Source organism: Clostridium sulfidigenes, from assembly GCF_000732635.1.
Lineage (GTDB): Bacteria > Bacillota > Clostridia > Clostridiales > Clostridiaceae > Clostridium_J > Clostridium_J sulfidigenes.
Genome location: NZ_JPMD01000022.1, coordinates 1 through 57671, shown reverse-complemented (window position 1 = coordinate 57671; position 57671 = coordinate 1). Strand labels below are relative to the sequence as shown.

The following is a 57671-nucleotide window of genomic DNA, read 5'->3' as shown; positions in this document are numbered from 1 at the left end:
AAATTCTTGTATATCAAGATATGTTAGGAATGTTTAATGATTTTACACCTAAGTTTGTTAAGAAATATGCGGATTTAGGAGCTACAATGACAGAAGCTTTTAAAGCCTATATTGAAGATGTAAGTAAGGGAATTTTTCCAGCACTAGAGCATGGATTTAAAATAAGTGAAGAAGTTATATCTAAACTATATTAAAAGTAAACTCAGTGCTGAGTGAATTAATAAAATTAAACTAAAAAGAAGGTAAAATTATGGAAATATTAAATGATGTAATAAAAGTAAGAGAAGTAGTTAAAGGGTGGAAGGCTCAAGGTTTAAAAGTAGGATTAGTTCCAACTATGGGTTATTTACATGAAGGTCATGAAAGTTTGATTAAAAAGGCTGTATCAGAAAATGATAGAGTAGTAGTTAGTGTTTTTGTAAACCCAACTCAATTTGGACCTAATGAAGATTTAGATAAATATCCTAGAGATTTAGAAAGGGATTCAAAACTTTGTGAAAATGCTGGAGCAAGTTTAATATTTCATCCAGAAAGTGAAGATATGTATTATAAAGATGCTTCAACTTTTGTAGAGGTAGGTGGTTTAACCACTGGACTTTGTGGAAGTAGTAGACCAACGCACTTTAGAGGAGTTTGCACTGTAGTTTCTAAGTTATTTAATATTATACCTGCCCATAGAGCATATTTTGGAGAAAAGGATGCTCAGCAATTAGCAGTTATAAAAAGAATGGTAAGAGATCTGAATTTTGATATTGAAGTAGTAGGATGTCCAATTATTAGAGAAACTGATGGACTTGCGAAGAGTTCAAGAAATATATATTTATCTCCAGAAGAAAGAAAGGCTGCATTAGTGCTTAATAAATCTCTTTCTATGGCTAAAAAACTATTAGAGGATGGAGAAAGAAATCCAGATAATATTAAAAAGCTAATTAGGGAAATTATAGAGAAAGAAGATTTAGCCAAAATAGATTATATAGAAGTGGTAAGCAGTGAAAGTCTAGAGATGGTAAAAGAGATTAAGGAGGATGTCCTAGTAGCATTGGCAGTGTACTTTAAAAAAGCAAGATTAATTGATAACTTTACTTATCACATATAATTAGGAGGAAAAACAATGACAATAACGATGTTAAAGGGAAAAATACACAGAGCTACTGTAGTCCAAGCTGAGCTTGATTATGTAGGGAGTATTACAGTAGATGAAGATTTACTTGATGCAGCAGGAATTCTAGAATATGAAAAGGTTCAAATTGTAGATATCAACAATGGAAGTAGATTTGAAACTTATACTATAGCAGGAGAAAGAGGTAGTGGTCTTATATGCCTTAATGGAGCGGCAGCTAGATGTGTTCAAGTAGGAGATAAGGTTATAATTATGAGTTATTGTGAAATGAATGGAGAAGAAGCCAAAGAACATAAACCAACAGTGGTTTTTGTAGATCATAGCAATAAAATAAAAGAAATTGCACATTATGAAAAACATGGTGAGCTTAAGTAAGTATAAACATATATAATTTCATATTTATTAGGAGTGTAGAAAGTTCATAAATCGAAATTAACTATTTATGAGCTTTTTCCATTCCTTTCTTTATAAATTTTAAAAATAAGGAATTAAATATATTGTAATTATAACTATGTTAAGGAATAATATAATTATATGGATATAAAAGGAGATGGTATTATATGAATATTTATGAACCACATAAGTCTTCTATAGGAAATATAGATGCTAATGTTATGGCGCTGATTGCTTACGGTGCAGCAATAGTAGTAATTTTTATTCCAGGAATAAAGATTATAGCATGGCTTGCTCCTATTGTAATTTATATTTTAGAAAAGGATAGCAGTTTTGTGAAGTTTCATGCTATGCAAGCTTTTTTAATAAATATTGTAGGTATTATATTTAGTTCTATTATATTTATGATTATAGGTGGTAGTATAGGATTAATGTTTTTTAGACCTCTAGCATATGGGGCCCTAGGTACTATATTACTATCAGCAATAATAACAGGTATAGTTGCTATAGTTATAACTATATTTGAAATTATTTCAATGGTAAAGTGTTATGAATATAAAGAATATGAAATTCCTCTTATAGGGTTAATGGCTAGAAAAATAGCATATAAAAAATATTAATATTGTATAATCTTTGAAATTCGTAGATTGATGATGATATTAAAAGGATTTTTAAGGATTATACTTAGATATACGAAATAAAATGGGATAATGATGAAAAGAAGACTTTTTTAATTTATGTATTTATAGTAAAATAAAGGTATTAACCCTTAAAAGAATAGGAGGATGATTATTATGAAAGTTATAGATGAAAATAATTTTGAAAATGAAGCAGGCAAAGGTTTAGTTTTAGTGGATTTCTTTGCTACTTGGTGTGGACCATGCCAAAGATTAACTCCAGTGTTAGAAGATATTCAAGGAGATTTTGATGGTAAAATTAAATTTTTAAAATCAGATATTGATGAAAGTAGATCTCTTGCTAAAAAATTCTCTGTTATGAGTGTACCTACTATGGTAGTACTTAAAGATGGAATTCCTGTAGATAGAATGGTAGGGTATATGTCTCCAGAAGATATTAAAGCTAAACTTCAAACTCATCTTTAAAAATAACAAATAAAAATCTCACCAAACTTGGTGGGATTTTTATTTATATTATAAAAGCAAAAGTGTAGCACATATATCAGATTTAAATGATTAGTTTTTAATGAAATTTAATAACCAACCTAGTAAATTAAATATTTTTTACATAAATATAAATATGAAAATGGTAGTAAATAAAAGAAAATGAAAGTAAATACTATATTTCAACGGGAAATTAAGAAAAAATATGATATACTATATTTGACACATATTCTAATGTGATATACTATATTGATATAAAGAGTATAACAATGAATTGCGGGGGTTCAATTATGATAAACGTTGGAATAAATGGATTCGGAAGAATCGGAAGAACTTTTTTAAGGATAGCATGTGAAAGTCCTGAGACGGATTTTAATATTGTAGCTATAAATGCTAGAGCAGATATAAAAACACTTGCACATTTATTTGTTTATGATTCATGCTTTGGTACCTTCAAAGGAGACGTTAAGACAACAGAGGATTCAATAATAATTAATAATAAAGAAATAAAGATAACAAGATGTGGATCACCAAAAGAAATTCCTTGGAAGGACTTAGAGGTTGATTTAGTTATAGAGTCTACTGGAAAATTTAAAACAAAAGAAGAACTTATGGATCATGTAAAAGCAGGAGCTAAGAAAGTTATATTAACAGCGCCAGGTAAAGATGAAGATATAACAGTAGTAATGGGTGTAAATGATTCTGATTTAGATTTATCACAACATACAATCATATCAAATGCATCATGTACTACTAATTGTCTAGCACCTGTAGCTAAAGTAATAGATGATAAATTTGGAATTAAAAAAGGATTTATAACTACAGTTCACTCTTATACAAATGATCAACAAATCCTTGATAAGAGCCATAAAGATTTAAGAAGAGCAAGAGCGGCAGGGGAATCTATAGTGCCAACTACAACTGGAGCTGCAAAAGCGGTTGCAAAAGTATTACCACAATTAAAGGGTAGATTAGATGGATTTGCATTAAGAGTTCCAACAGCTGCTGTATCTATCACAGATTTAGTTTGTGAAGTGGAAAAAGAAACTACAGTAGATGAAATAAATAGAGTAATTAAAGAAGCATCTGAAAATGAACTTAAGGGAATATTAGGATTATGTGAATTACCTTTAGTATCTGTAGACTTTAAAGGAGATAGCAGATCTTCTATAGTAGATGGATTATCAACTATGGTAAATGGTAACATGATTAAGATAGCATCTTGGTATGATAATGAGTGGGGATATTCAGCAAGAGTTGTTGATTTAGCTAACTACGTAGCACAGATGTTAAAGGAAGAGAAAGTTACTAAAATAGCTTAAGGTGTTAAGGGTTTTAAGTAACATTATAAATTAATTTAGCCAACTATTATAAAATACCAATATATTTAATTTAGAGTCAAGAGATTATTTTGTAAAAGAAATAGTCTCTTGATTCTTTTTATAGTATAATTAGACCTTGAGTTGAATTATAAATTTGAACTATATTTGAGTAGGTGATTAAATGTTAGAAAATAGATTTTTACCAATTTGTAAAGATGATATGTTAGAAAGACAATGGGAACAGTTGGATTTTATAATAGTAACAGGAGATGCATACATAGACCATCATAGTTTTGGTACTGCTATAATTTCTAGAGTTCTTGAAGATGCAGGATTTAAAGTAGGAATAATTCCTCAACCTGATTGGCATAGCACTGAAGATTTTATGAAGTTAGGAAGACCTAGATTAGGATTTTTAGTTAATGGTGGAAACATGGATTCCATGGTAAATCATTACACTGTAGCTAAAAGAGTTAGAGAAAAGGATCTTTATTCTCCAGGTGGAAAAATGGGTTTAAGACCGGATCGAGCTACTATTGTATACTGTAATAAAATTAGAGAAGCATATAAGAATATTCCAGTTATAATTGGTGGGGTAGAGGCTAGTCTTAGGAGATTTGCCCATTACGATTACTGGAGTGATAAGGTAAGAAAATCAATGTTAGTAGATAGTGGTGCTGATTTACTTATATATGGAATGAGTGAAAAGCAAATAGTAGAAGTGGCAAATTGTTTAAATGATGGATTAGAAGTTCAGTATATAAGACATGTGCCTGGAACATGCTATATGATAGATGACTTAGAATATGTAAGCGGGTATATTGAGATACCATCCTATAAAGCTGTATCTATAGATAAGATGGAGTATGCCAGAGCATTTAAGGTTCAATATGAAGAACAAGATCCAGTAAGAGGAAAGACTCTAGTACAAAAGCATGCCAATAGATATGTGGTACAAAATAGACCAGAAATGCCTCTAACTAGGGAAGAGTTAGACCATGTTTATGGATTGCCTTACACCAAAAATTATCATCCTTGTTATGAAGAAGCAGGTGGAATAGCTGCTATAGAAGAGGTTAAATTTAGTATAGTTAGTTCTAGAGGTTGCTTTGGAAATTGTTCTTTTTGTGCTATAACTTTCCATCAAGGAAGAATAGTTCAGAGTAGAAGTGAAGATTCTATTTTACAAGAAGTGGTAGAAATAACAAATCTACCTGATTTTAAAGGATATATTCATGATGTAGGAGGTCCTACTGCAAACTTTAGACGTCCAGCATGCAAAACTCAGCTTAAGCATGGTGCATGTAAGCATAAACAATGTTTATATCCAAAACCGTGTAAAAATATAGATGCAGATCATACTGAGTATTTAGAACTACTAAGAAAGGTAAGAGCTACTCCTAAGGTGAAAAAGGCATTTGTACGCTCAGGGTTACGTTATGATTATATAATGGCTGATAAAAATGATACCTTCTTTAAAGAACTTGTTGAACATCATGTAAGTGGACAATTAAAGGTAGCTCCAGAGCATGTTTGTGCTGATGTTTTAAAGTATATGGGAAAACCATCTGGGAAGACCTATGATAGATTTGTAGATAAGTTTTATAATCTTACTGAGCAAGTTGGAAAGAAGCAGTATATTATACCTTACTTAATGTCTAGTCATCCAGGTAGCACATTAGCATCAGCTATAGAGTTAGCAGAATATCTAAGAGATATTAATTATCAGCCAGAGCAAGTTCAGGACTTTTATCCAACACCTGGAACCTTATCTACAGCTATGTTCTATACAGGGGTAGATCCATTAACTATGAAAGAGATATATGTACCTAAGAGCAAGAGGGAAAAAGCAATGCAAAGAGCTCTTCTTCAATATAGAAACCCTAAAAAGTATGATATAGTATATGAAGCTTTAGTGGAAGCTGGAAGAGAAGATTTAATAGGAAATGGACCGAAGTGTTTAATAAGGCCTAAAACACAAGGAAAAAATCTTAACCATAGTGGAAATTACAGTAGACATAAAAAGGTTGGAAAAGAACATAGTAATAGTAAAACAGTTTTACCTAGAGGAAGTCATGGAAGAACTTCTTTAGAAAGAAAAAAGGGTAAAAACACTTCTACTAATAAGAGAAAATCTATGAAGAAAACTCGTCAGTAGTTAGAGGAAAGAAATAAGAAATAAGAAATAAGAAATAAGAAATAATTAAATAAAAATTTATTGTAAATATAAAATAAAAGTAATAATGATAGTAGATTTTCATTATTACTTTTATTTTTGATTAAAAAAATTTCATTATTGACAAAATAGTACGATGGTAGTACTATTTATTTAAAGATATAGTACGGAATTCGTACTAATTAAATTTTACGTTTAGCAAACAATAATATAGGTTGTAATCTATTGATTTAATAATTGAATTATGATGATTGTAGGATATAAGAAGATTTTAAAGGAGTAGGTGTAATGGAGGATAATGACAAGTTAATTGAAGAATTTTCGAATTTATGGAAAATGTTTTTGTCTTTTTCAAATCAACATAGGACTATGGAGGAATTTCCTAGGATAGAAAGACTTAATACTATGGAAATTAGTATTATAAGAATTGTCTATGATAGGGATGATATAATTTTAAAGGAAATTTGTAATATGTTAGACATACCTAAAAGTACTTTAACCAGCGCTATAGATAGGCTAGAAAGACTTAATTATGTGAATAGAACTATTAGTAAGAGAGACAGAAGATCCTATGGATTACAACTTACAGATGAAGGCAAGGAAGTGAAAAATGAACATATAGCTTTTGAAAGAAAATTGTATGGATATGTTTTAAATGCCTTAGACACAAATGATGAAAGAGAAGAATTTTTAAAGCTATTTAGAAAGATAGTTAATAATATTTAAGTTTTATGAAAGGAGAAATGCTACTTAATTAGATATAAAATTGGAGTAGCAGGTGATGTTATGGAGACAGAAAAATTAACAATAAGAGTTCAACAAAGTTTAAATGATGCCTATGAGGAAGCAGTAAGAAATAATCATCAACAAGTAGATATTATTCATTTATTCTCTGCACTTCTAAATCAAAGAGATGGATTAATACCTAATGTCCTTGAAAAAATGGGTGTGGATGTTGAAGGAATTAAAAGAAAAGTAAATTTAGAGCTAGAGAAAATGCCTAAAGTATTAGGAGAAGGAGCTCGTTCATCTGGAGTTACTGCCACTAGAAGAATCAATGAAGTTTTAGTTAAGGCTCAAGATATATCAGAGAAATTTCATGATTCCTATATAAGTGTAGAACACATAATGATGGCTATCATGGAGGTTGATGCAAAAGGTATATCAGGGAAAATACTTAAGGAATATGGCATAGATAAAGAAAAATTTATGGAAGTGTTATCTCAGGTTAGGGGAAATCAAAGGGTAGATACTAATGATCCAGAGGGAACTTATGATGCTCTTGCTAAGTATGGAACGAATTTAATTGACCTTGCTAAGGAACATAAATTAGATCCTGTAATAGGAAGAGATGAAGAGATAAGACGTGTAATTAGAATTTTATCAAGAAGAACTAAAAACAATCCAGTGCTTATTGGTGAGCCTGGAGTAGGTAAGACTGCCATAGTTGAAGGTTTGGCAGAAAGAATTGTACGTGGAGATGTACCAGAAGGATTAAAAGACAGGATAATTTTTTCTTTAGATATGGGAGCTTTAATTGCAGGAGCTAAATATAGAGGTGAATTTGAAGAAAGACTTAAAGCTGTATTAAAGGAAGTTAAGAGTTCTGATGGGAAGATAATATTATTTATAGATGAAATTCATACAATTGTAGGTGCTGGAAAAACTGACGGAGCTATGGATGCAGGGAATCTTATAAAGCCTATGCTAGCAAGGGGAGAATTACATTGTATTGGAGCTACTACTTTTGATGAATATAGACAATATATAGAAAAAGACAAAGCATTAGAGAGAAGATTTCAACCAGTTATTGCAGAAGAGCCTACAGTACAAGATACAATTTCAATATTAAGAGGACTTAAGGAAAGATTTGAAATACACCATGGAGTTAGAATCCATGATTCAGCTATAGTAACAGCAGCAAAATTATCTGATAGGTATATTCAAGATAGGTTTTTACCAGACAAAGCCATAGATTTAATTGATGAAGCTGGGGCTATGATAAGAAGTGAAATAGATTCTCTTCCTACAGAACTTGATATGGTTAGAAGAAAGCTATTTACATTAGAAACTGAAAGAGAAGCTCTACTTAAAGAAAGTGATGAAGCATCTCAAAAGAGACTTGAACAACTTCAAAAGGAGTTAGCGGAATTAAAAGAAAAAAATGATGAAATGACTGCTAAATATGAACAAGAAAAAAGTAAGATTCTTGAAGTTAGAACTTTGAAAGAGCAATTGGATGAGGCTAGAGGTAAGGTTGAAAGGTATGAGAGAGAATATGATTTAAATAGTGCTGCAGAACTAAAATATGGGGTTATACCACGTCTTGAAGAAGAAATAAAAGAAAAAGAAGAAAGTATGCACAATAATTATGAAACAGCCCTTCTCAAAGAAGAGGTTACAGAAGAAGAAATTTCTCAAATTGTATCTAAGTGGACTGGAATTCCAGTAACACGATTAGTAGAAGGGGAAAGAGAAAAACTATTAAGATTAGAGGAGGAACTTAGCAATAGGGTAATAGGTCAAGATGAAGCAGTAACAGCTGTTGCTAATGCCGTAATTAGGGCTAGAGCAGGGATGAAAGATGAAAATAAGCCTATTGGTTCATTCATTTTCCTAGGGCCTACAGGGGTAGGTAAAACAGAACTGGCTAAAACTTTAGCGAGAAATTTATTTGATAGTGAAGAAAATATTATAAGAATTGATATGTCAGAGTACATGGAAAAATATTCAGTATCAAGACTTATAGGAGCGCCTCCAGGATATGTAGGTTATGAAGAAGGGGGGCAATTAACTGAAGCTGTAAGAAGAAATCCATATTCAGTAGTTTTATTTGATGAGATAGAAAAGGCTCATGAAGATGTATTTAACGTATTTCTACAAATATTAGATGATGGAAGACTCACTGATAATAAGGGCAAAACTATAGACTTTAAAAATACTATAATAATTATGACTTCTAATATAGGTAGTAGTCATCTACTAGAGGATAGTGGTGTGATTACTGAAAAAACTAAAGCTTTAGTAATGAGTGAAATGAAGAGTAGGTTCAAGCCAGAATTTTTAAACCGTGTAGATGATATTATAATGTTTAAACCACTAAATATTGAAGGTATAAAGAAAATTATTGATATATTTATTGACCATGTTAAAAGAAGATTATATGACAAAAATATAGGTTTAGAAATTACTGACCTAGCTAAGGAGATTTTAGCAACAGAAGGCTATGATCCAGTTTATGGGGCAAGACCACTAAAAAGATATATTGGAAATGTTTTAGAAACCATGATTGCAAAAAAAATTATAGCTGGGGAAGTTTACGATGGATGCAATATTTTAGTAGATGGTAAGGATGAGCAAATAGTATTTGAAATAAGTAATAAAGGGATTACTACTGTATAAATAAAGATAAAATAAAATATTTATATAATTACTTGCATTATACGTAAAGTGTATGTTATACTGAGTAAGTGGTTAAACACAAATAAAATTGAAATAAAGATTTAACATATATAATAATTTTCTCCAATTCGAGGATTTGTTAATAATAGGTGGATCTTTAAAATGGAGGAATTGTAAATGGCAGATAGAACATTAACATGCAGAGATTGCGGAAACGAATTCGTATTCACAGAGGGAGAGCAAGCTTTCTACGCTGAAAAAGGATTCGAAAATGAGCCAACTAGATGTGCTGATTGCAGAAGAGCAAGAAAAGCAGAAAGAAATAGAAGATAATTAATATTTAATATTTCAATGAAAGCTATAAGAAGTGATTCTTATAGCTTTTATTTTTGAGCTATATAGAATTAACTATTTATATAAAAAGTATTAATGTATAAAATTTTAAAAATAAGTAGAAATATATATATAAGTCTAATATGATGTGAGATAGGAATAATGATTAGATATTAATTAGATACAAGGAGAAAGTTATGGAAAGTGGATTTAACAAATATAATTTAAATGAAAACATATTACAGGCTCTAAACAATCTAGGGTTTGAAAATCCTTCTGAAGTTCAAGATAAAACAATACCAAGTCTTTTGGATGGAGAAGATATTATAGTAAAATCACAAACTGGAAGTGGGAAAACAGCGAGCTTTGGAGTTCCTATTTGTAATGAAGTTAGGGTAGAAGAGGGAAAAATAACAGCATTAGTTCTAGTTCCCACAAGAGAACTTGCATTACAGGTTAAAGATGATATATCCAATATAGGGAGAATAAAAAAAGTTAGATGTGCTGCTGTTTTTGGAAAGCAGCCTTTTAATGAGCAGGTTAGAGAACTTAAGCAGAGGGTACATATAGTAATAGGAACACCTGGGAGGATAAGTGACCATATGAATAGAGGGAACTTAAACTTTAAGGATTTAACATATGTAATCATTGATGAAGCAGATAAAATGCTAAATATGGGTTTTATAGATCAGATAAGTGATATATTAGATAGACTACCGAAAAAAAGGACAACAGCTCTATTTTCTGCAACAATACCAGAAAGTATCGAGGAGCTATGCACTAATTATATGATAAACCCTAGATTTTTAGAAATAGAATCCAAGATATTTAATCGCAATAAAATAAAAGAATCATATTTAAATGTTGAACATAAAGATAAGTTTAAAGCCTTATGGAAGAACTTATATGCATGCACACCGGATGCAGCTATAGTATTTTGTAATACCAAAGATAAAGTTAAAAAAGTGTATGAAGAATTAAAGTCAGAGGGAATTTCAGTAGAACAACTACATGGAGATATGGAACAAAAAATAAGGATTGAAACTATGGAAAGGTTCAAGAATGAGGAATTTAAAGTACTGGTTGCTACGGATATTGCAGCAAGAGGGATTCATGTAGATAATATAACTCATGTATTTAATTATGAAGTTCCAATGGAAAGGGAAAGTTATGTTCATAGAATAGGTAGAACAGGAAGAGCCGGACGGGAAGGAACAGCTATAACTTTAGTTTCTGAATATGAAAAGAAGTATTTGACTTCTATAGAAGAATACTTAGGGTATAGTATTAAAAAGGGGGATTTCCCAAGTGATTTAGAGATTAAAGAAGGTAAGAGTGTATTTAAGGAGAGTCAGAAAGAACTTAAAGTAGGACAGAGAAATAAAAAGAAAGTAATTCATAAAGATATCTTAAAAGTATACATCGGGGCTGGTAAAAAAAAGAAAATAAGGAATATAGATATAGTGGGAGCTCTTAGTAATCTTCCAGATTTGAATGGAGACGATATTGGTATAATAGATATACAAGATAATATTTCTTATGTAGATATACTGAATAATAAAGGTGAGAACTTCTTAAAAAAATATGGAGAGATAATTATTAAAGGTAAAAAAGTTAAAGTGCAAAAATCTAGGAAATAAAATTAAAATATATATTGAATTATTATTATCGCCATGATATACTAAAAGAGTAGTAAATACAAAAATATATTATAAAGATTTAAGATTAATAACACTTTTCTCCAGTTTTAGAGAATCAGTTAGTTAAAAGTAAATCTTTAAAAATGGAGGAATGAAAAATGGCAGATAGAACATTAACATGTAAAGATTGCGGAAATGAATTCATATTCACAGAAGGAGAGCAAGCTTTCTACGCTGAAAAAGGATTCGAAAATGACCCAGTAAGATGTGCTGATTGCAGAAGAGCAAGAAAATCAGAAAGAAATAGAAGATAGTAATATTTAATATTTCAATAGAAGCTATAAGAATTAATCTTATAGCTTTATTTTTATATAAAATTATAATAATTTATTAAAATATAAGGATTGATTTTATATATAGTATATGAGTTATTTAAAAATAAAATAATCCTATAATTGGTATAAAAATGGATATAAGTATTCAAAAAATACTTGAAATTTAACTAGCAAAGTGATAAACTGAAACCATAAAATAAAAAGATTCACATCTATTATAACTTTCTCCGTTTTTAGGGAATTGGTTAATTGAATGTAAATCTTTAAAAATGGAGGAATTAAAATGGCAGATAAAACAATATTATGCAAAGACTGTGGTAAAGAATTTATATTTACAGAGGGAGAGCAAGCTTTCTACGCTGAAAAAGGATTCGAAAATGAGCCAGTAAGATGCCCAGATTGCAGAAGAGCAAGAAAAGCAGAAAGAAATAGAAGATAATAATCTATTTTCTATAGAACTACAGACTAAGGTCTTGTAGTTCTTTTTTTAGTTAAAGGACTATTCTAAGGCAATTAAAAGATGATAGATTGCCTTAGAATAGTCCTTTATTATATTAAAATATAAATTAAACTGCTAGGTGTAGTAGATTTACGGATAATGTAAAGTATAGAGTTAGAGCAACCGCATCTACTATAGTTGTGATTAATGGGCTTGCCATAATAGCAGGATCTAATTTTAATTTTTTTGCTAAGATGGGTAGTATACCACCGACTACTTTGGCTACAACAACAGTACAGAATAAGCTTATACATACAGTGAAAGAAATTAAAAAGTTAATTTTTTCAAAGTAATATATTCTTATAAAATTTACTACGGCAAGAATGGAACCTGTAATGATGCTAACCCTGAGTTCTTTAAATATAACTTTAAATCCATCAGATAATTTTATATCTCCTAAAGCAAGACCTCTTATGATAAGAGTTGAAGATTGAGATCCGGCATTGCCACCTGTATCCATTAACATTGGAATGAATGAAGCAAGAATAACTACTGAGGATAGGACATCTTCGAATCTTCTTATAATGTTTCCTGTAAAAGTTGCTGAAATCATTAATACAAGAAGCCAAACTATTCTATGCTTAGAAAGAGTCCAAACACTGGTCTTTAAGTATTCTTCTTCATTTGGCTCCATAGCGGCCATTTTTTGGAAGTCTTCTGTGTTTTCTTGGTCTATAATATCTACTATATCATCTATGGTGATTATTCCAACTAATTTTTTTTTCGTTATCAGTAACTGGGATAGATAACAAGTCATACTTTTTAAATAGTTGAGCCACATTCTCTTGATCATCTAAAGTATTAACATGTATAAATTCAGTTTTCATTAAATCTTCTATTAGCATATTTTCATCACTTAAAATAAGTTTTCTTAAAGAAACAATACCTTCTAGCTCTCTGTTATCGCCTAAAACATAGCAAGTGTGAATAGTTTCCTTATCTATGCCTGTTTTCTTTATATGAGCAATAGCTTCATTTACAGACATATGCTTTTTTAAATCAGCAAATTCTATAGTCATTATACTTCCAGCTGAACTTTCAGGATATTTTAAGAATTGATTTATAATCTTACGAGTATTTTCATCTGTATTTTTTAAAACTTTTTTAACCACATTAGCAGGTAGTTCTTCTAGAAAGTCTATAGTATCATCAATGAATAAATCATCTATAATATTTGAAATTTCACTATCGGTAATAGAGTCAATTATAAATAGTCTTTCCTCGTGGTCTAGATAAGAAAATACATGTGCAGCTTTGTCTTTAGGAAGTACTCTAAAAATTTTAACTACAGATTCTTTATCCATTTCACCTAATAAAGTAGCTATATCTACTACATTCTTTTTTTCAAGAGTTTTTCTTGCATCAATGAATTTTTTTTCATTGATTAGTTTTATTGTGTTTTCCATTGTTACCCCTCCTATTAATTCAATACATTATGAACGTTCAAAATAAGTATTGACTAAAATTGAAAAATTATAATTTCTAGGTTGTAGTGGGTAAAAAACAATGAAGACATAAAAAAGCATTAAACCTCATGTTTAATGCCTTGATAAATAACTATGTAATATTTCTATCTGTTTATGGACATAAAATTCTTAATGATAGATTTAACTTTGAAAAAGTTAAAGTAAAATTAAATTATGCCATAAAGAGGGTAAGAAGTTACATAGCGTTTTATTTTTGGATTAAACAATAAACTTATTAAATCTTCATCGTCAATATTACTACTACCATCGTCCATGCTTCTTACACCTCCTAAAATTTATAAAATAAAAAAACCTCCGTAAACTAAAACGCAGGCAAATACTAATAATAGTATGTCTCGTTCAAGTTTTAGCTCTGCAAGGCAATGAAATTGCGTTAGATTAAGCCTTCTTTGTTCGGCAAAATCTGCTAACCAGTTAAGAATGTTTCCACTCTTTTACGGTAGCAACCCGTATCCTTGTAGTAACCTCACCTACCGAGGTATATAAAATTTTCCACTAAATAATTGTATTACTTTGTTTAATATAAGTCAACAGTAAAAGGTGAATTTTTTTAAATCATTTCATTTGATAAAATATAGGACTATTTATTTTGAAAGAAATAGTCCTATATTATGTATTATTACATTTTTAGTTCTCAACGTGTAATAAGGATTTACTTGAAACCTTTATTCCAATAGCACCTAAAGGTGCAGTTACTAAAATGGATAATACAGATATTGCTAGAATCAAATCTCCAGATACAACACCTAGAGATAGAGGCAAGGCCCCCATGGCGGCTTGAACTGTAGCTTTAGGTATATAGGAGATGACACAGAAAATCCTTTCCTTTACGTTTAAATTAGTACCTATAAGTGAAATTATAACTCCAATACTTCTACCTACTAGTCCTATAAAAATAATTATTATACCTATTGCGCCTGAGGTGAATGCTACAGATATATTTACTTGAGCGCCCACTAAAACAAAGAGTAGAATTTCTGCAAATATCCATAATTTATTAAGTCCTTGAGAAAGGGGAGTAGCAACATTAGGAAGTTTCTCAGTAAGAACAAAGCCAATAGTCATAACACCTAAAAGGCTTGCAATTAATAATTTATCTTTAAAGATAGTTTCTAAGGTAGTTAAAAGTATAGAAATAGCTAGCATAATTAGTATCTTTTTTACATCATTAATACTACATTTTTTAAATAAATATATAATTACAAAGCCTAATATTAATCCTAGTACTATTCCTAATATTATGGAAAGTGGTATTTGTAAAAGTTGAGAAGCGATATTAATGTTCTTACCAGAATATAAGGCAAGAAAGCTAGTTAATATTGTAATTGCAAATACATCATCAATAGAAGCACCAGCTAATATTAAAGTAGGGATGCTCTTATTAGTACCAATTTTATTATCTATAAGGTTAATCATTTGAGGTACAACTACAGCAGGAGATACGGCAGCAATTATAAATCCAAGGATTCCTCCCTGGATAAAGGTGAATCCTAGTAATTTAGTAGAAATAAAGGCTATAAAAAAACCTTCTAATATTCCAGGTATACAACTCATTTTTATTGCAGGTTTTCCAATTTTCTTTAAATCGGATATTTTTATACCCATACCAGCTCTTAATAAGATAACAATAAGTGCTATTTTACGCAAATCAGAAGAGATATTTAGTAAATCTCCATGAATCAAATTAAATCCATAGGGACCTATAGTGATTCCTAAAATTAACATACCTAAAAGTCCAGGAAGTTTAATTTTTTCAAATATAAAGTTAGAGACAATAGCAAGTAATATAATAATTGCTATACTTGTAGCCATAAAATAGCCCTCCTTTTAAATTAAAGTTTTACAATGCCAAGAATAAGACCATAAATTATTAACACAAAATATAGAAAAATTTTGTTTTGTAGTAATTTGATTATTTTACACATAAAAATCTCCTACAGACGTACTCATAGCGTTGTCTGTAGGAGTCATTAGCAATTGCGATTAAGGTGAACTCCATCACCATAAATTATATTTTGAGTATATCAATGTTTAAAAATAAAATCAATATTTAAAAGTATAAAATTTTATGGAAATTAAAATTTCGATATACGAAATTATTATGGAATTTCATAGAATATTATGATAACATAATAAATATAGAATAAATTTACATATATAAGGAGGAAATATTATGTTATTAGAAAAATTAATCAGTGCCTTTGGTGTTAGTGGATATGAAAAAGACATAAGAAGCGTAATAAGAGAAGAGATTAAGGAGTTAGCAGATGAAATTACTGTAGACGCCCTTGGAAATTTAATAGTTTATAAATCAGGAGTTGGAGAAAATAAGAAGAAAATTATGGCCTCTGCTCACATGGATGAGATAGGATTTCAAGTTGTAAAAATAGAAGATAAGGGGAATATTAGAGTTAGAGCATTAGGTGGAATCCCGGTTATTGGTACATCTATGAATAGAGTTAAGTTTAGAAATGGAATAATTGGACTAGTAGCTAGCACAATTAAGGAAAAAGAATTAACCACAGATACTAAAAAATTGTATATCGATATTGGAGCTAGTAGTAAGGAAGAAGCAGAAAAATATCTTAAAGTTGGAGATGTAGCAGCATATGTTGGAGATTATGCAGAACTTAAGGAAAACAATATAACAGGTAAAGCGCTAGATGATAGAATTGGATGCTATATATTAGTGGAAGCTTTAAAGAAAATCAATAAGCCGTATAATGATTTATACTTTGTATTTTCAACACAAGAAGAAGTTGGTCTTAGAGGAGCTACTGTTGCAGCTAATAGAATTAATCCAGACTTAGGAATAGCTCTAGATGTTACAACTGCGCATGATTTTCCTAATTGCCCAGAAGGTAGCAATAAAGTTGGGGAAGGAACTGCGATTAAGGTTTCAGATGGTTCAGTTATATGCAATGAATATTTAGTAGAAGAGATGGTCAATTGCGCTAAGGAAAATAACATTAAATATCAATTGGATGTTATTGATGGTGGTGGTACAGATGCAGGAGCTATCAATAAATCCAACTTTGGAGTTAGGGCCACAGGTATATCAGTAGCAACTAGATATGTACATGGACCTAATGCGTTACTAAGTATGGATGATACAAATGCATCCATAGATCTTTTGGTGAATTATGTAAATAGAGAATTTAACTTTGACGAAGAATAGAATTAAATATAAAGTTAAATTTAAGATAGAATTAAATAAAAAGATGTTTGTTACAAGTAATATAAGTTTAAGAGGAGGAAAGAATATGTTAAACTTTACACTTTATAATCCAACTAAATTAGTATTTGGAGAAAGTACAATAGAAACTATAGGAGAACATTTAGTTAAGAGTGGAATTAGAAAGGTATTAATAGTATATGGAAAAGGCTCCATAATGAAAAATGGAGTTTATGATACTGTTGTAGAATCTTTAGAGAATAATAACATAGATTATATTAAATTATCAGGAGTTAAGCCTAATCCAGTATTATCAAAGGTTCAAGAAGGCATAAAGTTAGCTAAAGAAAATGAGGTAGATGGAGTTTTAGCTGTGGGTGGAGGAAGTGTAATAGATTCGTCTAAAGCTATAGCTGCGGGAGTATGCTATGAGGGCAATGTATGGGAGCTATTTGAAGGTAAAGGAAGTGTTAAAAAAGCACTATCTCTATTTACTATATTGACTCTATCAGCAACAGGATCTGAGATGAATTCAGGTGGTGTAGTAACTAATGAAGATGAAGGTAAAAAGTGGAGCTTTGGTTCACCTTTATTATATCCTAAAGTATCTATTTTAGATCCTTCAGTTCAAAGATCTCTTCCATCCAATCAAACGGCTAATGGAGCAATAGATGCTATAAGTCACGTATTTGAAGCTTATTATGGTGGAACAGAAAGTACTGATATGCTTGATGAACTTTCAGAAGGTATTATAAGAACTGTAATTACACATACTAGAGAATTATTAAAAGATAGCAACAATTATAAATCAAGAAGTGAACTTGCTTTTGCAGCAACTTTAGCTTTGAATGGATTGAATGGAGTGGGGAGGAAAGGTGACTGGGCATCTCATTCTATAGAACATTCTCTTTCAGTACTTAATGATATTGCCCATGGTTCAGGTCTTGCTATTATAATGCCAGCATGGATGAAATATGTTTATAAAGAAGATGTTAAGAAATTTGCGAAATTTGCATGTCATGTATTTACTATAAATGAAGGTAGTGACGAAGAAAAGGCCCTAAAAGGTATTGAGGCGCTGAGAGATTTCTATAAGGAGATAGGAGCACCTATAACTTTAAAAGAAGTGGGAGTTAAGAGAGAAGAATTAGATTTTATAGCTGATAATGCTGCAATCCTTGCACCTCTTGGAACACTTAAACCTTTAAAAAGAGATGATATCTATAATATATTAGAAATTGCTTATGAATAAGCTTATAAGAATACAATATTATTAACTTAAAGTAAACATCACATTAAATAAATCTTAGTTTATTTAATGTGATGTTTTTTATTTTATATTATAAAATATTTTAAAAGAATTATAAGCATATCAGAAGATAGTTTACAAAATTAAAGTATAATTTAATGTTAATAAATTTAATAATATACTAATTAAAGATATTTTATAAAAATAAAAAGGAATAGTAACGTATTTATAGAATATATAAGAAAAAATGGGGTATATTACTGGAGTTTGGGGGAGTAGATTAATGTTAGAAAGTTATAGGTATGTACAAAATGAAAATATAACGGTTTATTATATTGGAAATGATATGAGATTTGTAGTAGAAGTTAAAGAGGGAATACTTTATGCATATAAAGAATTAGAAAATTATTTTCATTTAATAGATAAAGGATTTTCTATAAGGGCTATTATAGCTATGAACAGAAGAGAATATAATTATATAAGTAAAATGATTTTAAAACTTAGGGGGAATAATGAATCTAAGAAAAGTCAAGTAGCTATTACATCTAAAAATGATCTATTGATATTATCACCTTTTGCATATGAAGAAGAATCTACTTATACTTATGATGAGTATAAGCTTAAAAAAGTAATTTACAGTCAGGTAGTTCATATATTTCATGAATTTCTATCTTTAAATTCAGAAGTTTCATCTACATGGATAGGACAAGGAATAGCTATGTACTTATCTGAATTATGGAAAGAGGGTGAAGTAAAAAAAGTAATAAATGAAGCTATAAAGAAAGACATGATACCAAAATTAAATGAAATTCAAGAAAATGAAAGTCTATATAAGATATGGCCATGGACTATAGTCAAGTATATAGAAGAAACCCATGGTAAGGAAACAATAAATAAAATTATAAGAAACTATGATGTAGATGATATTTTTAATATATTAAAGTGCTCTATTGATGATTTTGAAGTTCAATGGAAAACTTGGTTAAAGGACGAAAATAATTTATCATAGAAAATAAAGACCGTTTCAATTTAGAAACAGTCTTTACTTTTTATGTTTTAATTATTTTCTTTTTTCCCAAGTATATATGTAAGTATAAAACCAATTAAAAAAGTTATAATTGATAGCATTCCTGATAAATTAAAAGTAAAACCAGGATATACTGGAAAGACAGAACCTAAAATTAATCCACAAATAGCAAAATATGCAGGTTGAGGATATTTACTCATAAAGGATTCTATGAGCTTTGTCATAGTCAATATACCAACAAGAACACCCAAACCACCAGGAATAAGTAAAGGAATATTAAAGGTAGAAACTGCATTAGTAAAAGTAGTATATAGTCCAATAATCAAAAGTACTAAAGAACCACTTACCCCTGGAAGAATCATAGTGGCAGCTGCAATGAATCCTGCTAGGAATAGGGATATAAAAGATTTTACACTTAAACTAGTCATAGCTATAGTGCTAACTTCTACATCACTAAATATAGACATAATTACCATTAATGTGAAAGTTAAGAGAAACCAAAGATAATTTATTTTTTTTTACTTTTCCCTTTGTTGCTCTTTTATATAACATAGGAAATGAACCTAAAATCAATCCTATAAAAAAGAAATTGGTTGGCTCAGGGTGGTTTGTTAATAGATTTGTAATTAATTTACTAAATAGTATTATACCTAAGCCTGCACCTATAGCTATTTCACCAAGAAAGAAAATATTTTTTTTCCAATCTTTAAAAAAGCTATTTACAGCAGATATAAGTTTATCATAAATACCTAGAACTACTGCCATAGTTCCTCCGCTAACACCAGGAATAACATTGGAGACACCAATAACCATTCCTTTTAAAATAACAAATATATTTTCCATACTTTATCTCCTCATATAATTAAATTTGTAGTTAATTTAAACTAAGGTTATAAATAACTACTCTAATTATATTGAGAACTCTTTTAATTTGCAAATTAATTATTTAAAAGTTAATAATATATTTATTTTTTGTTAATTTTAGGTTATTCGTGTTATAATGCAGATATGATGGATTATTTGAATTTTATTATTATTAAATCAACATAAAAAACAAGCTTTATAAAGGAGCAAATCATATGTGGGATAGGTTTAGAATAGATAAAAAGTTAGATATAGATAGAAAGTATATAAATATTGGAGTTGTAGCTGTTATTACTGGAATTGCCTTATTTATAGGCTATGAAATAGTAAGTAGAAGTGGTACTTTTATTAATATAATTAAAAATGCAATATTAGGATTTTTAAGTGTAATAAGACCCATAGTAATAGGAGCTATAATTTCATATTTATTATTTCCTTTAGTAAGACGTATTGAAATCTTTATTAAGAAATGTGTTAGTGTAAAGGAAAATAATAAATTTAATTGGATATATAGAATTATAAGTATCGTATTAGTTTTTTTTATAATAATACTATCAGTAGTATTAATATTTAATTTTATAATTCCACCTCTTTTAGAGAATGCAAAATCATTAATAAATAATATTCCACAATATGAGAGTGTAGTAAGGAATGGAATAAATAACTTGAATTCGTATTTTGCTACTTTAGATATAAATTATCAGCAAATTAGTACTTATATTGATAAGGTAACAGCAGCATTTGCAGTTATTGGTCAAGAGATAGTTAATATAATTACAAATAGCATTTATGGATTTGGTTCATTTATGATAGATTTTGTTTTAAGCATAATATTTACCTTTTATTTCTTAAAAGATAAAGAGATGTTATTTAAAACTATTAGGAGATTTGGGAGAGCTTTTATACCAGGAAAGTTAGGAACAGTACTTAAGCAATTTATTATAGATTTAGATGAAGTTGTAGGAGGATTTGTAAGAGGAGTTTTACTTGATGCCCTTATTGTAGGTATAGTTTCATCTATACTTATGTTAATGATTCATCATCCATTTGCTGTACTTGTTGGAGTAATTGCAGGTATAAGCAATGTAATTCCTTATATAGGTCCCGCTATAGGAGCAGTAGTAGCATTTATATTGGGGATGTTTTCTAGTATTACACTTGGAATTTGGGGATTCATACTTTTAATTATATATCAACAAATTGATGGTAATATTATACAACCTAAGGTGGTAGGTGGTAGTGTAGGACTTCCAGCTGTTTGGACTTTAATTGCTTTAACCATTGGAGGAGGGTACGCAGGAGCTATTGGAATGATAGTGGCAGTACCTATTGCAGCTATACTAAGTGTATATGTTCACAGAATTTATAAAAAAAAAGTCAATTATATAGTATAATAAAACTGATTTAGTTATGAATATAAGGGTAGGTACTGTAAACAGAAGCAAAAGAGAGGATAATAAGTATGGGAAAAATTTCAGCAGAAGAATTAAGGAGAAAAATGGATGGCAATGAGAAATTAGTTATACTAGATTTAAGAGATGAGCAGGCTTATAGAGAAGGACATATAGAAGGGGCCATATTGATTTCTTTAAGTGATATTTCTCATGACATTGAAGATATAGTTCAGAATAAAGATGAAACTGTATGTGTATATTGCTATAGCGGCAATAAAAGTGCTAGAGCTGCAATGATGCTAGAATACTTAGATTATTCTAATGTGTGTGATTTAGGTGGTATTACAAATTGGAGTTATGATCTTAAAAAATAGCTTCAATTTATTTAAAGTAGCTAGTAAGTAAATAAAAATAATAATAATATAAAGGTGTATGAGAGTAATCTCTACACCTTTATATTATTTATAATTATTTTACTGAAATCTTCACTTTTCATCTTTATATTTTCTACATAAAAAATCGTTTTAGGATCATTGGCTATGGCACGAATAGAGAAATAAGGTGGAAGCCTAAATCCTTTATTTATATTAAGAGCACCTATTAATTGTTTAGCAATACAATCACTACCAGAATTTCCAGATACTATTACAGCAAAGATGGATTTATTATAGAAGTTACATCTTCTATATAGTGCTGTAAGACGGTTTATTACAGCTGTTAAATTAGCTGCTATAGCATCGTTATAGTTAGGGCATAGCCAAATTACTGCATCACTTTCTTCAATGGCAGGAAGAACATTTTCTGTCATAATACCTCCATAGAAACAACCTTTTTTCTTTCCATAATGAAGACAAAGTTTATAAGGACATCCTATACAATCTAGCACTTCTCCTCTTTCAATTTGTATTTCATTAATTTGAAAATAATTAATATGATCAGATACTAGGTGCCATAGGTCTAAGGTATTAGATGATTTATGTGGACTAGAGTATATAACAGAAATCTTTCCACTTTGAAGAGTCTTAGGATTATCCTTTACAAGGCGATTGACTAGTTTCCTACAGAGATCATAACAAATATCATTCAATGACATATCCATAGTCTTTTGCCAGGTTAAAAAATTTTTTAAAGAACTAGTGGCTTCTACTAGAGGATGGCCTATAAAAGCACATCCCATATTATTAGCAATATATACAATATCTTGAGCAAAACGTTTTGTACCATGATCATCAATACTATATATAAGAATAGCACCTGTAGATCCAAGTAAGGTGTCTTTACCTTTCTCTAGAAGTTTTGATAGAAGGTTAATCATAGGGATATCATAACCAACATCGTCAACCTGAGCTACAAAAAGTAATTTTTTATAGGATAAATCAGGAAGATTACATACATCATCTATTACTACATGATGTATATTTTTAAGTGAATGAGACACCATAGTATTCAATATAGGAGATGTATTTTTATTTGGTAATATCACATATAAAGTTTCTATTATTATCCCTCCTAACAAAGTATTATTATTAACATTTTTGTTATAAAAAATATTAGATATATAAACAGTTTATTCTTATTATTTTTTATTATACAATTCATTTAAAAGATTATAGGTATTTTTTAATCTATTCATTAATTCTAAAGGTAAATCTAATGTTTCGTTTTCTGTACATCCATTTAGAAATTTATTTTTGCACCCCATATAGGTACCACCAATAAAGTTTGAAGAATAGTGGAAGTTACCTTTAATTGTATCAAGGATGCTGAGAGCTCCAGAAGATAGGGCTGGAGCTATATAAGGTTTAAATCCGGTAGCACGAACTTCCAAATTTGCAGTTTTAGCCTTTTCAGTAAGAAAATCCGAGGCAGACTCATTGAAGTTTTCAATACTATTAGCAATTATTAATCCTTCACCATGGGGACCAAAAGCTCTACCTTCTTGTAAATAATTCGCAGTATCTTCCCTTAAACTACTATAATAAGCTGCTCTACCATTCATAACCCCCAATCCATATCCGCGAATCTGCTCTGGAGCAAGACCTTGAAAATCAAGGGTATCATCCTTATTTTTATTGCTATCAATAAAAAGAGATTTGCATAATAAATCTACAGGATCAGATACTACTGCAAAGATTCCTTTGAACTTTGCATCTCTTGCCATTTGTCCATATACTTTAAGGATTTTTCTGTTACCATCAAACTGTACAAGTCTTACATCTTTTTCTTCTTTTCCTATAGGCGGAATACCTACAGATACACAAAATACAAACATATCACAGTTGAACAAATCTTCTTCCCTTAAGGGAAGAATTTGTAGATTGTTTTCTTTACCGTCGCAAGATAAAATTTGAGATAATTCAAGGTTAAGTCGATTCACTTTTTTAAAATCCTTATCATAAATGCCTAAACTAGATATTACATCATTACCTAGAAGTTTAAGGCCGGTTAAAAGAGTTGCACCTACATCTCCTAAACCAACTACATTTACTCTCCACTTTAGAGGGGTAGAATAGACTATCACATCTAGAAAGTTTGGATAATTAGTATTTAAGGAAATAACTCTTTTTTCATTAATGGCATTTTTAAGCCAGATAGGTATTGTTTTATTTATCTTATAAGAGGATTTAAGTATACTTAAATCCTCTTTATCTAAAAACAAAAGATTTTCAGTAGAGACTATAAAGGATCTTCTAGAATTTTCACAATTTATAGAAGTTAAAGCAAAGATCTTACCAGTATAGTTTTTACAGAAATTTTCATCTGTAGAGATAAAGTCATCTCGTGTTATAGATTCATTAGTTATAATTAAATTATTATTAAATATATAGTAAAACATGTATAGCTCTCCTTTTATAGCATATTTTCAAGTCTGGTAAGTAGTTCTAAATCCTTTTCAACTAGGGCTGATGGAGTAGATGATAAATCATATTCAATTCCTTTTCCAATATCTGGACTTCGAGGAGTAGTTATAACTTCGCCTAGTGATGAAAGGGTTAGATTTCTCCCATATATGTTATGATATTCTCTTTCAAGTATTTTTAGTATTTCTATAGAATTTTCAAGACAAACTTTAGAAAAATTATAAACATTTTCGTGGGAAGTATTTTTTATGAATACTGGGTAAGTGTATGGTAATATACTATTAATTGATGGAATTAAGTTTCGTTTAGGAAATTCTCCTCTCCATATAGCATCTCCACCTAAGAATGGATATAAAGAATTCTCATTAAACCAAATTTTGAGTCTAGGTATGAAGTATACGCTAGAGACTTGCCTATTTTGCATATCCATTAAATCTTTTCCTCTACCAGAGAGAATACCGCAATGGATTTTTTTCACATTAATTCCTTGATTAATTAGTATAGGGTCTAAGGCTCTCATTCTATACCCCTTATGGAGAATGTTATCTACTAAAAAAATTGGTCGATTAAATGACTTTATCATTTTCATCTGGTTATTTAAAGATAGGTAATAGGGAGATTCGCCTATAAAGAAGTTCTTCATATCACCATAATAATACTTTTCTGTATGAAGGGATTTGGTAACAGTATTTGGTACTAAATCTCTATCTAAAATATCACCATAAGGTACACACATAGCTTCACCATATTCCTTAGATGCTTTTACATAAGTAGAGATACTATTTTCATGACAAATATTTCTTATCATTTTTTGATGAAGTACTTCGCTATTAAAGCAAAGTAAAAGTTCATTAGGATATAATTTTGAAAGAGCACCTTGCAATAATTTTCTTCTAGAATTAATTACATTCTTAATTTTAGAGTTACTTCTAAAAGGTTCTTTTAAAATATTTTCTACATCTAAGTTCAAAATACATGGACTAGTCATATTAACTGCTAATACAGGAGACTCCTTATTTTTAGAGCCAATATTTACAAAACCTTGGGATAGCATTATTTCTACTAAGGTTGAGCTAGTTAATGAACTATGGCATGGATTAAAGACAGCGTATTCATAATCTTTAGAAATAGCATAAGATAGTGCCTCAGTTAAAATAATTTGCTCAAGAAATTTATATTTTTCTCTATCAGTAACATAAATTCCATCTATAAATATCATTCTTCCTGTAGATAGGGAACGAAGTGCTCTAGAAATATTCTCATCTTTAACTTCATCGTAAAGATTATTTGAACGAACCCAATGCATTGCGGCAATAGCTAGAATTTCACTTTTTTTAGAATCTTTAATCATTACTAGTTTAGGAGCTTCCTTATCTTTAAGTTCTGATAAGATAGATTTTATTTCATTACTAAAGTTTAAATGAGAAAATAATTTTAATATTATATTATCAGTAACTTCATCAACAAATTCAAAATCTAAGTGACTTTCATTTACAGATAGCTTATCTAGGGGTTCTCGTTGGTAAAAACCATTTTCATTAATATATTGAGAAACTAAAGGATCTACTAAGGTTGAAATATCTCTATTTCTATCTATATAGTTTCTGATTTGACTAGAGCTTATGGTAGAGTATTTAGCTGGAAGTTTTAATACTTCTACAGTGCCATTTATAAGAGATTTAGCAGCTAAAAGTTTTTTTGAATTACCTCTTTCAAAAATTATGTGATTAAAAGTATGAATGGAATCCTCTTCCACAGGATTACGATAGCAAGAGGCATTTAAAAGTACATCGCTACCTGAAACAAAGAATATTTGAGAATCTGAAAATGATTCCTTAAGCATTCTTAAATCATCAGTATTAGATATATTCACTTGCATAGTTTCAGGGTATATATAAATATTAAATTCATCACAAATTGATAAATTAATTAATATTTTTCTTAAAAGATTAGGTAAGGTTTTTTTAGACCAAGAAAATTCATCCACGGCTAAGTATACTTCATAACCTAAATCACGAATTGCTTTAGAAATATTCTTATGTCCTAAAGAGAAAGGGTCAAAGGTACCAGGGAAAAATGCTATTTTCTTAGGTATATCTATAAGAATATCGCCATTTAAAAAAGTATAGTCTGCTATAAATCTATAGATGTGATTTAGAGCAGCTGCATTGGTTAGTAAAAGTAATCTATTATTGTCATCATTACCTACAAGAGTAAGAATTTTTTTAGATACTAATTTGAAAACATATAACTTATCATTTATAGAAATTGTTGAACTTCCAAATATATCCTTACCAAGAGTGATTATGGCTGCTTGTTTAACCTTATCCTTATAATCACCTATACCATTTAAAATAATAGATAACATTGATTTTAATCTTTCATTATAAATTTTTTCATTTTCATTATAACGAGATTTATATACATCATAGTTAGACAAGGAGATTCCTATAGCTTTAAGAATTAGTATCTTAACATCTTCATTTGAAGTTTTAATTTTACTTTTTAAATCATCAATAATTTCATCTAATTCATTAGGTGCTAGCCATAAGATTATCTGACCTAAGAAAGGTGATATATATTCTGTGAATTTCTGGCCTTCAATTTCTAGTCCACGTAAAAGCTCTATAGCTACTTCATTTCTTTCTGAATCATTTAGGTTAGGCATAATTTTAAGTATTGAAGAGCCTGCACTATTTCTAACACTTTCCATAGCACTAACTTTTAACATATTACAAAAGTGAATGCAAGTATGAAGTCCTGTAGTTGGCGCAATATAGAGTGTATAATTAAGAAGTATATCTATCTGATGTTTTTTTACCACCCAATTAGTAGCTGTTTTTAAGTTGCTAAGGAAGATATCTGGGATTTTATTATAATCTTCCTTACAGTAAGTTTTAAAAAGAGATATATGGTCATCCATATTAAGAGTTGTGAAAATTTTTAAATATAAATAATTTTCAGATGAATTTTTCCTTCTAGTTTTAATTTCTCCAAGATTTTTAATCATATAATCAAGTATAGAATGAGTAGGTGGTATTTTAGGAATTATATCGTTTAAACTTTCAAGAGCAGCTAATCTTATAACTACATTTCTTTTTTTTACTTTATCAATAATGAATTCTATGAGTGAATCTAAAGTTTCATCATAGGACTCAAAAGATATATACTTTGCGGTATAGAGTAAATACAGCTGAGTTTCAAAAGAAGTTATGTTTTGAGACATATAATGTTTCAAGAGAATACTTCTATATATTTTCATAAAAATTTTTCTGGAATTTATAAAAACAGAGTTAACCATGACTTTAGTATTATAGCCAATCCAGTTTTTATGAGCATTTACTAGTTTACCGCTAGGATAAAGCATTAATGAAATATACTCTTCAAATAATTGATAACTATTTATGTTAGGTTTATCTATAGATACATTTTTAGGTAATTCTTTACTATAATCTTCATCAAAAATAGCTATTAATTTTCCTATTAGATATGCACAGTGACGGCGAATGTCATCTTCTCTATGAGCTAAATTGTCATAAAGAAATTCTAGAGTTTGTAGCTTTTGTTTTTGAGTAAAGTAAGTACAATATTCTTCTAATACTCTTATATATTGGCGAAGATTTTTCCAGTTATTCTCACTTCGAGCCTGTTCTAATATAGTATTTAACGAATATTCATCACGTAATAAATACATAAGATTTATATTGTGATTTATTGCTAAATGTTTCATACTATCAGTTATTTCTTTTCCTCTAAGCAAAGAATATATTGGAGGGTTTGCAGAAGTTAAATTGTCTTCTTTAAAATCTAAATCAACATTTATACCAATACTCTTTATGTAATCTTCGAAGTCTTTTAACTTGCCATATACTTTTTTATAACGAGATTCCTTTTTAGCATCAACATTTTCTAGTTTTTGAAGAATTACTTTAAAAGAGTTTTCTAAAGAAAAAATATGCATAGTAGGATATGAATTAGTAAATACATTTTTAACTCTAAAATCACAATAGATGAGTATTAATGATTCTAAAGATAGATTTTCAAGTTCTAAATCCCAAGTAGAATGATTTATAGCGATATTTCTAATATAATTTATATTGCGGTTTCTAAACCATTGGTCTGTGTAATAGTAGTGGAGATGTGGAACGCGTTTTAGCTCTTCACCTTTACATCCATATTTTCCAATGTCATGTCCAGCAGCAGCTCCAGAGACTCTTCCTAAATCTATAGGTAACCCTTTAGTTTTAAGTTGGCGTGCTAAAAACATAGCTAGGTAATGTACACCACAGATGTGATCTAAAGTATTATACTTAAATATTTCTCCATTAAGCTTCATCATTTCATATACATAGTCACGGTCAAAGGCTTTAATGAATTTTAAATATTCATCTTTTCTTTCTAGTTCTTCAATTTCACTATCTGTTAAAGTTATTAAAGGATATTTTGCTTGCCAACAATCTGAATCAGATATGGATTTTTCTATATTACATAGAACCTTATAAATTCTAAGGAATATTTCACATCCTGAAGTTAATTTTGAATCTAATTCTATAGTTACTGCATCTTTAAAATTCTTGCTTAAGGCATAATTATATAAATATACTAACCATTCATTAGGGCCTTCTTCATATAAATCACTTAATAAAGGAGTACATAGATAAAGAACTTTAGATGGAGAAAAATCTTTTTCCACTAAAATGTCTTGGAGTGTGTATAAAAAAACTGGTGAGTTTATATGCTTATCAAGAAATTTTTGAGATATATTTTCAGATTTTAAGAAATGAGAGTTATAAAGCTTTCTTAAAATCTTTTTCTTTATTTCTTTTAATTGTAAAATTTCCATAGAGACCTCCTAAACATGAATATATAACATGTATAAAACATATTTCTTATAAATATTTTATCATTTAAACTGCATTTATCCTAATAAATATACTATAATAATAATCTGAATAATATATTCATAAAATCTAATTATTTATTATAAGAGAGAAATAAGAAAGAATTAAATGAAAAACTTTTATTTTATCTTATTTTTATATATAATCTATTTATGATGTTTTTAGGAGGATCTATGATAGAATTAATAAAAAAAGTGGATATAACACTATTGCAGTTTATAAATAAAAAATTACGATGCAAGTTTTTAGATAAAATTATGCCATATGTAACATTTTTAGGGTCTGCTACATTTTGTATGGTTTTTGTTGTGATGACTGTAATGTCTAAAAGTAAAGAAATTAAGAACCTAGGATTTCTAGCATCTTTATCAATTATTACTTCTGGGGGTATTACTCACTTTCTAAAGAGAGTAAAAAATAGGATACGACCATATATAAAGTTTCCAACGCTAAACATAAAGAAGATAGGTGTAGATGATTATTCCTTTCCATCGGGTCACACCACTGCAGCTTTTTCAATTGGAGTTAGTATTGCACTAAGCTTTACTGGATTAGCAGTAGTATCTATAGTAATTGCTAGTCTTGTGGGATTTTCAAGGGTTTATCTTGGTGTACATTATCCAACAGATGTAGGTGCAGGAGTTGTAGTTGGAACTTTGAGTGCCCTTTGTATGCATATGATAGTATAATAATTAGGAAAGAGATAAGAATTTAATTTAAATTCTTATCTCTTTATTACATCATAGATTATTCTTAAAGAATTAAGGAATAGTCAATATTTCATCAATTACCCTTCCATCACATTTTGGAAATTTAATACCTAAAACTTTTGAGAGGGTAGGGGCTATGTCCACTAAATTCATATTATTCATAAAAATGTTTTCTTTAAACTCTTCACCACATCCAATAAAGAGAGTATGGATATCAGGACTATTAGGATGATAACCATGATTTCCGTTAGATTTTCCCTCTTTAGGAGTGGTTGAAGTCACTATAGTATCATTAAATTTATCAATAAAAATAAAACCTCTTTTAGCTTCAATCATAAATGTAGCCTTAGGATCACCACCTAAATCTATTATCTCATCATTTCTATATATCTTTGCAATTCCCTTAGATTCATCAAGAGATAAGGCTTTTAAAATATTATAAACTTTTGAGGAGAGATTTTTATTAAAGTCATCCTTAACGTATACATAGGCACTTCCATCACAAGATTTTACATATACTCTCCAAGAATTAAGTCTATTATTATCACCCATGCTTATTAACCCTTGATTTTTAAATAGGGTGTTTAAGGTAATAACTTTATTAAAGTCCTGAAATCCATGATCACCTAAAATAACTAAAGAAGAATTATCATATATACCAGCTTCTTTCAGAGCTTTTATTACATCAGCTAATCTCCCATCATGGCGATGAAGTGATTCTACAGCTTCTTTAGAATCAGTACCATAACCATGACGTTGACTGTCTAAGTCTAAGAGATGTAGTAAAAGTAAGTTAGGTTTATACTTTTTAATGGTTTCTATAGCACAAGCAGTAGCAAAATTATCTAAGTTAGGCTCCTTTATACCATCAAGGAGATGTTTAAATTTTCTGTTTAAATTGAATTGGTATATAGGGCTTCCACCTAGAAGTGATGCCATTTCTTGAGATATATATTTATTGTTAGAGAAAATTTCAGGCATATTATATTTTATAGAGGATCTACCAGTAACAGGCCAAAATATAGATCCTACAGTAAGCCCTCTACTTTTTGCCATATCATATAGTGTTGGACCATTTACATATTTTCTGAACCAAAACCAATCTGGGGCAGCTTTTTCAGGTTCTAATAATTTATTGTTTACAACCCCATGGTTTTTAGGATACTTACCTGTAACTATGGTAGTGTGAGCTGGATATGTTAATGATGGATATATAGATTTAACATTTCTAACTACTGATCCCTTTTGAATGCATTGTGAAAAAGTTGGTAAGTTACTTATTATATCAAAATCAGCTGCTTTTAATCCATCAATTGAAATAACAACCAAGTGCTTATTTGTTAAATTATTCATAACTTATTCTCCTTAACTTTATGTTATATATAAATTATGATATACTAATTTTGTTATTAAATCTACATAGTAAGATAATATAAATAAGGAATAAAGAAGAAAAGTGGCGTAAGAAGGTGTAATTTTGGAGCTAAATTATAAAGAACAATTCACTATAAAGTTTCATGAAGGAGACTTTATGGGAAATGTTAAATTATTTACAATAATGGATTATGTTCAACAAGTTTCAGAAGGTCATTCTCAAATTTTGGGGGTGGATTTTCAGTCTATGATGAATAAAGGATTATTTTGGGTAGTATCTAGAGTTGAAATTACAATGGAGAGATATCCTAAGGTTGGAGAAGATATAACAGTAGAAACTTGTTTAGGTGGCCGTGAAAAAGTCTTTATGAAAAGAAGATTTAAGATTAAGGATAAGGATGGACAAGTTATTGGTAGAGTTTTGATATATTATTTAATTGTAGATATTGAAACTAGACTTCCACAAAAGCCGTCCATGTGCCCAGTAGATATAAATATTAATGTAGGGGATGTCATTGATAATAAGCTTAACAAGATAAAGATGCCAGGTGAAGCTATAGAAACTGTCAATAGGAAGTTATATTACAATGATATAGATATAAATAATCATGTTAATAATGCTAAATATATTTCTTTTATAGAAGATTTCTTTTCTTTAGATTGGCATAGAGTAAAGAAAATATCTTATATGCAACTTAACTTTATTAAGGAAATTAAATTTGATGATTCGCTAATAATGAATAAATTTATTGAGGATAAAGAAAGTAATAGTTTTTGCATTAATGGAATTTCAGAAATTTCAGAACAAGAATTTTTTCAATGTAGGTTAAAGTTTTAAACAAATGTGTATTGAAAAGTCATTAAGATAAAGGTGTCTAGATAATAAAATTTTTAGATACCTTTTATTTTAAGAAATAACTAATATAGTATAAATAAAAAAGTGTAAAGGAATACATAGCATAAGAATATAATTTATTAAAGTGAAAATTAAATCTATGAAACAATCAAATATAAAATTTAATTTAAAAATATTTATAAATATGAAATAAAAAGTGAAAAAATTTACGAATAATAACCATTGACATTAATGGGTAAATAATTCATAATAAATATGGAATATTCATAAAAGATTTAAAATTTAAAATAAGGGGGAGCAATAATTGACGCATAAGAAGGGTTTGAAAAAGGCCGTTAGCAAAGAAGGTATTATATTTCTAATTTTATTTTTAGGTTTTTTCATAGGTATGGGAAGCGTTATGGGAACCATAAATATGTTTAATACCCTAATGGAAACTGCGTATAGCTTATTAATGAAAACAGTTTTTTATATAATGGCTATTGCAGTATTGGCAGGAGCTATATCTGCACTTCTATCAGAATTTGGAGTGGTATCTTTAATTAACAAATTGTTATCACCATTAATGAAGCCACTTTATGATTTGCCTGGTGCTAGTGCTATAGGAGTTTTAACCACCTATCTGTCTGATAATCCTGCTATACTTACTTTAGCAGATGATAAAGGATTTAGAAGATATTTTAAAAAATATCAGTTGCCAGCTTTAACTAATTTAGGAACAGCCTTTGGAATGGGGTTGATTATTACTACCTATATGATGGGACAAAAGTCACCTATAGGAGAAAGTTTTATACTGCCAGCTATAATAGGTAATGTAGGAGCTGTAATAGGAAGTATTATAAGCACTAGATTAATGCTTAGACAAACCGCAAAAATTTATGGAAAAGAAGAAATGTGTGTACAAGACAATGATACTGGTTTTGACATGATGAACTATAGAGAAATTAGAGATGGAAGTGTTGGAGAAAGATTTATTGGTGCTATGCTTGAAGGAGGAGCTTCAGGAGTACAAATGGGACTTGCTATAATTCCAGGAGTTTTAATAATTTGTACTTTAGTTTTAATGCTTACTAATGGACCATCTGCATCTGGAGCTTACACTGGAGCTGCATCAGAAGGTATCGCACTCTTACCTTGGATTGGGGAAAAACTACAATTTATATTAGTTCCGTTATTTGGTTTCCAAAGTCCTGAAGCTATAGCTTTCCCGATAACATCTTTAGGGGCAGCAGGAGCTGCAATTGGTTTAGTACCGGAAATGTTACAAAATGGATTAATAGGCGGTAATGAAATTGCAGTATTTACAGCTATGGGGATGTGTTGGAGTGGATATTTAAGTACTCACGTTGCGATGATGGATGGTTTAAAGTGTAGGGAATTAACAGGTAAAGCTATTGTTAGTCATACATTTGGTGGATTAATAGCAGGTATATCAGCTCACTTTATATATTTAATTATATCAAAATTCATATAAAAATAAAAACCATCTTTTTAAGGTGGTTTTTATTTTTATTATAATGGACATACATATGCAACTATATAACTATTTTACTTATAAAATAGTTATATAGTTAAATATTTATATGCGCTTCAATGGGTTGATTAGTGGAATTTAAATAATTATTTAATATACCAGTCCTTAAGCCTTCACTACATATAATAATGTTATAGAAGTTACAATAGTTTACAATATGAGTTATTATTTCACATCCACCTAATATAATATCAGCACGTTTTTTTGAAAGACCTTGTAAGTTTTCTCTCTCTTTTAAACTTATAACTTTAAGGCTTTCACAAAGAGTTTTTAGTTCATGAGGGTTGGAAAATTCTATTGTGTTAGTAGATGAACATGAATTTGTTAAATAATTAGAATATATCTTTCCGAGATTCTTAAAAGTTCCGCCAATGCCAACTAAAGAGCTTCCATAAAAGCTTTCAATCCAAGGTATATTAGAAAATAGCTTATAGAAAAAATCCTCGTTGTAGTCACAGCTCAAGTATCTGCCACGCTTATTAACTTTTATTTTCTCAGTTATGTTTATAGAACCTAGAGGAATACTAGTGTAATTTGTAAATTTACCCTCTTCTACAAAAATTAATTCTGTACTATTTCCACCAGTGTCCATTATTATACCTTTATCTAGATCACAAGTAGAAAAAACTCCTAGGTAAGATAAATAAGCTTCTTCCTTAGGTGACAAAACCTGAACTAAAATTCCAGTATGAGCTTTTATTAAATCAAGAACATAGTTACTATTTTCAGCTACTCTTAAAGCTTCCGTAGCTACACATATGATTTTAGAAACTTTATTTATAATGCAAGAACGTAAAAATTTTTTTAAAACTGTTATTACATGAATGGTTTTTTCAGAACTTATAATTTTATTGGTAGCTAAGGTAGCTCCAAGTCTTAAATGTTCCTTATCTTCATCTATAATCTTTGGATTGGACTTATCATCTATATTAACAATTAGTAGGTGAACCGTATTTGAACCAATATCTATAATAGCAATAATATTCATAATACTTGATACCTCCCCAAAAAACTCTTTTATTATTTATACGATAAAAATAATAAAATATCACATAATAAATATATTAGACTATTGAAATTTAAAGAAAGAGTTTTTAAAGAAGATATTATAAGAAAAAAATATTAAGGCTATGTATAAGAAAAAATCTACAGAGCTAAAATTTCTAATAAATTTCACATAGCCTTAATGTTTACTAAGTTGCAGTTTCAATGAGAAGTATATTGCTAGGGATATTTGCTTTTACTTCAAAAGTTTCATTGGAAATATAAGCGCTGTCAGAGCCTGTTATGGTAATATTATCAGAATTATTTGTAAAAATTTCAGTTTCTCCATAACATTGAAATAAATAGCCTTGTCTATCTTTGTTAATTGTAAAAGTTAAATCCTTGTTAGGTTGTAGTAATGCAAAATAAATATTAATATCACAATTAGATTTAATAGGAGCCAGACCATTTAAAGGACTAATAGCGTATATCCACTGATTTTCAATAGAATTTTTAAAGTCATATTTATTTAATATAGGAGATTTACTATTCTTTTTTTGAATATAAGAGTTATTATTGGTGTATAAGGTTATTTCAATAATATCTAGAAAATCAATGCCACTATTAAAAATATCATAGGTTATCCCATGCATAGAATTAATATAAAGAAAATTTCCAGATGAAAGGGTTTCTAAATTTCCTATGTTATCGCTATATAGTAATTCACCGGAGATTACATACATAATAATTTCTTCTCCTATTTTAAAATTATTATGAGTTCCACTTCTAGGAACTAAGGTAATATTTTTTAGTTCTTTGATACAAAGTTCTGAACTCATATTTTCAATAGAAGTAGAAAGACTAGAAGTAGTTTTTAAATAAGAAAAATCTTCTTCTTGATTATAAGTAACAATTCTTCTATTAATCAAAATATTACCTCCCATTATATAATTAAATATTTATATAAACAAATAATTTTAATTAATATAAAATTATTTTACGATATTAGTATTTGTAGTTTTTATAATTTAATAGTAGGTATGTTTTTCACCTACTATTAAATAAATTAATAAGTGGTAATAAATTAGATAATAAAAGAATATATGATAAGATGATATTTATTGTTTAAAATGTGGTAATATAGTAATATAAAAAACTTAAAATGACTTTGGGGGGAATAATTAGTGATAAAATTTCTTAAAGAATGGATAATACCAGCGTTAATTGCTATAATTTTAGGATTTTTAATAAATAAGTTTATTTTTTTCAATGTAAATGTCCCAACTAAATCTATGTATCCCACTATTACACCAGGAGATAGAATATTTTCATTGAGAACTTATAAACCATCATCTATTAAAAGAGGAGATATTTTAGTATTTCATTCTGATGAGCTAAATAAAGACTTGATTAAAAGAGTAGTAGGTCTTCCAGGAGAGAATGTAGAAATTCAATCAGATGGAAGTGTATATATAAATGGTGAGTTTCTAGAGGAGAATTATGTAAGTAGTTTTAGTGATACTACAGGTTCCTTTAATGTGCCAGAAGGTTGTTATTTATTTTTGGGAGATAATAGAGGAAATTCTATTGATGCACGATTATGGGAAAATCCTTATATATCTTTTGAAGACATACAGGGAGAAGGAAAATTTATTATATTTCCTTTTGATAGGTTTGGTAAACTAAAATAGTGTATAAGTAAGTAAAATGTTAAAGAAGTATTGAAGTGGTGAAATTTATTTCACCATTTTTTTATTTTAATTTATGCTAAATACAATAATAATTAAACTATATTTAGGGAAAGATAAATTCATATCCATAAAATATATTTAAAGGTATAAGGGAATTTAACAATAACTAAAATCGGCAATAAAATAAAGTGGTAAGTAATGGAATAAGGGGAAAAGTAAATATTAAAAATAAGTCTAAAGATGCATAATTAATGTGACTAATATATTTTACAAAGGAGGAATTATAAATGAAAGATAATAAGAGATTATCCCATACTGCCTATGGTGGTATAAAAGGTGATGATTATATGCCTTTTATATCAACTACAACGGCAATGCCTGAGTCAAGTGTTTATTCTATTCTAATGGGTGCAGTATTTACAATGATATTTGCTGCTGCAAACACTTATTTAGGATTAAAGGTTGGTCTTACAATTTCAGCAGGTATTCCTGGGGCAATACTTGCCACAGGGATTTTAAAAGGATTATTTAAAAGAAACAATATATTAGAGGCTAATATGGTTGCTTCAATTGCAGCAGTTGGAGAATCTATAGCAGGTGGAATTATATTTATACTACCAGCAATTATTTTATGGGGAATTACCTTAAGGGTTTCTACAATAGTTATTGTTACTCTTCTAGGAGGGATAGTAGGTATATTTTTTGTTACTCCTTTAAGAAAATTTTTAATAGTTGAGGAGCATGGAAATTTAGTATATCCAGAATCTATGGCTGCAGCTGAAGTTTTAGTTAATGGAAGTGAAGGTGGTAGTGGATTTAAAATGGTTTTAATGGGTCTCGGAATTGGTGGAGGTTATAAGTTAGCTTCTGGAGGATTTGCTCTTTGGAGTGAAAGACCAGAATGGGTTATACCTGCATATCAAAATTCCGTATTTGGAATAGATACATTAGCTTCACTTCTAGGAGTTGGATTTATTGTAGGTACAAAAGCATCGGCATTTATGTTTGGAGGATCTCTTGTAGCTTGGCTTGGATTAATACCACTTATTAAATATATAGGTAGTACAGTTCCAGAACCTTTATTTCCTTCAACTATGTTAATCTCTGAGATGGGAGCTTCAGATATATGGAGTAAGTATATAAGATATATAGGAGCGGGAGCTGTTGCCGCAGGAGGATTTATTTCTTTAGGAAAATCTGCACCAACCATTATTAGGTCTTTTAAAGAAGCCATGTCAGGTATAGGTAAAAAGGAAAGTGGTGCAACTACTAGAATAAATGAAGATCCTCCAATTGTTTGGGTAATAGCTTCAGCAATACTGGTATTTATTCTTGCATGGTTATTACCACAAATTAGAGTAGGGATAATAGGCTCACTAATGGCAGTAGTATTTTCATTCTTCTTTGCAGTAGTTTCTGCAAGAATGGTTGGTATAATTGGTGCATCAAATAATCCTGTATCGGGTATGACTATTGCTACTTTACTATTTGTTACAGCTATATTAAAAATAACTGGAAATACAGGGCAAGAGGGAATGATTACAGCTGTTATGGTAGGTGGTATAGTATGTGTAGCTATAGCAGTTGCTGGTGGTACAGCTCAAAGTTTAAAGACTACATTTGTAATTGGTGGTTCTCCAAAGAAAGTACAAATTGGAATGTATTTAGGGTTAATATTTGGTGCTATAGTTTCTGGATATGTATTATTAATGCTTCATAATACATATGGAATTGGTTCAGAAGCAGTGCCAGCACCACAAGCCACTCTTATGTCAATGGTTATCGGAGGTGTTATGACTGGTGAATTACCTTGGGTACTTGTGTTTGTGGGGGTATCGATAGCTATATTTGCAGAAATATCCGGTCTTCCAGTACTACCGGTTGCTCTTGGTTTATACTTACCAATACATTTAAATGCAGGTATATTATCAGGTGGTATAATTAGAATATTTGTTGAGAAGAAATTTAAGAAAAATGAATCCATTATGAAAGAAAAAGTAGAGAGAGGTATTCTTATATCTTCCGGATTAGTTGCTGGAGATGCATTAATGGGTATAGTAGTTGCAGGGTTTGCTACTTTAGGACTTAATGTGGCCTTTGGACTTAATTTTGAAGGGTTAACCCAAAATTCTATATTCTCAACAGGTATATTTATAATTCTTGGAGTAATTATTTATCTTATTTCTTGTAGTGGAGATAATGAAAGAACTTAAAGGTAAATTATGATTATTGATAATATTTCTTATAATATTAAAAAATATGGATATAATTATGAATAATATTAAAGTTAAGAGCCGTTAAGGCTCTTAACTAATTTGTAGGTGATTTGTATGAAAGGTAAAAAAACACAAAATAAAGAAGAAAAGAATTTTCTTTTATATATTCCCCAAATTGAACATGATAACTATAAAATTAATGATAATAATATAGTTACTCTATACTTTGAACATAACAAACCTATAGAAAAGTTCGCAAGATGGTTAGTGAAAAAAAATAATCTTAGTGATATAGTTTTTGATGATAAATCATCACTGGCATGGATTTTAATAGATGGTAAAAGAAGTATATATGACATTGCACTTGAGATGGCAAGGAGATTAGGTGATACGGAAGAAGTAGCTATAGAGAGGCTTGTAATGTACATAAGATATATTGCTAGAAAGAGGTGGATAAAATTCATAGGAATAAAACATAACCAGGGTTGATATTAGGAAATATGTAGACATTGAGAGTAATATCTACTATTTAAATAAATAAATTGAACAAAAACAACCTACTATATAGCTTGACTACTTTAGGCTTTGGTGTATAATTATGACTTGACTAGATAGAAATTTTTACGGAAATGTAAAAAATCTATCATATTTTATTTTAAGCATATTTTATATGAATAAAATTCGGATAGATTAATAATATTAAAAATATAAATTTATAAGTAGTAGGGGTATAAAGATGATTATTGCAGATGTTAAAGTTGGTAGAATTACAATGCCATTAAAAAAACCATTCGTAACTAAAAACGGAGTTTATAATTATTCTAACGAAGTAGTTGTAAAGATTTTTACGGAAAATGGAGATGTGGGGATAGGAAGTGCAGCTCCAGCACCAAGAGTGACAGGGGAGACAGAAAGTTCAATTGTAGGTGCTATTAAACATATTACTACATTTATTAAGGGAATGGATCTTACGTGTCTTCAATGCATTTTTAAAGTTATGGATGAATGCATTAAAGGAAATAATAGCGCAAAAGCAGCTGTAGAAATTGCTATATATGATCTTTGGAGTAAAGGAGTAAATACTCCTTTGTATAAGTTATTAGGAGGATTTAATTCAACGGTACTTACAGATATAACTATACAAGATGATGATAAGATGGAAAATATGATAAATGCAGCCTATGAAGCTACTAGAGATGGCTATACTAATATAAAGATAAAGCTTGGAAATAATGTAGAATCAGACTTTGAAAAAGTGAAATTTATTAGACGTGCTATTAGAAAAGGAATAAAAGTAAGAGTTGATGGTAATCAAGGCTGGTCACCTAAAGATGCAATAAAGATAATTAAGAAGATAGAGCAATTAGATTTAGATATAGAGTTTGTAGAACAACCAGTTAAAGGTTGGGATATCGAAGGATTAAAATTTATTAAAGATAATGTGGATACTATGATTTTAGCTGACGAATCAGTGTTTGGATCCCCAGAGGCCTTTAAGGTAATTCAGAATAGAGCTTGTGACTTAATCAATATAAAACTGATGAAATGTGGAGGAATACAAAATGCCATAAGAATTTACAATATGGCAGATACTATGGGTATAAGGTGTATGGTTGGTTGTATGTTAGAGAGCAAAATTGGAATCACAGCAGCAGCAAGCTTTGCAGCTTCAAGAGGAAATATGATAACAGCAGATTTAGATACAATGATATACTTTGCAGAGGACCCTATAGTTGGAGGAGCAATCTTTGAAGGAAATAAAATCACTTTGTCCGATGAACCTGGCCTTGGAATTACTGATATAAGAGGTTGGGAAGAAATAGTATAAGTAAACTTTATCCATCTATATATTATACTAATTTTGCATAGATGAAAGGGTTTAAGATTAATATATAGAACTTATAATAAGTTACTATGAAAATTCATTATAAGAATCTAATAAAGGAAGTGGTTTTATGTCAAATGATCTTAAAGACCAATTAAAGAAACAGTTAGAGGTTGCCATAGAAGAAGAAAGATTAGAACATGTTATAAAAATAATAAATGATGAAATTCTTAAGTGTATAGAGAAAAGGAAGCATATAACCAATGCCATATTAGAATACAGAAAAAATGTTTTAGAAGAATTTAAAGACGATGAAGATAAGATAATAGAGTATTTTGATCATGAAAACTACGTAAAAGAAGAAAATTTTAAAAGCACTGATAGAAAATTAAAAGAACTAACAGTGTTAAAATCTTCTCCTTATTTTGGTAAGGTTACTTTTAGAGAAGAAGATTATGGGATAGAAGATATATACATTGGAAGGTTTGGAGTAACTTTAGAGGAAACCTTTGAACCACTAATTATAGATTGGAGAGCTCCAATTTCAGCACTTTTTTATAGTAATTCAGGAACTATTGGACAGTATAATTCACCTGAAGGAGAAATTACAGCTTCTATTTTAGGAAGGGTTCAATATATCATAAAGAGAGGTAAATTAGAGGGATTATTCAATTCTAATATCGATATAAAAGACGATATTCTTCAAATGGTATTAAGCAAAAACTCTTCAGATAAGCTTAAAGACATAGTTATGACTATACAACAAGAACAAAATGAGATTATAAGACAAGATAAGAATAAGATACTAGTTGTAGATGGTGTAGCTGGAAGTGGTAAAACTACTATTGCACTTCATAGAGTTGCTTATTTAATTTACAATTACAGAAATCTTTTAGAAAATAAGGTTTTAATATTAGGTCCTAATAGAATATTTATAGATTATATTTCAAATGTTCTTCCAACTTTAGGAGAGACTGGAGTGTTCCAAACTACATTTTTAGATTTAGCTTTAGATTTAGTAGATGTAGATGATGTTATAGATACTAAAGATGTTATGGAAAGAATTCTTAATAAAGATAAAGATTTTGAGAAAAAAGTTATTTATAAGAGATCATTAAGGTTTATGGAGGATCTAGATAAACTTGTTATTAAGCTAGAAGAAGATAGTTATTTTAACGATGCGGTTTTCTTTAGAGATAAAGTTATAGCAACTAAAGAAGAAATAAAAGCCATGTTTACAAAAGACTTTACTTCACTACCATTATTTAGAAGAAGCAAAAAAATTAAAAGGATTTTATTCTCTAGAATTAGGGATGTGAGAGATGAAGAGTTTAGATCTATTGAAATGAGGTATAAAGAGAAAAAGAAAGAGTTTACCCCTGAAGAATTAATACTTCATATAAATGATTTAGAATTCAAAAGAAAGTTAGAAATAAGAGAATTAGTAAGAGATGTAATAGAAGTAAAAGCTACATTAAGTTATTTAGATGGAAAAAATATAGAAAAGATATATGAAGAATTTAATGGTAATAAAGAATATACAGAAGAAGACTTGGTTGCTATATTATACTTAAAAGCTAAACTTATGGGCTTAAGGCTTAATAGAGAAATTAAACATTTAGTAATCGACGAGGCTCAAGATTATTCACCACTACAATTTATAGTGTTAAAAGAACTTGTAAATACTAAATCTATGACTATAGTTGGAGATAGTAATCAGCAATTAATACCTATTGGAAGTAATTCTTCTTTAAGTAGTATTAAAGATATATTTAGTGAGGATTCAGTTGAAATGTTTAAGTTAAATAAAAGTTATCGTTCAACGAAAGAAATCATGGAATATAGTAATATGTATATAGATGATATTTCCATAGTACCTATGGTTAGAACTGGAGATTCTGTTAATGAGATACTAGTAAAGGATGAGAAAGAGATAAAAGAATATATTATAGAGCTAGCAACTAGCTTAAAGAAAAAAAATCTTGAAAATATAGCTATTATAACTAAAAATTTATCTCAATCTAAGTATATATATGATTTGTTAAAAGAAGATATTTCATTAAAGCTTATAGATAAAGAGAATCTTCATATTGCTGAGGGAACTATGATTATGCCTAGTTATTATGCAAAAGGCTTAGAATTTGATGGAGCTATTATAATTGAAGAGGACATCCAAGAAAGATACAAGGACAATCTAATGTATATAATGTGTACAAGAGCACTTCATAATTTAATAGTTATTAAGAAATAAAAAAGTAATAGCATCACAGGGTGCTATTACTTTTTATTTTTAATATATTATAAGCTATCTTCATATCCTTGAATTTTATTTAATACTTCTTCATATATTTGGTCGGCCTTATTAAAATCCATATTAGGAACATAGAATTCCTCTAATTCATCATGTAAATCTTTAGCTATTTTTATACAATCAAGACCTTTTTGAAGTAGGATGTAAAAAATGGAAGAAACATCGTCTATATCATCTTGTTTTTTTTCAATATAATTTGCATCTAATAGACTATCCATATCATACTCCTCGCCATGAAATTCTATTTTGGTAATTTCATTTGATGTTACTAGAGCAACCTTTAATTCAGGAATTAATAAATGTTCAATTTTTTCAGGATTTAGTGGCGTGTGTAGAATCTCTACATCTAGACCCCTTCGAGTAGCTTCATCTGCAATATATTCAAGAACACGAGTTTTGCCAGTTCCAGGAGAGCCTTTAAGTACATAAACACTGGACATGTCTTTTACTATATTATGAATATAAGTTATAACTCCCTTTGGAGTAAATCCTGTTGCAAATAAGTGGCGTTTTTTACCCAGTGATGAGAATGTATTAGGAAGAATTCTATTCTTCAAATTTTCTTTTAAAATATTAAGTTCATAAAGATTTAAAGCTTCATTATTAAAGGTATACCAATCATCATAAATAGATTTAGCCGCAGCAAAAAATCTGTAAGCTCTTCTAAAGGAATTTCCAATTTCTTTATTTACAGCTAGAATGTTAAATTTTATGTTCTCAAAGTTCTCTTCTTTTAGACATATTCCCATATTTACTATATCATCTACAGCACCAGGAGTAATAGGGTCTATCATATGGGGAGATGTACCATCAAGCATAGCTACTTTTAATTCTTTAATTAGAACTCCATCTAAAGAATCACTATCAGAAGAACAATGATGAAATTCTACATCATATCCTCTATCAATGTAGTGTTTTCCAATTTTTTTCATAAGGGAAGATTTTCCTGTACCAGGACCTCCCTTTAAGCAAATAATTCTAGTTGCATCCTTTTGGGAAATAATATAATTAAAGTGAGAGTAAAAGCCTTTTCCGGTATTGCCACCTAAAAAATAGTGAGTGGATATTCCAGTCATAATTAATCCTCCAATGATTTCTACACTATCATAATATTATATAAGTTAAAAATGGTTAATGAAAATTCAAATTAATTAGATAAAAGATGCATCTACGGTAATTATTGCGTTGTGATTTGGAGAAACTTTCTTAATTTCCTCATTTATTTGTTTTTGTAATTTAAGTTCTGATTCTTTAGTTATTATAAAATCATCCTTAACTACTACATCAAATATTAAGTTTTTATAGTCACCTTCACCTACTACTCTAAAATCATGAAAAGAAGATATATGAGGAATTTTATTTAAAACTTCTTCCAATTCTCTTTTTGCACTAAGAATCTCTTCATCCTTTGTAGTTACTGGATCCATATGAATTAGCAGATATATACCCAGTTCAGAAGAAATTTCCTTTTCAGCTCTATCTATAACCTCATGAGCAGCAACAACAGAAATATCAAGAGGAACTTCAGCGTGAATAGAAGCAATTATTCTTCCAGGACCATAATTATGAACTAGCAAGTCATGAACACCATCTATATGTTCATAGGATAATAACATTTTTTGAATATCTTCTACTAAATCATTATCAGGAGCAACTCCAAGTAATGGGTTTAAAGTATCTTTAATTAGGTTATATCCTGCATAAAGAATTACTAAGGAAACAACTAAACCAATATATCCGTCTATAGGAAGTGATGTGAATTTTGAGATTAGTAGTGATATAACTACAGTAGAAGAAGATATTACATCACTTATTGAGTCTACAGAAGAAGCTTTAAGAGCGGAAGAATTTATTTTGTTACCTATACCTCTATAGAACCTACTTAACCATACTTTAAATGATATAGATATGATTAAAAGAATAAATGGAAGTAGTGAAAATTCTACAGGAACAGGATTTTTAATTCTCTCAAAAGAGCTTTTTATGAATTCAAAGCCAACTAATATTACTAAAAATGCAACTATAAGACCAGAAATGTACTCAATTCTTCCATGTCCAAAGGGATGTTCTTTATCTGCTGGTTTACTTGAAAGTTTAAAGCCAAAAATGGTTACCAATGAAGCACCAACATCGGAGAGATTATTAAAAGCATCAGCAATTACAGCAATACTATTAACTAAAAGTCCAGCAGTGATTTTAATTAAAAATAAAACTAGATTTACTAAAATACCAACAACTCCACCAAGATATCCATAACGTTCTCTGACTTTCTTATTTTTTATATCTTCACTATTTTTAATAAATTTTGTTATAAGCTTTTGAGAAATCAATTATTACACCTCTTTATCAATATATTTTTTCTCATAACTATAGTATAACACGAGAACATGTTATAAATTAGGGAAAATCACAAAATTCATAGGAAATGTAGTAAAAGTTTGGTATACTATTACTAGTATTTCGTTTTAAGGAGGGGATTAATTATGTCAAAAGAATTGAAGTTTGCTAAAGAACTTATAGATTTTTTGTATGAAAGCCCTACTGCTTTTCATGCAGTGAAAAATGTTAAAGATTCTCTTGAAGGTTGTGATTTTAAGGAATTAAAGGAAGAGGATAAATGGATATTAGAAAAGGGTGGTAAATATTATACTACTAAAAATGGTTCTGCACTAATTGCATTTACTGTAGGTAATGGTGAGGTTGAGAACCACGGATTTAAAATTATAGGTGCTCATACAGATTCACCTACATTTAGAATAAAACCAAATAGTGAAATTATATCAGAAAATAATTATATTAAATTAAATACTGAGGTTTATGGTGGTTTAATAAGAAGTACATGGATGGATAGACCACTAGCTGTAGCAGGAAGAGTTGCTTTAAAAGGTGAAAATTTACTTAATCCAGAGTTAAGGTTAGTTAACATAAAGAAACCAATATTAATAATACCTAGCTTAGCAATTCATATGAATAGGGAAGCCAATTCTGGAGGAGAATTAAATCCACAAAAAGATACACTTCCACTGCTTGCAATGGTAACTGAAGAATTAGAAAAGGATAATGCATTAATAAACATATTAGCTGAGGAAATGAAGGTAAATAAAGAGGATATTATAGATTTTGATTTATTCCTTTATGAATTTGAAAAGGGATGTATTGTTGGATTAAAAGATGAATTTATATCTTCAGGTAGATTAGATGACCTTCAAATGGTTCATGCTGGAATTGAAGCACTAAAAGAAGCTCCAATAACTGAGGGCATAAATGTAATGGTATGTTTTGATAATGAAGAAGTTGGAAGCTCTACAAAACAAGGAGCCGATTCTGATATGTTAGCAAATATTTTAGAAAGAATTGCTCTTTGTCTTGGAAAAGGGAGAGAAGAGTTCTTTAGAGCACTTAGCAGATCCTTTATTATTTCGGCAGATAATGCTCACGCAGTTCATCCTAATAGCCCAGAAAAGGCAGATCCGACTAATAGACCAATTGTAAATAAAGGTCCTGTTATAAAGATAAATGCGAATTGTGCATATACTAGTGATTCAGATTCTTCTGCTGTATATGAATCTATTTGTAAAAAAGCAGAGGTACCAGTACAAAAGTTTGTAAATCGTTCAGATTTAAGAGGCGGTTCAACCATAGGACCAATTTCTTCAACCCATTTGAATATACGTTCTGTAGATATTGGAAATCCAACCCTTGCTATGCATTCTATAAGAGAGTTTGCAGGAGTTAAGGATCATAGTTATGTAGCAAAATCCTTTGTAGAGTTTTACAAAATATAATATAATTATAGAAACTCCTTGTAACAAAGGAACAATTATAGAAACTAGTGATGGGAAAGAAGTAAAATTTAATGTGCAACCAGGTAGTTATAGAGGATTAACTAAAGGTAGTTCACAATAGCATATATAAAGAAGCCATTTAAGATAAGTAAGATATTAAGTTACTTTTCTTAGATGGCTTTTATTTAGCTATAGGAGAAAGCTAATCTATAGGATAGAAAAATATTTACTATTATAGATTTAAGTTAATTTGGTAATAATAATAGTTGAGCATCATTGAAAGGGGATAGCACCATGGAGCACATATTTATTTTAGTAAATTTAATACTTATACTAAGTATAGTTCTTCTTATGTACGTAATCAAAAATAGAAATAAGAGAAGAGTCTATATTAAGATTAGTGACAATAGTTTTTTAGCAGAAAATAAAGAAAAATTGGAAGATGCTATTGATGATATAGCCAGAGACCATAGAGAAATTGAAAAAATAAGTAGGAATGATTTAATTTCCAATTTAGATAAGCATTTCAATAATATATTGGGGTGCCATAATTTGTTTAAAGTGGATGAAAATAGAGAGTATTTCAAGATAAAAGGAACACAATGGATATTAGATAATATCTATGTTATTGAAAAAGAGTATAAATTTATAAAAAAACATTTATCAAAGAAATATTTAAAATCACTACCTATACTAAAAAGTGGAGCATTAAAAGGATATCCTAGAATTTATGCTGTATCAAGAGAAATATTGGGAATTTATAGGGATAAGCTAACTAGGGATAATATTAATAAGTTTTTAAAAAGATATCAAGAAACAACCATATTAACCATGGGAGAATTATGGGCTTTACCTATAATGCTTAAAATAGCCTATTTAGAGATAATAGGAAAAAGCTCAGTATTGATAGTGGATAAAGCTAATGATAGACATAGAGGAGAAAGATTAGCTGATAGGATTATTAAGTATTATAATGAAGAAAATATGAAGAGAGCTATGGATTTCATATCAGAGAACAATATTAAGTTTACAGAATACTTTGCGGATGCATTAATAAGAGTTTTAAGAGATAATGGAGTAAATTACGATGAATTAAATTTATGGATAGAAGATAAATTAAGCGAAAATGAAATTACTTTAGATAAGATTATTATAGATTCTAATAAAAGTGATGGTATCTATTCTACAGCCATTAGTAGTAGCATTAATGGCTTAAGAAATTTAGATAATATAAATTGGGAAGAAGTATTTAATATTAGCAATAAAGTAGAAGAAATATTAAGTAAAGATCCTGCTATGGTTTATAGTACTATGGATTTTTATTCCAAGGACTATTATAGACATGTTTTAGAAAAAATAGCTAGACAAAATAAAATTTCTGAGACATTTGTTGCTAGAAAAGTACTACAGTGTGCAGAAGTAAATAATGATAAAGAATTTGAAAATCATGTGGGATATTATCTAACTGATAGTGGTAGAGAAAAGCTAAATCATATTTTGAATATTGATTTTAAAGGATTTGAAAAGTTAAAAAATATGATAAAGGGAAGAGCTGTTGGTATTTATATAGGAACTATTGTTATTCTTACAGCCATACTATCGGGAGGATTTATAACTTGGAGCTATATAAATGATACAAATATATCAATATCTAAATATATTTTATCTGGAATAGTTACTATTATACCGCTCAGTGAGGTTGTGGTATCCATCTTAAATTGGAGTATTACTAATTTAAGCACACCTAATGTATTACCTAAAATTAATATATCCGATAGAATTCCTAAAGAAGGAATCACCTGTGTAGTAGTTCCTACTCTAATAGAAAGTATAGAGAAAGCTAAAAGTTTAATGAGTAATTTAGAAACTTATTATTTAGGAAATAATGATGAAAATCTATATTTTGCTATCTTGGGAGATTTTATAGATAGTCATAGAGAAAAAGAAGCAGAAGACGAAGTGATATCTAGATTTTGTTTAGAAGAAATTAATAAGTTAAATACAAAGTATAATGAAGATAGTGGTCGTTTTTTTCTTTTTATGCAGACATAGAAGGTTTAATGAAAAGGAGAATAAGTGGCTAGGTTGGGAGCGAAAAAGAGGAAAACTAGAAGAGTTTAATAAGTTTATAAGAGGAGATAAAAATACCACTTATAGTGTTTTAAGTGAAGGTGTGGAAAAACTTTTTAAAGTAAAGTATGTTATAACTTTAGACGGAGATACCATACTTCCAAGAGAATCAGCAAAGATTTTAATTGGAGCAATGCTTCACCCGTTAAATAGAGCTTATACAAAGGAAGATGGAACTGTTTGGAGAGGTTATGGAGTAATACAACCTAAAGTTGGTATAGATTTAGAAAGTGCTAATAAAACTTATTTTTCTAAAGTATTCTCAGGAGAAGCAGGTATTGATATATATACATTTGCAATATCTGATGTATATCAAGACTTGTTTGGAGAGGGTATTTTTACTGGTAAGGCCATATATGATGTAGATGTATTTACAAAGGTAACTCATGGAGTAATTGAAGAAAATCAAGTTCTAAGTCATGATTTATTAGAAGGATCTTTGGCAAGAACGGCTTTGCTTACAGATGTGGAGTTAGTAGATGGATATCCTTCTAACTTTATTGCAAGTTGTAAAAGACTTCATAGATGGGTGAGAGGTGATTGGCAACTATTACCATACATATTAAAGAAAAATAAATTAAATAGATTATCTAAGTGGAAGATGATAGATAATTTAAGAAGAAGCTTAATGGCTCCTTCTATGTTAATTTTATTACTTTGCTCTTTAGCAGGAATCCTTCCTGATGGTATAGATAAGTGGTATATGTCAGCTTTCATTGCTTTAATAACACCTATTCTATTTAATATGTCAGAAAATATAGTTTCGCCTATAAATGGAATAAGTCTAAGTGGAAAAGTTCAGAATTTCCAAATGGCTTTAAAGCAAGTATTTTTTATATATGCTTTTCTTCCTTTTAAAGCATATTTAATGGTAGATGCTATTATAAGAACACTATACAGATTAATAATAAGTAAAAAAAACTTATTACAATGGCAAACGGCTGAGGAAGCAGAAAGGTCTTCAGGAAAAGACTTTATAAGTTATTTTAAATACATGTGGCAAGAGATAGTAATAGCTTTATGTATTATGGTGGTAGCATGGAGAAGTGGCTTGGATACCTTTTATGTAATGATACCAAGTTGTATTATATGGGTTATTAGTCCAATAATAGCTTATATTATAGGTCAGAATATTAATGATGAAACAGTAAAATTAAGTGAAGACGATAATAAGGTTTTAAAAAGGTTAACTAGAAGGATTTGGGCATATTTTGAAGACTTTATCACTGAGGATACTAACTATCTTGGCGGGGATAATTATCAGGAAGAACCATATAGAGGATTAGCTATGAGAACTTCTCCTACTAATATTGGTATGACTTTAATTTCCAATATTGTTGCTATAGATATGGGGTACATTGGGACGGTTAAAGGTATAGAAAACTTGGGTAAAACCATAGATACTTTGAAAAGGTTAGAAACCTGTAAAGGGCATTTTTATAATTGGTATGATGTGGAGACACTTAGTCCTCTATTACCTAAATATGTTTCTACAGTAGATAGTGGAAATCTAGTATCTTATTTATATACCATAGAAGAAGCACTAAAAGAATTAAGAAACACACCTTACTTTAATAATAGAGTTGAGGGCATAGAGGATACTGTTTATCTTGCCATGGAAGAGCTGGAAGATGAAAGAAAAAAATATATGTACCTTAATGTTATTGAAAGAATAAAAAGAGAAGGAAAAGATATATTAACTTTTTATAATATGTTAAATAACTTTGAAGATATTGTACAGGAAGGTATAAAAAATATAGATAGTGCTTATTGGAATAAAAAACTATTAGATAATATAAAAGACTATTTAAGTGAAATTAAATTTTTATTTCCATTCATAGATGATATAAAGCTATTACCTAGAAGCAAGTATGAAAATATAATTAGAATTATTAGTAATGATAGTTTAGGGCATATATATGATATTATAAAAGGGTTTAATTTTATATCTAATAATTTAAATGAATTTCAATTAGAAAGAATAAATAAGAATATAGATTTATGTAAAGAAAGAGTAGGTACACTATTAAAACAATTTACAAAAATTGAAGCTGAACTAAACAGAATTATAGATAATACAGATTTTAAATTTTTGTATAATGATGAAAGAAAGTTATTTCATATAGGCTATGATGTAGACAATGAATCATTAAGTAGTAATTACTATGACTTATTGGCATCAGAAGCTAGAACAACAAGTTTTATTGCAGTGGCTAAGGGGATAGTTCCAACATCTCATTGGTTTGCTTTAAATAGATCCTTAACTTTAATGTATGGTAGAAAAGGATTGGCTAGCTGGAGTGGAACCATGTTTGAATACTTTATGCCAAGGATTTTAATGAAAAATTATAGAAATTCTATGTTAGATGAAACTTATAGGTCTGTAATGGAAGGTCAAATAAGATATGGAGATAAGAGGAAGGTGCCTTTTGGTATTTCAGAAAGTGCCTACTATAAATTTGATGTAGATTTAAACTATCAATACAAAGCCTTCGGTGTACCTAAAATTGGTATAAAAAGAGGATTAGAAGAAGAGTTAGTAGTATCACCATATTCTACTATTATGGGGCTTATGGAAAATATACCTAAGTCTATGGCAAATATAAGAAGTCTCTTAAAACTTGAATGTTATGGAAGATATGGATTTTATGAAGCTATAGATTATACAGATAAAAGGATAAAAAATAAAAAGTTTGAATTAGTGAAATGTTATATGATACATCATCTAGGAATGAGTTTATTGGCTTTAGATAATGTGATGAATAATAATATTATTCAAAGAAGATTTCATAGAATTCCCATGATTAGAGCTGTGGAAATATTGCTTCAAGAGAAAATAAGTAAGAATGTGGTCTATGATAGAAAAGAAGATAATTCACAAGAAGTGAAAGAAGTGCAAAGGCAATATTCCATCCATAGAACATTTAAATTTGGAGAAAGTAAGTATCCCCAAACCATACTTCTTGGGAATAAAAATTATAACATCTTATTAAATACGGCTGGTGGTGGCTACTCTAAGTTTAAAAATATAATGGTATATAGATGGAAAGAAGATTTGATTCGTAGTAGTTGGGGAAAGTTTTTTTATATTAAAGACACTAATTCTAATGAATATACATCTTCTACCTATGAACCTTGTAAAGAGCAAGGAGATAAATATGAAGTTAATTTCTATTTGTATAAGGCAGAATTCATAAAATACTGGAGAGATCTAGAAATAAATACTATAGTTCAAGTAATTCCTGAAGATAATTGTGAAATTAGAACTATTGATATAAAAAATAATGGTAGTGAAGAAAAAATCATAGAAGTTATTAGCTATAGTGAAGTAGTTTTACAAGGATACAGTGGAGATATATCACATCCTACTTTTGGGAATTTATTTATTACTACAGAGTATATAGATGAATTAAGTGGAATACTTGCAAAACGCAGACCTCGTAGCGAAAAAGACAGGGACATATATACTCTTGAAAGTACACTAGGTGAAGAGGAATTTAAAACAGAGTATGATACGGCAAGGCTAAGTTTTATAGGAAGAAATCATTCAAAAGAAAATCCTATAGTTTTAGAAGGAAATGAACCTTTAAAAAATAATGTAGGGAATGTATTAGATCCAATAATTGCAATTAAGAGAATAATAAAAATTCCTAAAGGTGAAAGCAAATCTATAAAATATATAACAATTACAGGAAACTCTAAGGAGGATGTATTAAATAAGTCAAGAAATTATCAAGATATTAATATTCTAGAGGAAAGTGTCCTAAGATCTGCTTTGAGTGTAGAAGAAAGTCTTATTAATAAAGGAATAAAACCAACACAAGGGATTATTTATGAGCGGTTTGCAAGTAGTATATTATTTAATAACTTTAGTTATACAAAGAGAATAAATAACTTAATTAATCTAAGTAGAAGTCAAAGAAATCTCTGGGCCTACGGAATTTCAGGAGATTTACCTATTGTATTGTTAACTATTAACAAGGAAAAGGAAAGTGATATCTTAAGACAGCTTATAAATTGCCATGGATATTTAGAAGAAAAGGGATTAAAGTTTGATATCGTAGTCATTAATGAAGAGGAAATAAGCTATGAAAAGCCTCTAGATAATGCACTAAAAAGAATAATATTGAATAGCTCTTTAAATGGACGAGAAAATACTTCAGGTGGCATATTTATAATTAATAATGAAAAAATGTCTAAAGAAGATTTAAATTTGATTTATTCCATTGCAGCAATAATCGTAGATGGATCAGAAGGGCCTTTATTAAAACAAATTGAAAAAGCCATGAAAAATGAAGATTATCCATATGACTCAAGAAAGTATATATGGGAAATGAGTGAACTAAAAGAAGCTAATTTAAGTTATAGTGATAGTAATATCCCTAAAGTAGAAACTTCAGAGTTAAGCTTTTTTAATGGATATGGAGGTTTTAATAATGAGGGAGAATATACAATTATACTAAAGGACGGAATGTCTACACCAGCTCCTTGGATAAATGTTATAGCCAATAATAATAGATTTGGATTTAATATAAGTGAGTCTGGTAGTAGCTATACTTGGTATAAAAATAGTAGAGAATTTAAAATTACTCCTTGGAATAATGATTTCATTGAAGATACCCCTAGTGAAGTTTTATACCTAGAAGAAGGGGATAAACTTTGGTCAATAACTCCTGAACCAATAAGAGATAAAGGAGAGTATGTAATAACTCATGGATTTGGATATTCCAAATTTACTCATTGTAAAAGTGGAATACTGGGGGAAATTACTGTATTTCCTTCAAAGGAGAGAAGTGCAAAGCTTATTAAGGTTAGCTTAAATAACTTAGTAGATAAGGAGAGAAATATAGGAATTACTTATATTGCAAGATTGTGTCTAGGAGATTTAAGAGAAAACAATTATAAGAAGATTTACACTGTAATAGATAAAGAAAACAAATACATATATGGAATCAATCCATATAGTAGTGATTTTTCATCTAGTCATGTTTATTTAAAAATAAGTGGAGGAAAAAATGAAAGTTTTAGTGGAGATGAAAGAGATTTTATTGTAAGTAAAGAATATATGGATTCTTTATCTGAACAGAACACTATAAGCTTATCAGGAAGGTGTGGTTCAGGATTAGAACCAGTACTCAGTGAGAAAGTTTACTTAAGCTTAGGAGCTAATGAAGAAAAATCACTGGTAATTGTCTTAGGAGCAGAAGACAGTATTGAAGGAATTCAAAATTCCCTTGAAGAGTTTTCAGATATAACTAGAGTTGAGAAAGAGTTAGAAATGGTAAAAGGCTATTGGGAAAGGCTTTTAACTAAGATAAAGATAAAAACAGAGGATAAAGCTTTAGATTTCATGATTAATGGTTGGCTTCCTTATGAAACTATCAGTTGTAGATTATTTTCAAGAACAGCATTTTATCAATGTGGAGGAGCTTATGGATTTAGAGATCAATTACAAGACTCCATTCCAATGATTTATATACAGCCTGAAATTGCTAGAAATCAAATTCTTTATAGTGCTACTAGACAATTTGAAGAAGGAGATGTGCAACATTGGTGGCATCCAGTTGTAAATAGTGGAATAAGAACTAGATTTAGTGATGATTTATTATGGTTACCTTATGTTACTTGTATATATGTTAAAACCACTGGAGATTATAAGATTTTAGATGAAGAGATTGGATATTTAAAGGATGAGCATTTAAGAGAAGGAGAAGATGAAAGGTATAATGTATCATCAAAATCAGATTTAAAAGAGTCCTTATACAATCACTGTATAAGAGCTATAAATAGAAGCTTAAAGTTTGGTTCCCATAATATTCCTCTCATGGGAAGTGGAGATTGGAATGATGGAATGAGCACTGTAGGAAATAAGGGTAAGGGAGAGAGTATCTGGCTTGGCTGGTTCCTATATGCTATATTAAAAGATTTTAAGGATCTATGCATATATAAAAGGGATGAGGATAATTATGAAAAATATATTAAGACTATGGATTTTATTAAAGAAAATCTAGAGATTCATGGATGGGATGGAGGTTGGTATAAACGTGCTTACTTTGATGATGGCACTCCACTAGGATCTCATGAAAATCAGGAATGTAAAATAGATGCCCTATCACAATGTTGGTCTGTAATATCAGAAGCAGGAGATAAGGAAAGAGCTAATATAGCTATGAGTTCTTTAGAAAAATATTTAGTAAAGCCTAAAGAAAAAATTATATTACTATTGAGCCCACCTTTTGATAAATCAGATTTAAAACCAGGATATATAAAAGGATATGTACCTGGAGTAAGGGAAAATGGAGGACAATATACCCATGGAGTTGCGTGGGTAGCTTTAGCTCTTGCAAAACTAGGAAGAGGAGAAGAAGCATATAACATATATTCCATGCTAAATCCTATAAATCATAGTTTAAACATAGAGGAAGCAAATGTATTTAAGACAGAGCCTTATGTTATGGCTGCAGATATATATTCGGTGGAACCTCATGAAGGAAGAGGCGGATGGAGTTGGTATACTGGAAGCTCAGGTTGGATGTATACTATCGCATTAGAACACATATTGGGCTTTAGATTAATAGAAGGAAAAGGGTTTAAAATTAAACCATGTGTACCTAAAGACTTTAAAGAATACTCTATAGACTATGTATATGGAAATGCTGTATATCATATCAAAGTAATTAGAAGTGGTAATTCTACCATAACTTTAGATGGAAATGCTATAGAAGGAGATATAATACCTGTTACCTCTGATGGAGAACATGAAGTAAAAGTAAATATTTAATAAAAATATAGGAATTGCCATTGAAGCAATTCCTATATTTTTTACTATTTAGTTGGAGTGTTTTTATTTATTGATGCTAAGGGTTGATCTTCAAAACCTAGAAGATCCGATTCCTCGTTATAGGTATAATCAAATTCTGCATTAGAGATGTTGTTTGCCACAATTGGATCTACAACATGATTTGGAAGCAGTACATAGTCTTCAAGAGAATGTGCTTTTACAGGTTTGGTACTAGCATCTAAAAAGTCTCTTTCATTAGGACCATAAGGTTTTGCACCATTAGACTTACTAGAATTGTTTTTTGAATCCATATAAAATACCTCCTTAAAGTAAGTGGTGATATATTTTTAAATTATATTAAAATACTAAAATGTATTTAATATGTTTAGTTTGCTTCAATACAGTAAATAAATACTAGAAATTTATGGGCTTTTATATAATTCTAATTTAAATAAAAATAATCATATGGTAAGGTTAAAAATAGATAAACTAAAAAATAGAATAACAATTTCTAATATTGACATAATATAATATTAGAATTATAATAACTTTAATGTAATATTAAACAACTTTATTATTAATTGATCGGTGAGGCGAAGTAAGTAGTATTAAAAACAGATTTTCAGAGAGCGATAGATGGTGAGATTATCGCAATTATGCTTGATATGAATGGGTCGCTGAGATGTTGGGTGAATTTAAAGTAGCCTAGCACGGATGCTCACGTTATAGAGCTAGGATATGTTTGTATCTGAAAGAGGTGAGGTTTTATTATCTCAAAATAGGTGGTACCGCGTGATTTATGCCCTATGGATTTATTCCATAGGGTTTTTATTTACAATTAAATGGAATAATTTTACGGATTGAAAGGAGAAAAAACATGGAAGATAAGAAAAAAGTTATGTTAAGTGGAATTAAGCCTTCTGGGGATTTAACACTAGGAAATTATTTAGGAGCTATAAAAAATTGGGTGAAACTACAAAATGAATATGAATGTTATTTCTTTATTGCAGATTTGCATGCAATTACAGTAAGACAGATACCAGCTGAACTTAGAAAGAGAACTTTAGAAGTACTAGCAATTTATATTGCTGCAGGAATAGATACAGAAAAAAATACTCTATTCGTACAATCTCATGTACCAGCTCATTCTGAAGCTGCATGGCTTTTAACTTGCCATAGTTATATGGGAGAACTAAGTAGAATGACTCAGTATAAGGATAAATCTAAAAATAGTGGAGAAAGTATAGGGGCAGGATTATTTAGTTATCCAGTTATAATGGCTGCTGATGTATTATTATATCAAACAGATGTAGTGCCAGTTGGAATAGATCAAGTACAGCATTTAGAATTAGCTAGAGATATAGCTGACAGATTTAATAAATTATACAGTCCAACATTTAAAATACCTGAACCATACGTAGGCAAGGCTGGAGCAAAAATAATGGACCTTCAAAATCCAGAAAAGAAGATGTCTAAGTCGGAAGAAAATCCTAATGGATATATCTTAATATTAGATCCACCAGAAGTCATAAGAAAAAAAAATATCCAGAGCTGTAACTGATAGTGTAGGAGAAGTTAAATTCTGTGATGAACAACCAGGAGTTAAAAATTTAATGACAATTTTAAGCACTATTGAAGGCATATCTATGGAAGAAATAGAAGAAAGATATAAGGGGCAAGGTTATGCCCAATTTAAATTAGATGTAGCAGAGGCTGTAGTTAAGGAGCTTGAACCAGTTCAAAAGAGAGTTAAAGAGCTTTTAGATAATAAAGGTAAACTAGAAGAAATCTTCAAAGCTGGGGCAGAAAAGGCAAATTATGTAGCTACAAAGACTTTAAGAAAGATGCAAAAGAAAATAGGATTAGTTCAGTATTAATATTATCAGTATTAATACTAAAGGTACTTTATATAAACTATTATTTATTAGTTTATATAAAGTACCTTTTAATTTTTTTGAGGTTAATATCTGTTACTACATCAGTATTTATGGTTAAGATAGTAGGAGCTTGTCTATGTATATCCTTTGTAAAATCTTAAGAAGCATCCTCTTTTTCAAAGGAACAAAAGATTGGATTATCATATATGGTTAAAATGAAATAAAGGAAAAATGTATAAATTGTAATAATTTCTTAATGAAATTGTAAGGTTTTTAAATTATAATATATCTATAGTAT

41 protein-coding genes, 2 pseudogenes, 2 riboswitches and 1 other annotated feature (1 of these 46 running past the window's edge) are annotated in these 57671 nt (G+C 29.3%); of the genes and pseudogenes, 30 read left to right on the top strand and 13 right to left on the bottom strand.

Annotation, left to right across the window (positions count from 1 at the left end; translation table 11 throughout):
* The 13 genes from panB to IO99_RS09010 all read left to right on the top strand — a co-directional run.
* Nucleotides 1-194 carry the final stretch of a 3-methyl-2-oxobutanoate hydroxymethyltransferase gene (gene panB, locus IO99_RS09070; protein WP_035132616.1) on the top strand. Its footprint begins 634 nt before the window's first position, so only the last 194 of its 828 coding nucleotides appear in the window; its start codon lies beyond the left edge, outside the window; the stop codon is at nucleotides 192-194.
* A gap of 56 nt (nucleotides 195-250) precedes the next feature.
* Complete coding sequence (panC, locus tag IO99_RS09065) at nucleotides 251-1096, top strand: pantoate--beta-alanine ligase (protein ID WP_035132614.1); 846 nt, start codon at nucleotides 251-253, stop codon at nucleotides 1094-1096.
* Between the two features lie 15 nt (nucleotides 1097-1111).
* Nucleotides 1112-1495: an aspartate 1-decarboxylase gene (gene panD, locus IO99_RS09060; protein WP_035132612.1), complete on the top strand. Its 384-nt coding sequence runs from the start codon at nucleotides 1112-1114 to the stop codon at nucleotides 1493-1495.
* Between the two features lie 185 nt (nucleotides 1496-1680).
* Nucleotides 1681-2133, top strand: coding sequence for a magnetosome magnetite crystal formation protein family (locus tag IO99_RS09055; protein WP_035132610.1), 453 nt, complete (start codon nucleotides 1681-1683; stop codon nucleotides 2131-2133).
* 174 nt (nucleotides 2134-2307) lie between these two features.
* Nucleotides 2308-2616, top strand: a complete 309-nt coding sequence (trxA, locus tag IO99_RS09050) for a thioredoxin (RefSeq protein WP_156964322.1) — start codon at nucleotides 2308-2310, stop codon at nucleotides 2614-2616.
* Nucleotides 2617-2921: 305 nt separating this feature from the next.
* Nucleotides 2922-3956: a type I glyceraldehyde-3-phosphate dehydrogenase gene (gene gap, locus IO99_RS09045; RefSeq protein WP_035132648.1), complete on the top strand. Its 1035-nt coding sequence runs from the start codon at nucleotides 2922-2924 to the stop codon at nucleotides 3954-3956.
* A 181-nt stretch (nucleotides 3957-4137) separates the two neighbouring features.
* Nucleotides 4138-6114, top strand: coding sequence for a YgiQ family radical SAM protein (locus tag IO99_RS09040; protein WP_035132606.1), 1977 nt, complete (start codon nucleotides 4138-4140; stop codon nucleotides 6112-6114).
* A 306-nt stretch (nucleotides 6115-6420) separates the two neighbouring features.
* Entirely contained in the window at nucleotides 6421-6858 is a 438-nt protein-coding gene (locus IO99_RS09035; RefSeq protein ID WP_035132604.1) for a MarR family winged helix-turn-helix transcriptional regulator, read from the top strand.
* A 60-nt stretch (nucleotides 6859-6918) separates the two neighbouring features.
* A complete protein-coding gene (gene clpB / locus IO99_RS09030) occupies nucleotides 6919-9534 on the top strand; it encodes an ATP-dependent chaperone ClpB (protein ID WP_035132602.1) in 2616 nt (871 codons plus the stop codon).
* A 177-nt stretch (nucleotides 9535-9711) separates the two neighbouring features.
* A complete protein-coding gene (locus tag IO99_RS09025; protein WP_035132601.1) occupies nucleotides 9712-9867 on the top strand; it encodes a zinc-ribbon domain-containing protein in 156 nt (51 codons plus the stop codon).
* Nucleotides 9868-10064: 197 nt separating this feature from the next.
* Nucleotides 10065-11507, top strand: coding sequence for a DEAD/DEAH box helicase (locus tag IO99_RS09020; RefSeq protein WP_035132600.1), 1443 nt, complete (start codon nucleotides 10065-10067; stop codon nucleotides 11505-11507).
* A 158-nt stretch (nucleotides 11508-11665) separates the two neighbouring features.
* Nucleotides 11666-11821 (top strand): zinc-ribbon domain-containing protein, encoded by a 156-nt coding sequence (locus IO99_RS09015; protein WP_035132599.1) that lies wholly within the window; start codon nucleotides 11666-11668, stop codon nucleotides 11819-11821.
* 304 nt (nucleotides 11822-12125) lie between these two features.
* A complete protein-coding gene (locus tag IO99_RS09010; RefSeq protein ID WP_035132598.1) occupies nucleotides 12126-12281 on the top strand; it encodes a zinc-ribbon domain-containing protein in 156 nt (51 codons plus the stop codon).
* A 127-nt stretch (nucleotides 12282-12408) separates the two neighbouring features.
* Here the strand turns inward: IO99_RS09010 and mgtE are convergent.
* Nucleotides 12409-13747: pseudogene (mgtE, locus tag IO99_RS09005) on the bottom strand (magnesium transporter).
* 406 nt (nucleotides 13748-14153) lie between these two features.
* A riboswitch (M-box (ykoK) riboswitch) is annotated at nucleotides 14154-14313 on the bottom strand.
* A gap of 142 nt (nucleotides 14314-14455) precedes the next feature.
* Entirely contained in the window at nucleotides 14456-15640 is a 1185-nt protein-coding gene (locus IO99_RS09000) for a cation:proton antiporter (protein ID WP_035132597.1), read from the bottom strand.
* A 142-nt stretch (nucleotides 15641-15782) separates the two neighbouring features.
* Nucleotides 15783-15840: riboswitch (Fluoride riboswitch) on the bottom strand.
* Nucleotides 15841-16001: 161 nt separating this feature from the next.
* Here IO99_RS09000 and IO99_RS08995 point away from each other — a divergent pair.
* The 3 genes from IO99_RS08995 to IO99_RS08985 all read left to right on the top strand — a co-directional run bounded on the left by IO99_RS08995 (nucleotide 16002) and on the right by IO99_RS08985 (nucleotide 19261).
* Nucleotides 16002-17006, top strand: a complete 1005-nt coding sequence (locus IO99_RS08995; protein ID WP_035132595.1) for a M42 family metallopeptidase — start codon at nucleotides 16002-16004, stop codon at nucleotides 17004-17006.
* Between the two features lie 85 nt (nucleotides 17007-17091).
* Nucleotides 17092-18255, top strand: coding sequence for an iron-containing alcohol dehydrogenase (locus IO99_RS08990; protein WP_035132593.1), 1164 nt, complete (start codon nucleotides 17092-17094; stop codon nucleotides 18253-18255).
* Nucleotides 18256-18535: 280 nt separating this feature from the next.
* Nucleotides 18536-19261 (top strand): hypothetical protein, encoded by a 726-nt coding sequence (locus IO99_RS08985; protein ID WP_035132591.1) that lies wholly within the window; start codon nucleotides 18536-18538, stop codon nucleotides 19259-19261.
* A gap of 47 nt (nucleotides 19262-19308) precedes the next feature.
* Here the strand turns inward: IO99_RS08985 and IO99_RS19650 are convergent, their stop codons facing one another.
* Together IO99_RS19650 and IO99_RS19645 are read right to left on the bottom strand one after the other, a co-directional pair.
* Complete coding sequence (locus IO99_RS19650; RefSeq protein WP_035132590.1) at nucleotides 19309-19746, bottom strand: undecaprenyl phosphate translocase family protein; 438 nt, start codon at nucleotides 19744-19746, stop codon at nucleotides 19309-19311.
* Nucleotides 19733-20122, bottom strand: a complete 390-nt coding sequence (locus IO99_RS19645) for an undecaprenyl phosphate translocase family protein (RefSeq protein ID WP_051824022.1) — start codon at nucleotides 20120-20122, stop codon at nucleotides 19733-19735. Before IO99_RS19645 ends, IO99_RS19650 begins: the two co-directional genes overlap by 14 nt.
* A 236-nt stretch (nucleotides 20123-20358) precedes the next feature.
* On the opposite strand from IO99_RS19645, the gene IO99_RS08970 reads away from it, so the two are divergent.
* Both IO99_RS08970 and IO99_RS08965 read left to right on the top strand, forming a co-directional pair.
* On the top strand, nucleotides 20359-21537 hold the full coding sequence (locus IO99_RS08970; RefSeq protein ID WP_035132588.1) for an AI-2E family transporter: 1179 nt from the start codon (nucleotides 20359-20361) through the stop codon (nucleotides 21535-21537).
* 68 nt (nucleotides 21538-21605) lie between these two features.
* Entirely contained in the window at nucleotides 21606-21911 is a 306-nt protein-coding gene (locus tag IO99_RS08965; RefSeq protein ID WP_051824021.1) for a rhodanese-like domain-containing protein, read from the top strand.
* Nucleotides 21912-21982: 71 nt separating this feature from the next.
* Here the strand turns inward: IO99_RS08965 and IO99_RS08960 are convergent, their stop codons facing one another.
* The 3 genes from IO99_RS08960 to IO99_RS08950 all read right to left on the bottom strand — a co-directional run bounded on the left by IO99_RS08960 (nucleotide 21983) and on the right by IO99_RS08950 (nucleotide 29241).
* On the bottom strand, nucleotides 21983-23035 hold the full coding sequence (locus IO99_RS08960; RefSeq protein WP_035132644.1) for a flavodoxin family protein: 1053 nt from the start codon (nucleotides 23033-23035) through the stop codon (nucleotides 21983-21985).
* Nucleotides 23036-23113: 78 nt separating this feature from the next.
* Complete coding sequence (locus tag IO99_RS08955; RefSeq protein ID WP_035132585.1) at nucleotides 23114-24373, bottom strand: lactate/malate family dehydrogenase; 1260 nt, start codon at nucleotides 24371-24373, stop codon at nucleotides 23114-23116.
* Nucleotides 24374-24387: 14 nt separating this feature from the next.
* A complete protein-coding gene (locus IO99_RS08950; RefSeq protein WP_035132584.1) occupies nucleotides 24388-29241 on the bottom strand; it encodes a nucleotidyl transferase family protein in 4854 nt (1617 codons plus the stop codon).
* Nucleotides 29242-29472: 231 nt separating this feature from the next.
* On the opposite strand from IO99_RS08950, the gene IO99_RS08945 reads away from it, so the two are divergent.
* The gene (locus IO99_RS08945; RefSeq protein WP_051824020.1) at nucleotides 29473-29988 is read left to right on the top strand and encodes a phosphatase PAP2 family protein; all 516 of its coding nucleotides are present in this window, start codon (nucleotides 29473-29475) and stop codon (nucleotides 29986-29988) included.
* 72 nt (nucleotides 29989-30060) lie between these two features.
* Here the strand turns inward: IO99_RS08945 and IO99_RS08940 are convergent, their stop codons facing one another.
* The gene (locus IO99_RS08940) at nucleotides 30061-31362 is read right to left on the bottom strand and encodes an alkaline phosphatase family protein (RefSeq protein ID WP_035132583.1); all 1302 of its coding nucleotides are present in this window, start codon (nucleotides 31360-31362) and stop codon (nucleotides 30061-30063) included.
* Between the two features lie 124 nt (nucleotides 31363-31486).
* Here IO99_RS08940 and IO99_RS08935 point away from each other — a divergent pair, with 124 nt between their 5' ends.
* The gene (locus IO99_RS08935) at nucleotides 31487-32221 is read left to right on the top strand and encodes an acyl-[acyl-carrier-protein] thioesterase (RefSeq protein ID WP_035132582.1); all 735 of its coding nucleotides are present in this window, start codon (nucleotides 31487-31489) and stop codon (nucleotides 32219-32221) included.
* A 322-nt stretch (nucleotides 32222-32543) separates the two neighbouring features.
* A complete protein-coding gene (locus tag IO99_RS08930) occupies nucleotides 32544-33713 on the top strand; it encodes a CD0519/CD1768 family membrane protein (protein ID WP_035132581.1) in 1170 nt (389 codons plus the stop codon).
* Between the two features lie 97 nt (nucleotides 33714-33810).
* Here the strand turns inward: IO99_RS08930 and IO99_RS08925 are convergent, their stop codons facing one another.
* Nucleotides 33811-34761: a Ppx/GppA phosphatase family protein gene (locus tag IO99_RS08925; protein WP_035132578.1), complete on the bottom strand. Its 951-nt coding sequence runs from the start codon at nucleotides 34759-34761 to the stop codon at nucleotides 33811-33813.
* A 205-nt stretch (nucleotides 34762-34966) separates the two neighbouring features.
* Nucleotides 34967-35686, bottom strand: coding sequence for a pirin family protein (locus tag IO99_RS08920; RefSeq protein WP_035132576.1), 720 nt, complete (start codon nucleotides 35684-35686; stop codon nucleotides 34967-34969).
* A gap of 255 nt (nucleotides 35687-35941) precedes the next feature.
* On the opposite strand from IO99_RS08920, the gene lepB reads away from it, so the two are divergent.
* From lepB to IO99_RS08895, 5 genes are all read left to right on the top strand, one after another.
* Nucleotides 35942-36448, top strand: coding sequence for a signal peptidase I (lepB, locus tag IO99_RS08915; protein ID WP_035132574.1), 507 nt, complete (start codon nucleotides 35942-35944; stop codon nucleotides 36446-36448).
* Between the two features lie 287 nt (nucleotides 36449-36735).
* A complete protein-coding gene (locus IO99_RS08910; protein WP_035132572.1) occupies nucleotides 36736-38661 on the top strand; it encodes an OPT family oligopeptide transporter in 1926 nt (641 codons plus the stop codon).
* A 117-nt stretch (nucleotides 38662-38778) separates the two neighbouring features.
* Nucleotides 38779-39153 (top strand): hypothetical protein, encoded by a 375-nt coding sequence (locus tag IO99_RS08905; RefSeq protein ID WP_035132570.1) that lies wholly within the window; start codon nucleotides 38779-38781, stop codon nucleotides 39151-39153.
* Nucleotides 39154-39400: 247 nt separating this feature from the next.
* A complete protein-coding gene (locus tag IO99_RS08900) occupies nucleotides 39401-40492 on the top strand; it encodes a dipeptide epimerase (protein ID WP_035132568.1) in 1092 nt (363 codons plus the stop codon).
* A gap of 127 nt (nucleotides 40493-40619) precedes the next feature.
* Complete coding sequence (locus IO99_RS08895; RefSeq protein WP_035132566.1) at nucleotides 40620-42740, top strand: HelD family protein; 2121 nt, start codon at nucleotides 40620-40622, stop codon at nucleotides 42738-42740.
* A gap of 47 nt (nucleotides 42741-42787) precedes the next feature.
* Here IO99_RS08895 and IO99_RS08890 read toward each other — a convergent pair whose 3' ends face one another.
* Both IO99_RS08890 and IO99_RS08885 read right to left on the bottom strand, forming a co-directional pair.
* On the bottom strand, nucleotides 42788-43876 hold the full coding sequence (locus IO99_RS08890; protein ID WP_035132560.1) for a PRK06851 family protein: 1089 nt from the start codon (nucleotides 43874-43876) through the stop codon (nucleotides 42788-42790).
* A 75-nt stretch (nucleotides 43877-43951) separates the two neighbouring features.
* On the bottom strand, nucleotides 43952-45130 hold the full coding sequence (locus tag IO99_RS08885) for a cation diffusion facilitator family transporter (protein WP_035132558.1): 1179 nt from the start codon (nucleotides 45128-45130) through the stop codon (nucleotides 43952-43954).
* A gap of 153 nt (nucleotides 45131-45283) precedes the next feature.
* Here IO99_RS08885 and IO99_RS08880 point away from each other — a divergent pair, with 153 nt between their 5' ends.
* From IO99_RS08880 to IO99_RS08875, 3 genes are all read left to right on the top strand, one after another.
* Nucleotides 45284-46585 (top strand): M18 family aminopeptidase, encoded by a 1302-nt coding sequence (locus IO99_RS08880; protein ID WP_035132556.1) that lies wholly within the window; start codon nucleotides 45284-45286, stop codon nucleotides 46583-46585.
* A 294-nt stretch (nucleotides 46586-46879) separates the two neighbouring features.
* Nucleotides 46880-48637: a hypothetical protein gene (locus IO99_RS18385; RefSeq protein WP_051824019.1), complete on the top strand. Its 1758-nt coding sequence runs from the start codon at nucleotides 46880-46882 to the stop codon at nucleotides 48635-48637.
* The gene (locus IO99_RS08875) at nucleotides 48597-55496 is read left to right on the top strand and encodes a GH36-type glycosyl hydrolase domain-containing protein (RefSeq protein ID WP_051824018.1); all 6900 of its coding nucleotides are present in this window, start codon (nucleotides 48597-48599) and stop codon (nucleotides 55494-55496) included. The genes IO99_RS18385 and IO99_RS08875 overlap by 41 nt, the downstream gene beginning before the upstream one ends.
* Nucleotides 55497-55540: 44 nt before the next feature.
* On the opposite strand, the gene IO99_RS08870 is transcribed toward IO99_RS08875, so the two are convergent.
* The gene (locus IO99_RS08870) at nucleotides 55541-55807 is read right to left on the bottom strand and encodes a hypothetical protein (protein ID WP_051824017.1); all 267 of its coding nucleotides are present in this window, start codon (nucleotides 55805-55807) and stop codon (nucleotides 55541-55543) included.
* A gap of 268 nt (nucleotides 55808-56075) precedes the next feature.
* Nucleotides 56076-56306, top strand: a binding site (T-box leader).
* 67 nt (nucleotides 56307-56373) lie between these two features.
* On the opposite strand from IO99_RS08870, the pseudogene trpS reads away from it, so the two are divergent.
* A pseudogene (gene trpS / locus IO99_RS08865) lies at nucleotides 56374-57373 on the top strand (tryptophan--tRNA ligase).
* The last annotated feature ends 298 nt before the right edge of the window (nucleotides 57374-57671 follow it).

Coding starts and splice junctions, on each gene's coding strand:
- panC (WP_035132614.1), top strand. CDS start 251: ATGGAAATATTAAATGATGTAATAAAAGTAAGAGAAGTAGTTAAAGGG.
- panD (WP_035132612.1), top strand. CDS start 1,112: ATGACAATAACGATGTTAAAGGGAAAAATACACAGAGCTACTGTAGTC.
- IO99_RS09055 (WP_035132610.1), top strand. CDS start 1,681: ATGAATATTTATGAACCACATAAGTCTTCTATAGGAAATATAGATGCT.
- trxA (WP_156964322.1), top strand. CDS start 2,308: ATGAAAGTTATAGATGAAAATAATTTTGAAAATGAAGCAGGCAAAGGT.
- IO99_RS09040 (WP_035132606.1), top strand. CDS start 4,138: ATGTTAGAAAATAGATTTTTACCAATTTGTAAAGATGATATGTTAGAA.
- IO99_RS09035 (WP_035132604.1), top strand. CDS start 6,421: ATGGAGGATAATGACAAGTTAATTGAAGAATTTTCGAATTTATGGAAA.
- clpB (WP_035132602.1), top strand. CDS start 6,919: ATGGAGACAGAAAAATTAACAATAAGAGTTCAACAAAGTTTAAATGAT.
- IO99_RS09025 (WP_035132601.1), top strand. CDS start 9,712: ATGGCAGATAGAACATTAACATGCAGAGATTGCGGAAACGAATTCGTA.
- IO99_RS09020 (WP_035132600.1), top strand. CDS start 10,065: ATGGAAAGTGGATTTAACAAATATAATTTAAATGAAAACATATTACAG.
- IO99_RS09015 (WP_035132599.1), top strand. CDS start 11,666: ATGGCAGATAGAACATTAACATGTAAAGATTGCGGAAATGAATTCATA.
- IO99_RS09010 (WP_035132598.1), top strand. CDS start 12,126: ATGGCAGATAAAACAATATTATGCAAAGACTGTGGTAAAGAATTTATA.
- IO99_RS09000 (WP_035132597.1), bottom strand. CDS start 15,640: ATGGCTACAAGTATAGCAATTATTATATTACTTGCTATTGTCTCTAAC.
- IO99_RS08995 (WP_035132595.1), top strand. CDS start 16,002: ATGTTATTAGAAAAATTAATCAGTGCCTTTGGTGTTAGTGGATATGAA.
- IO99_RS08990 (WP_035132593.1), top strand. CDS start 17,092: ATGTTAAACTTTACACTTTATAATCCAACTAAATTAGTATTTGGAGAA.
- IO99_RS08985 (WP_035132591.1), top strand. CDS start 18,536: ATGTTAGAAAGTTATAGGTATGTACAAAATGAAAATATAACGGTTTAT.
- IO99_RS19650 (WP_035132590.1), bottom strand. CDS start 19,746: ATGTCTATATTTAGTGATGTAGAAGTTAGCACTATAGCTATGACTAGT.
- IO99_RS19645 (WP_051824022.1), bottom strand. CDS start 20,122: ATGGAAAATATATTTGTTATTTTAAAAGGAATGGTTATTGGTGTCTCC.
- IO99_RS08970 (WP_035132588.1), top strand. CDS start 20,359: ATGTGGGATAGGTTTAGAATAGATAAAAAGTTAGATATAGATAGAAAG.
- IO99_RS08965 (WP_051824021.1), top strand. CDS start 21,606: ATGGGAAAAATTTCAGCAGAAGAATTAAGGAGAAAAATGGATGGCAAT.
- IO99_RS08955 (WP_035132585.1), bottom strand. CDS start 24,373: ATGTTTTACTATATATTTAATAATAATTTAATTATAACTAATGAATCT.
- IO99_RS08950 (WP_035132584.1), bottom strand. CDS start 29,241: ATGGAAATTTTACAATTAAAAGAAATAAAGAAAAAGATTTTAAGAAAG.
- IO99_RS08945 (WP_051824020.1), top strand. CDS start 29,473: ATGATAGAATTAATAAAAAAAGTGGATATAACACTATTGCAGTTTATA.
- IO99_RS08940 (WP_035132583.1), bottom strand. CDS start 31,362: ATGAATAATTTAACAAATAAGCACTTGGTTGTTATTTCAATTGATGGA.
- IO99_RS08925 (WP_035132578.1), bottom strand. CDS start 34,761: ATGAATATTATTGCTATTATAGATATTGGTTCAAATACGGTTCACCTA.
- IO99_RS08910 (WP_035132572.1), top strand. CDS start 36,736: ATGAAAGATAATAAGAGATTATCCCATACTGCCTATGGTGGTATAAAA.
- IO99_RS08905 (WP_035132570.1), top strand. CDS start 38,779: ATGAAAGGTAAAAAAACACAAAATAAAGAAGAAAAGAATTTTCTTTTA.
- IO99_RS08900 (WP_035132568.1), top strand. CDS start 39,401: ATGATTATTGCAGATGTTAAAGTTGGTAGAATTACAATGCCATTAAAA.
- IO99_RS08895 (WP_035132566.1), top strand. CDS start 40,620: ATGTCAAATGATCTTAAAGACCAATTAAAGAAACAGTTAGAGGTTGCC.
- IO99_RS08890 (WP_035132560.1), bottom strand. CDS start 43,876: ATGACTGGAATATCCACTCACTATTTTTTAGGTGGCAATACCGGAAAA.
- IO99_RS08880 (WP_035132556.1), top strand. CDS start 45,284: ATGTCAAAAGAATTGAAGTTTGCTAAAGAACTTATAGATTTTTTGTAT.
- IO99_RS18385 (WP_051824019.1), top strand. CDS start 46,880: ATGGAGCACATATTTATTTTAGTAAATTTAATACTTATACTAAGTATA.
- IO99_RS08875 (WP_051824018.1), top strand. CDS start 48,597: ATGAAGATAGTGGTCGTTTTTTTCTTTTTATGCAGACATAGAAGGTTT.
- IO99_RS08870 (WP_051824017.1), bottom strand. CDS start 55,807: ATGGATTCAAAAAACAATTCTAGTAAGTCTAATGGTGCAAAACCTTAT.